A 57,671-nucleotide genomic window follows, 5' to 3' on the forward strand; every position below is an offset into this window, starting at 1 on the left:
TTTTTTCCTTCTCCTACTCGGAGAAGGATTTGTTCGGATTAGATTCCCTCAACTCAATGAAGAACTTCGTTACAAACAAATCCATTGCCTGCAAAACTTAATCCAAATTCGTTTATGCCCGGAAGTTAACGAAACCTTCACGCGAAGAGATGGAAAACCTTGGGATATCCAAACCAATCAATTGGGGGAAAGGATCGTCAAAAAAGACAAAATAGCGAATTCGACCGCCAAAGTTTGGTTAATTGGCGACTCGATGTCGATGGGTTATGGATTGCCTTCCGAAAAATCCATAGCATCCCAATTGGAAAATCAATTCAATATCCAAACTCGTGTCCTTGCAGTGGATGCAATTGGAACCAATGGAATTTTGTCTCTCTATTTAGATGGTAACCAAAGTACCAATGTAGAAGGCAAACCAACGCATATCTATTGGATTTGGAATCCGTCTGATTTCATCGATGATGAAAGAGAAAAAAAAGGAATTCGTAAACTCATTTACCCCATTCATTTTTACCTATCACGTTTCTCTGTTTTGTACAATTACGCCATTCGTTCTCCAAAAGCCAATGCCTACGAAGGATCACCCAAACTTTATCCGAGTGATCATGTCACCTATTTGCTTTTAAAAAACTTTTTATCAAAAACTTCGAAGGACAAGGAACGATTCAGGATTGTATTCTCTTGGGGGATGGCTCCGAATGGAACACCCGACACAAAGGATCCCAATTATGACCAAACAAATGTTTTTTTTACAACGCAGAAACTGAAAACCATCGACCTTCGACGCGAAACCGAAATCCAGTTTGCCCAAAAAAAACAAATCTACATTCCCGGTGATGGTCACCCAGATGAAGATTTGGCGGAACTTTTTGCCCGAGCGATCGCGAAGGACTACCAAAACTCCCAATAGAAATGCTTGATTCCTAACCCGTTTTCGAAAGTTTAGAGGGATATGATCCAAAACTGGAAACGATGGGGAGCCATTGTCCTATTTTTCCCGTTCGCCCTACTCTCTTTAGAAGTAGTCTTTCGACTTGCCAATCCTCCTGCTTTGCGTTATTACCGTGATGTCAAATTGTTGCATGCTTACCATCCTGAGTATGGAGTGACACTCGCACCAAACGAAAGCCGTTTTGTTCGCCACTATGCAGACCTTTGGCAAGGCCAGTTTACTACCAATTCCTTTGGACTCCGGGGCCTTTCGGAACCCACCGCAAACAAACCAAAACTAGTTTGTCTAGGAGATAGCCTTGTGATGGGGTTTGGTGTTTCAGATGAAGATACATTTTGTTCGTTACTCGATGGATACGAAGAAAATGGAATCACATACCAAAGTTTGAATTTTGGCGTGGATGCTTATGGTTCGCTAGGTTCTTACAAACGACTGAAAGACCTCTCAGGAAAAATAGACAATATCAAAAAAGTACTTTTTTTTATATCACCCAATGATTTCACCATGCCTGAGGAGTTACGTGCACAAGGGATCTTACCTGATGATGAAAATGATGCCTTACATGAAAATGATGAAGAGTGGAAAAAAAAGTTCCACCTTCAATTTGAACTCACTCGTATTTCCTACCTCTTACAAGCCTTAAAACTTGCATACGAACAAACAAAAGTAAAATTTGCCCAAACCAAATACATCATTTCTATGGATTCGAAACAAATCACCGAATCACCATTAGTGTATCTGAATGAATCATTTTTTGTCCCGGTCAAAAAACAATCCTGCGAAGACAAAGAAAATTTTATTTGTCCAACTGCGATCCCCAATTTACAAATTGTTTGTTCTGATTCACCCGTTGACCCAAATGATTTAGAGCCACTCCCTGAAACAACAACGAGGGCCTACGACCAAATGATCGCATATTCGAAAGAAAAAGGATATGAATTTGTTCCTGTCATTTTACCGATGCAAATTGAAGAAGTGTATTGTCGCCAGATCGGCAAATACAATGCCTTAGGCAATTATGCTCTAAGAGCCAAACAATACCTAAACAAAAAAGGTATCAAAACCTTGGACATCCTACCCTACACGGATACAATGTGTGGCCGCGAATTTACCTTCCATGGTCAGACAAAAAAAGCCGGTATCCAAGATTATTATATTCCAGGTGATGGCCACCTAACAAAACTTGGGAATCTTTGGGCTTCTGAATCCATTCGATCCGCTTTAAAGGAAACGAAACCAAATGCTTTTTAATTCCGTTCATTATTTACTATTTGCACCAATCGTAATTTTTGTTTATTTTTTAATCCCTAAACGATTCCAAGGTTTATGGTTATTCATTGTTAGTTTATATTTCTATGCAATCTTTCGGATACCATTTTTGATTTTACTCGTTTTTTCATTTGTCATCACAAAACTCAGTGTGGATTACATGGAAGAAACAAACCCCAAATCAAAAAGGATTTTATGGTTAAATGTTGCTGTTTGGAGTAATTTGAGTTTATTATTTTTGTTTAAGTATTTGGATTTCTCCATTACAGTTTGGAACCAAACTTTTTCTTTTACCCCATGTGATCCGGAGTTTGTACAAAAGTCTGGAATTTTACTTCCAATGGGGATTAGTTTTTTTACATTACAAGCAGTATCCTATGCAGTTGATGTTTACAAAGGTGTAGTGGAAAGGGCAAAATCCATTTTCCACTTCGGACTCTTTTTATCTTTTTTCCCACAACTTGTGGCTGGCCCGATCCTGCGTGCAAGTGACGTTTTACATCAATTTTTAGATTCCAAAGAGTTTACAAAAGAAAATCTCAAACAAGGGTTAAAACAACTCTTTTGGGGGATCTTTAAAAAAACTTTTATCGCAGATCCAGTTTCCTATGTCATCGATCCTATCTATGCAAATCCTACTGAATACAATTGGATCGCAATGTGGATTGCAGCAATCCTCTTCGCTGTACAGATTTATTGTGATTTTTCGGGTTATTCCGACATTGCCATAGGAACTGCAAGGATTCTTGGTTTCCATATTCCAAAAAACTTCGACAGGCCGTTTTTATCCGGAACACTCAGCGAACTTTGGAGGCGGTGGCATATTTCCTTTAGCTCTTGGTTACGAGATTACGTTTATATTACGTTAGGTGGAAATAGACGAGGTGAAATATTAGCTTACGTAAACCTATTCATCACAACCTTTGTTTCTGGGATCTGGCATGGTGCCGATTGGACCTTTGTTTTTTGGGGGACCCTCCACTCCACAATGATGGTGGTGGAAAAGTTTGTGTTTAAATTTGAAACCATGCGGAGTGCCTGGAACAAAGTGCCAAAATCCATCCAACCAATTTACCCGGTGGGAATTTTTGTTTTATCCTGTTTTTTCTTCCGAGCAAAAGCCACCCCAGAAGTTCCTACTGGAATGGGAATCACAAACATCATGTTAGAACGCGCTTTCACGGGAGCTGCCGGTGGTTGGCCTCAAATGAGTTTGAGTTTGGTGCTCCTTGTGGGATTTTTATTTTTTGTAGATATCATGCAGGATCAAAAGGAAGACCGATTTGCCTTTATCACGGACAATTTGTACTTTCTCATCCCTACATGCATTTTGCTCTATGTAACATCGTTTATCATTTATAGTGTTACTGTTTCTAGTCCCTTTTTGTATTTCCAATTCTAACAAGATAGGTAATACAAACTCCAAAGATTTGAACCTTCCTAAGGATTAAAAATAAAAAGGTCTCCCATGGCAAATGCACGAGAGACCTTTTTCCCAGTTTCCAAAAGAAAGAGAACGGACCTCTCTTCTGGATTTTTACTTTGTGATTGTTTTAGAATTCTACTTTGGGTGCATTCTCAATTGTCTTTTGGTCTTCGACAGTGAAGGTAGCTTTGGCTTCATATCCAAATGCTTTTGCAGTAAGGACAGCGGGGAACTGGCGGATGTACACATTGAATTCCTTTGTTGCCTTGATAAATCGGTTCCTTGCCACTGTGATACGGTTTTCAGTTCCTTCCAATTGGGCCATCAAGTCAGAAAAATGTTGGTCCGACTTAAGTTGTGGGTAGTTTTCTTGGATCATAAGAAGTCTTGATAACGCAGAACCTAGTTGTCCTTGTGCTTGGTCAAATTGTTTTAAGCTCTCAGGGTTGTTGATGAGCTCAGGCGTTGCTTGGATAGAACCAATTTTTGCTCTGGCATCAGCAATTCCTTTCATGATGTCTTTTTCTTGGTTGGCAAAACCTTTCACGGCGGAAACTAAATTAGGGACTAAGTCAGCCCTTCTTTTGTATTGGTTTAAAACCTCTGCCCAAGAGGCAGTCACTTCCTCATCCAATTCTTGGATACGGTTGTAACCACAGTTGGTAAAAAGTGTAGTCATTAGGGAAAATAGAATGATGGTTCGAAACAGATTTGTCATGGTCATTGTATACCTAATCATTAGTCGGTCTGCAACACCAATTTAATAAAAAAATTTAGTACCGGTAGGGTTTTATCGTTTTCAACCAATCAGTTTCTTTTTCGTTGAAATAGGATTCTAAGAGAGATTCGGAATGTTTGCCCGCCAAGTATTCCAATAAAAAACGATCCCCCACAAGTAACTCGATCGCAGGACGATCTGAACGAAACTCATAAACACCCTTTAAATAAGAAAACTGACCAGGGAACAATTCCCCTAATTGTTTTAAGAAAAACAACGTAAAGTAAAGAGAATGGAATTGTTTTGGTTTGGTTACCATCAGTTGGTATCCTTCACAAATGACACCCACATGTTTGTGAAAGGTGGGCAAAAAACGTAAGTTTCGTAATTGAAACCTTCCTTTTTGGTGGTTAGACAACCGTTTGTCCAATTCTATCTTTTCTTTTCCAAGAAGGTAAGGTGCTCCAAATGTTTCAAAAGGTTTCGTTGTTCCCCTACCTTCCGAAAGATTGGTTCCTTCCAATAAACACATCCCAGGATACACATAACATGTATTTTGTGTTGGAATGTTAGGAGATGGTGGAACCCATAAAAAGGATGGATTTTTTTTTGGATGGATCACTCCAACAGGAACCACGACAACATCCACATTCAGATGAAAGGATTCATTATAATAAGAAAGTAATCCACCAGGAGTGAGTCCATGACGATGTAAAACAGACTTCACACCCACAAACGACTGATAGGTTTCCTCTAACGGACTTCCTTCCACTTTAGTTCCTATGGGATTTGGAGAATCGATGACTAAAAATATCGGAGCTTTGCCAGTTTCTTTTTTTAGTTTCGAAAGTTCTTCTAATATATAATAAGCCGTGGTCAAAAACGTATAATATCTTGAACCCACATCTTTAATATCAATGATGACAAGGTCTATGTCTTTTAACGAATCCCGAGGTGGAACCAAACTACTTTCTTCTTTGCCATACAAATTTACAATTTGCATGTTTCCAAAGAGATAAGACAACTCATCACCGCTCACTTGGTCTTGGAGTTCTGCAAACAATCCATGTTCTGGTAAAAATATTGTTTTAAGATCAAAAATTTTTGAATAGGTTTGGAAGTGGTATGTGCCTTGGTAACCAAAGGCACTTTGGTTTGTTAAGATCGCCGCCCGACAACCGCTTAATTTTTGAATGTTTTTTAAAAACTTCATTTTGTTTTTTGAATGGTTTCTTTTTGTTTAAGGGCTAAGTCCCAAATGGAATGGATTTTGGATGGTTCCAAACCATCTTCCTCCAAAAACAAATTGCGAAATTCAGTTAGTTGTTTGATAAAATCATCTATCGAATTTTGAAGGAAATACCTATTTTCTTTGAATATCGAAGTCCACATTTCTGCATTGGATCCAGCGATCCTTGACATGTCACGAAACCCCCCACCTGTAATCGGTTTTGCGATGGATGTTACTTGTTCCATTGTGGTTTTGTTGTTTCCCGCAACATTGACAAGGATGGTGGATACTACATGTGGCAAATGGGATACATATGCTAATGTTTCGTCGTGGCTTTTCGCATCCATAGGAATGGTCCAAGAACCAATGGATTCCCAAAAACCTTTTACCGATTCCATTACAGTTTCTCTTGCCATCTTTGGTTTGGTAAGGATACAAAGTTTATCACGATACAAACCAGGAACAGCTGATTCAGGACCTGTTTGTTCAGATCCACACATGGGATGGGTTGAGATGTAATTGTGTTGGTTTCCATTGAAGTGTTTGTCTACTGCGTCAACGATCGTTTGTTTGGTGGAACCCAAATCGATAAAGATTGTTTCCCCTGATATTGGCAAACTAGGTATAATTTCTAATAACGTTGCGACCGGAGTACTAAACACAACCAAATCATACTCATTCCATTGGATAGAGGTGGATTCTACAACGGTATAAACATGATGGGCTAAATGTTTATCTAAAATTGATTTTTTACTTTTTTCGGAACGAACAATTGCTGAAATTTCTGCGTTGGGATACTTCTCTTGTATCGCAAGAGCTAAGGAACCACCCATAAGGCCCATTCCATAAATTAAAACTTGGTCCAACTTCATGTGGGAAAAGATCCCGCAGTGGGATAAGATCCAAGTAATTTAAAAATCGTACACTGTGATTTCACAGTTTCCAGAAGGCTTTTGATTTTTGGATCTGATTTGTGACCAATAAAATCGATGAAAAAATGGTATTCCCACAAGTTTCGTTTGAGAGGCCTTGATTCAATCTTAGTTAGATTCACTGATGCATCGTGAAAGGTTTTTAGAATTTGAAACAAGGAACCTGTTTGGTTTGGGATGGAAAATACAATGGAAGTTTTATCTTCTTTGGTTTGTGGGGATTCTGTTTTTCCAATCACCAAAAACCGAGTTGTATTCCCTGCATAATCTTCAATTCCATCGGCAATTACATTTAAATTGTATATTTCACCCGCAATTTTGGAGGCAATGGCGAGACCATCTTTTCGTTCTGAAACCAATTTTGCAGCCATTGCAGTGGAAGATGTGTCCACAACTTCAACATTGGGTAAATTGGCCGATATCCAATTTCGGCATTGTTCATTTCCGATTCGAATACCATAAATTCGTTTCACCGCTGCAAGATCTGTTTCAAAACCCAATAAGGAAAATGAAATTTTTTGGTATAACTCTGAATATACGAGAAGATCTGTTTCTAAAAACATATCCAAAGTGGAACTCACCTGCCCTTCTGTTGAATTTTCAACAGGTACGACCCCATAATCCAATTTTTCTTCTTCTACCATGCGGAAGACATCTGGAATTGAAGTTTGAGGAACTGCTTCAATGGAAGTTCCAAATTTTGAACGAAGTGCTGAATGAGAAAAACTTCCTTCTGGACCTAAAAAACCAATCTTTAACGGGTGTTCTAAGGCAATGGTTCCAGACATCATTTCACGGTAAATGGCTCGGATTACAGATGCTGGGAGTGGTCCATTTGATAATTTTGTTACCTTCTCATACACATCTTTTTCACGGTCGGGTCGATAAATAGGACCACCCGATTCTTTTTTCACACGACCAATTTCCTGCGCAAACCCAGCTCGTTTTTGGATGAGTTCAATGATTTCAGAATCGAGTGAGTCAATGCCAGATCTGAGTTTTTTTAATTCTTCTTCTGCATTACTCATTTATTTTCTCTTCTTTTAACTCTTCCGGAAGTGTATCCAAATCAAAGTCTGGATTCATCTCTGTTTCTTCCGTGACGATAATGGACTCTGGCGAAAAATCTTCAAATTTGAGTTCTTTCACTTCCACTGGTGTTGGAAGGTCTGTAAGTTTACTCAGGCCAAAGTGTAATAAAAATTCATTGGTAGTTCCATACAATGTTGGCCTTCCTGGAACTTCTTTTTGTCCAACAGCTTTCACCAATTTTTTAGACATAAGGCTTGCGACCATAGCTCTTGAAGACACCCCACGTATCTCATCTAACTCCGTTAAGGTGATTGGTTGTTTGTATGCAATGATGGCAAGTGTGTCTAAGGTTCCACGAGAAAGAGTTTCTCTTTTTTTATCTTTAAAAATATGAGAGAGGATTTCGCTGTACTTTTGGTTTGTGATGAATTGGTATCCACCTGCGATTTCGCGGAGTAAAAAACCACCTTCCCTTTCTTGGTAATCAAGGATGAGTTCATCTAAAAGTTCTCTTGCTTCTGTTTTTTCAATTCCACAAGACTTGGCAAGTGCTGACAATTTGATTGGATCCGAAGACAAAAAGAGAAGTGCCTCAAGAAGGCCCTTTGTATAGTTTCTTTCTTCCAAATTGATCTAAACCTTGACTATTTTGATTTCTCCGAAAACTGCGTGTTGGATCACTCGGCAAACTCGGATTTTAACAACTTCTAATACGGCAAGGAAGGCTGCGACGATTTCTTTTTTTTCTGGTTTGTCATTTTCAAACAAATCCATAAAATGAATTTCACCACGAGTTTGGATCAAATCCTGCAAATAAGCCATTTTGTCTTCCACCGAAAACTGGCTCACACCCTCATAAATGGGCACCAGTTCCTCTTCTTCATTCGAACTTTCTTGTTCCAAGATTGAGTTGAAGGCAGAAATTAAGTCCACAAGGCTCACATCAAGCCAAACTTCCGTTTCGTCTAAAACCTGGTTGGTTTCACGAGTGAACATACCTGCGGTCAATCTGTCCAATTCCGCCAATCGTTGGCCCGCCATTTGGAATTTTTTGTGTTCCAAAAGTTTGTCCACAAGTTCCTTGGGGAGAGGTGGGTCGTAGTCTTCTTCTTCGAAACCAGGGTCTGGAAGCAGAGCTTTTGATTTTAAGTAAACCAGATGAGCTGCCATTACGGCAAACTCAGATGTCAGTTCTATGGATAAGGATTGGCTCGTTCTCAAAAATTGAATGAAATCAGATGTGATACGCGAAAGGGAGACTTCAAAAATATCAACCTTATAACTATCAATCAGAGACCATAAAACCGTTAAAGGTCCTTCAGTCAACCCACCGTCCTGGTTTTGCCACCGGACGATAAACTCCGGGGTTTGGGACACGACTTATAAACCTAATGCTTTAGCGGCTGCTTGTTGCAATCTTTCTGGAGGGAAAGGTTTCACAACGAAATCCTTTACACCCATTTTAATTGCTTTCGCCAGAAGGTCTTCTTGGCCAAGAGCCGTTACCATAATGATTTTTGCAGAAGCATCAAATTTGATAATTTCTTTTGTGGCTTCAATTCCATCTTTTTCACGCATCGTGATGTCCATCGTGACTAAGTCTGGTTTGAGGTTTTTGTATTGTTCCACCGCAATATTACCATTCTCTGCTTCACCAACGATTTCGTGACCTGCTCCAACTAACGCATCTTTTACGAGCGTTCTCATGAATTTTGCATCATCTACAACCAAAATTCTTGCCATGTTAATTCCCTCTCGACTTTAATAATTCAATCATTTTTGGTACTAATTCTTCAACTGGGAGAACAAAATCTATCCCCCCGAGCTCCACTGCCACACGATTCATACCATACACAACAGAAGTTGCTTCATTTTGTGCCAAGGTGATCCCACCTTTTGAATGTATGTTTGTGATGGCATGTGATCCATCTTTACCCATTCCTGTCATGATCATGGACAATAGATGGTCTGCTCCATAAGACTCCACCAAACTATCAAACAAAACTTCTATGGACGGCCTATGGCCATTCACTTGTTCCGAGTGAGTGAGTTCAATGATACGGTCTTTTCCTTTTGATACTACCTTCATTTGGTAGTCACCAGGGGCAATGTATGCAGTACCAACCTGCACCAAATCTCCCTGTTCTGCTTCTTTCACATGTATTTTAGACAAAGAATTCAATCTATCTGCAAAAGCCTTTGTAAATCCTGCTGGCATATGTTGCACAACAAAAATCGGCTTCGGAAAATCAGCTGGAATCCCTGCAAAAACGGTTTGTAACGCTTTTGGCCCTCCCGTGGAAGTGCCAATACCGATAGCCTCTACTTGGATCGGTTTTTGAAAACTTTTATTTATCTGACGTTCTGGTCGATCCGGACGCAATTCGGGTTCCGGGCTTATTCGTTTGGAGTCTGAAAACCCTTTGATTTTGAGAGATAAAACGGCGGCGATGTCTTCTGGAGAAAACTGGTTCCCACTCGAAGGTTTTGGGATGAAATCCACTGCCCCTAGTTCAAGTGCCTTAAACGTAGCATCCGCTCCGTGTTGGGTGAGAACAGACAACATGATCACATGGCTTGGCAGTTTCTTTTTTTTGATTTCGGCAAGGGCTGTTAACCCATCCATAATTGGCATCTCTATGTCTAAAACGATAAAGTCTGGTTTTAGTTTCTCTGCCAGTTCAATGCAGTCCATCCCTGTTTTGCCTGTAGCAATGACAGAAATTTCCTCTTTTTTGGTGAGGGCATCACTCAATATATTTCTCACAAGCAGTGAGTCATCAATGATCACAACGGTTGGCTTTTTGTTCATGATTTATGAATTAACTCAACTAACTCGTCAAAATCTGGTAAGAATACCAAAACACCAATTAAGTTACTTCCCTGGTGATTGAATTCAGTATGCATCGACAAAAACTTGGTTCGTTCTGGTTTTACGATGTCCACAACTTCCATAAAACTTCCCGTAATCATTTCAGGAACGGAAGGTAAAATTTCTTTTTTTAATTTGTTGGAAAGTGAGTTCATCACACTGGAACAAACGATATTGGAGATTTCAGATAAAACAGACATCATATCATCTGACAATTTATGAGTGCTGTTATCTGCATATTTTGCTTCTTCTGAACCTAATAGTTCTTTTGCGATTTCGGAACCATTTTCTTCAGAGAACATCATCAGTAAATTTCCGTTTAAATCCCCGGTCATTCGGATTTTCATTCCAAAAAACTGATCCATGGAATAACGGAATTCTTTTGCTAATCCATCTCTATCAGTTAACTTAATTTCAGGAATGAATAACTCCACTTCCTTACCAACTAACTGAGAAAGTACGACACCAGCATTCATCATACCAGTATTCACAATGTTTTCTAATTTTTTGATGTCTTTGGAAGACATGATTTCATTGATCGCATCAGTATTGAGAGCGGATACTTGGTTGAGACGCTCTTCTTTTTGTTCTACAAATCCTTTGATGATTTCTGCGGCTTGTTCTCTTTCGGTTAACTTGACATTGTCGATCTTTGCAACGTCTGCAAGCGTATGGATTTCGTCAGTTTTGTGGTCGAGGACGAGTGTGGAGGTGGCCGTATCTCCTGCATGGGTGTGATCTTCCGAATGCCCATTGGTGGCCTTTTCCTTCGCCACAACTTCTGTTGTGATTTTTACGTTGGTAACAGGTTCTTCCGTAAACACTTCTTCTTTTGGAACGATGATGTGTTTTTCGATTTTATGTTTTTCTTTTTTGATGCGAGATTTGTCTTTTGCCCTAAGTTCAATCAATTTTGCATTGTAACGATTGGTTGGATGGTTTGACTTAAAGATGTATTCTGAATCAGACATCTCAAGAGAACGGATCGTGGACGAACGTTTCATCATCTCCCCAGAAACGATTTTGTCAGACCAATCCACTTTGTCGGCGGCAATTTCCACAAGGCCCGGGATATCCAAAACTAAAATGATGGTTCCATCTCCCATAATGGTGGCGCCCGTCAACCCTTGGACATCTTGGAAATTTTTTCCAAGTGACTTGATTACGGTTTCATGTTTTCCAATTAGGTCATCTACCATAAATCCTAGTTTTCGAGTTTTGTAGTTTACGATGACAACTGGAACTTCTGTCATTTCCTGTTTGTCAGCAAGACCCAAAATACGATTCAATCGATAAATTGGTAAGACTTCACCACGTAAGTTGATGATTTCGTGGCCTTCCAGAGTTGTGATCTGGTCTAAATTGACTTTGATGGTTTCTGAGACTTCCGATAATGGGAAAGCATACACCTCTTCTTCCATAATCACAAGGATGGAAGGGATGATGGCAAGTGCTTGTGGGAAAGACAAGGTAAAAGACGATCCTTTTCCTTCTTCCGAATGGATTATGATTTTTCCTTTGAACTCTTCGATGAGTTTGTTCACAACATTCATACCGACACCACGGCCAGAGATGTCGGAAATTTTGTCAGCAGTGGAAAAACCAGGAGCAAAGATAAACTGAAAGATATCAGATTCGGATAAATTTTGGGAATCGGCTTCGGTGACTAACCCACGTTCGATGGCTTTCTTCAGGATTTTGTTTTTGTTAAGGCCCTTTCCATCATCACGAATTTCGACCAGGATATTGGAACCACCTTGGTAGGCATTGAGTTCCACTGTCCCTTCTTCCGACTTACCAGCCAGTTTTCGTTCTTCGGGTGATTCAATTCCATGATCAACAGAATTACGAATGAGATGGATGAGTGGTTCTCCAATGGCATCGATTACTTTTTTATCTAACTCAGTATTTTCTCCGCGAAGGACTAAGTTGACTTGTTTCCCCGTTTCAAGTGACAAATCACGGATAAGCCTTGTGAACCGATTGAATACGGAACCAATCGGAACCATTCGGATATTCATGATTCCTGTTTGTAAGTCTTTGGAAATGCGATTGATTTGGTCAATTTTCCCTTTCAGTTCGTTAAAGAGAGAATCTTCTCCAAACTGTGCCACCAAATCATCATAGATCTTTTGGAATCCAGAGTTGGTGATCACAAGTTCCCCAACATTATTCATGAGTTGGTCAAGTTTGTCGGAGGAAACCTTGATTGTCCTCATCACCACTTTGGAATCGGTAACGGCTTTTTCAAAATTGGCTGAGCCTTTTGAAGAGATCCTTTCTTCTAAATCAGAGGATACCGTTTCCATCGGATTTGTTTGGGCCACCGGTGTTAGATCCACTCGCTTTTCAAGGGCTTCCATTTCCGTTTCGGGCAGTTCGATTTCATTTACCGTGAGTGTTTCCACCATATCGATGTTACACTGTGCATAAAGTTCGTCTTTAGAGTTTTTAGTGACAGTGACAAAGGATAAAGCAAAATTCCCCTGTCCATTGTCCAAAGCTTCTTCGGAAGGATTACATTTGATGACAACACCAGACTGTGTGACCGATTGCAAAATGAGTAACAAACGTAGGTTCTGCATTGGTGTGTCATTTTTTAATTGAAGGTCTACGGTATAGGCAGACAGTCCGTCTTCATCCTTTAACGCCATTCTGATTTCGGAAATTTCTTCTTCTGTTAAATTTCCAAGTGCAGTTGGCAGAGCAACTGCACTTTGTTTGGTGGTCGCTAACTTTTGTGATGGTTTTTCGGATGGACTACCAGAAGAAACTGAAACTTCATAATCTTGCAATTTTTTGATCATATCGTGGAAAGGAGTTTCCACTTTTACACCATTGGCGACACCTTCGATCACCTGTTTGATCAAATCAAAACATTCAAATAATAAATTAACAAGTTTAACATTGATTTCCAAACTCCCTTCTCTGATCTTTTGGAGAAGGTTTTCCATTGTATGAGCAAGGTCGGACAAATTGTACAACCCCACAAAGGCCGAAGAACTTTTTAAAGAATGGGCAGCACGAAAGATATCATTGATGATTTCTGGATTTTCATGATCTTTTTCCAGTTTTACCAAATTGGAATTGAGTTCCTCAATTTGGTCCTCGGATTCTTCCAGGAAAACTTCTGTGTATTCACCTAAAATTCCAGCCAATGTCGTATCCCTTATCCCTTACTTTGTGGAGGAAACAAAATTTACAATTTGTTCCAAATCCAAATTCAAAACCAAATGGTCTTCGTATCTCGAAACCGACTCTACCATCTTACTGTAGTTTAACGACAAGTCATCCGTGGTATAACTGATAAAGTCTTTTTGGATTTTCACCACTTGTTTGACTTCATCTACTAAAATCCCAATTCGTTTTTCTTCTAACATCACCACTACAATACGAGAAATCGGATGGATGTCCGAATCGATAGAATGGAATCTTTTTTTGAGGTCAACGATGGGGATGATCTCTCCTCTCAGGTTGATCACTCCTAAAATATAATCGTCTACATTGGGAATACGAGTGATGAGAACAGGTTTTAAAATTTCATGAACCAATAACAGACGGATCCCAAAAAATTCTTTCTCAATTGTGAAAGTGAGGAACTGTTCCAAGTCTCCTAAATCAGACTCTTGTTCCATTTTGGTTTTCTCTGCAAGGGATGTAAGGAGTTTTTCTTGGTCCATATGCTTCTTCGAATCGTGTCAGAATCCTACATGGATTCAATCGAAAAACGAGTGAATTTTAAATTCTGTAATCATTTTTCCGACTTTGACATCGTGACTTTCTGAAAGGAATGGGACGGGAAAAAATTTAGAAAAACTAAAGCCGATGGTTTTCTTTTGCACTTCCACAGATGCCAAGATGCGATCATAATACCCACCACCTCGGCCCAATCGGTACCCATCCTGGTGGAATCCTAGGGCCGGGACCAAAATTAAATCCGCATCTTCTACGGAAATCTCCTCATCTCCCACCGGTTCCATGATTCCATGTGGGCCTTTGGCAAAGGAAAAAGGACGAATGAATCGCAATCTATGCCCAGTTTCCACTTTGGGAAAGTACCATTTTGCGGAATGGCGGGCTTCGATGAATCCAGTGGGTCTTGGCAAAGGAGAGGATTCGATCACAGGTAGTACATCCACTTCCAATTGCATATCAGGAACATAAGTAATGATCTTTGATTTGCCTTGTAAAAGAGGGAACAGACGTTTTAAGATGGCGGATTCAATTTCCTCACGATCGGTGAGTTGGACGATATTGTTTTTTAGAATTTCCCTTGCGTCTTTTTTGGTGATTGGATTCAAAAATGATCCCCAATGATCCCCTCTTCTAATAGAGAGATGATTTTTTTGGTTCGTTCTTCCAACTCAGGATTGATACTCGATTTGGCATTCAGGTCCCGCATTTGGAATAACTCGTCCGCAAGGTTTAAAGCGCATAACACTGCCAATTTGGTTTTAGAGGCATTGGGCAGAACCTTTCCTAGTTCTAATAGGCGAGATTCCACATAGTCGGCCACCTCGGATATGTAACCCGAGGATGCTTCGCCAACAATTGTATATGTTTCACCAAAGATTTGTTTGGTTATTTTATGAGAATTTGGGGCAGATTCTGCCATATCATTTATTTTGGATCGTCTTCTATGATGAGAAAGTCGTCATCATCATCCGCATCAAAAACACTGATTGCTTCATCTTCATCGTCAATGATGATGTCATCATCTTCATCAATTTCCACTGTTGGGACTTCATCTTCTGATTCCACAACAAGTTCTTCCTTTTCAAAAGATGCAGAAGCTGGTGTTTTTTCTAAAACTTCTTCTGCTTGGAATTCTGATTCGTCTTCATCGAGTAAAATGATTTCGTCGTCATCTTCAGAAGTCAGGCTTGGTGCCACTGCCGCAGTTGCCGCCGCTGCTGCTACTGGAGCCACTGGGCTTTCCGTTGGTGGTGGGGTTTGGGCTTTCGGGGTGGAACTTCCTGTTGTTGGGAGTCCATCCAACCTTCCAAGCAGTTGGTGGACTTTGGACTCAAGCAAACCTTCACGTTCTCGTAGTTGGTTTAATTCGTCCGTCGCGTCTTGGAGCTGTGAACGTAATGTCTTTAATTCACGTTCTTTTTCCTCCATTGCGAGCTTCATTTGGTCGTTTTCCGCGCGGAGGGATTCGTTTTCCGTCTCTAGGCGTGCGTTTTCTGTCCTAAGGTCCTGGATGAGTTCGAGGGCCTTAACAACTTTACTTTCTAGCTCTTCAATGGTTTCGATTTTTAACATGATAACAATCCGATGGAATAGAATAGACGAGCTATTCCATTCCAATCAAGCACTAATTTACTTAGCGACTTTGGTTTTTTCGACGATGGCGTTGAATACTTCTTTGTGGTTGTATGCAAGGTCAGCCAATGTCTTACGGTCTAAGTTGATTCCGTGGGTTTTGAGAGCGTGGATGAATTTTGAATAAGACATTCCATTTTCTCTAACAGCGGCATTGATACGTGTGATCCAAAGTTTTCTAAATTCAGACTTTTTCTTTCTACGGTCACGGTATGCCCATTGACCTGCTTTCATCACAGCCGATTTTGCTGTTCTAAAAAGTTTGGATCTTCCGCCTCTAAAACCTTTTGCTTTGGCGAGAACTTTTTTTCTACGATTCTTATGGATGGTTCCGTTGACTGCACGTGGCATCGTTTAACCTCCGTAAGGTAGAAGTTTTTCTACACGGTTATAATCGGTTTCATGGATGAGGTGCATTCCACGGCTTTGGTGTTTCATCTTAGGAGATTTTTTCTCCAAGATATGTCTACGGAACGCGCAACCACGTTTGATTTTACCAGATTTGGTAAACTTAAAACGTTTCGCTGCTGCCCTGTTTGTTTTTAGTTTATACATAGTTGTTTTATCCTTTAGCTTTCTCACTAATTGGGTTCATCACGACCACTATCGTCTTTCCGTCGTGTACCGGCATTTTTTCGGGAGAGGCATGCTCTTTTAGGTCCTCGACAAACCGGTTAACAATATTCATTCCGATTTCAGAGTGAACCATCTCTCTGCCTCGGAATCGAAGTGTCACTTTTACCTTATCACCCTTTTGCAAGAATTCTAAAGCATGACGCTTCTTAATTTCGAAGTCATGGTTATCAATCCGCGGGCGGATTTTGATTTCTTTCACCGTGACAACGTGTTGTTTCTTTTTCGCTTCTTTTGTTTTTTTAAGAAGTTCGAATTTGTATTTTCCAAAATCGATCAACTTACAGACGTGAACATCTTGGTCTCCCGAGACTTCCACCAAATCAAGGTTAGCTTCCTTAGCCCTTCTCAGAGCTTCTTCCAGAGTAACGATGTCAGACCCTTCGTCTGAGACGAGTCGGATCGATGCTACATTGGTAATTTGTTCGTTAATTCTGATGTGGGCGAATTTATCTTGGTTTGGGTTCCCTCTAGGGTTGGGCCGTTTCTGCATTCAGTCTCCGAAATTTCTTTCAATTTCCAATTTCGGATGAAAAACGAGGCACGCAAGTACATTTCTTTGCAAATGCACTGGTTCGAAGGCTAAAGCGTTCCGCTTGGCCCTTCCCAGACCACATATTCGATCGAAAGGGATTTATTTTCCAGGATTTCAGGCAAAATGGGAACAAGGGATAGGTATTCTCCATGATTTCCCATTCCCATACAGGATCCGCCATGGCAAATCCTCCCGGTCCCATCATACAAAACATACTGGATGAGGTTGTCCCATTTCCGATCCCCTCGGATGGGATCAAGGGATTGGACAAGGGCTAGGTAATGAAAACCCTGGTTTTCCCTCCGTTCGAGCCGAAACCTGAGGCGGTTCTGTTTGGTAAGTGGTTCCGTTGCATACAAAAGATCCCCTGATCCGGGATTCCAATGTTGCCATCCATGTATACCCACAACCTGGTTTGCCCGGTTCCATTCCCGTTTGGATTCCTTTCGATTGGCATGGTTCGACACGTTCGAATTTGGCTTCGGGAAAAGGAGATCTGCGGAAGCACTGGAGAGAGTGATCCGAAGGGAAACTCTGGCAATCTCGGAAATCGAAAAGGGAAATCGACTCCAAAGTCCTGGAACATCAAAACGTTCCCAAGGATGGACAGAGTGTTCGGAAGTTTGGCAAGACAAAAGCCTATCACTTGCATCGTAAAAAGCAGCCACAACATAAAAAGAAACGGGTTGGTTGGATTCGTTTTGACCGCCAGTGAAAACAATGTTGGGGCAATCAAAGAGAACGTCTTTGCCCAAACCATCCACAAATTGCATCCGGCTCACCTTCCAACCAAGTGTGACTCCCGGTGTGATGGGAAGGTACCGCATGGGAATGGCATCATACGCATCACAGACATCATACGGCGGGTGGATGGGAAGATCCAGATGAAGAGTCACTGGTTCTTTTGAGGTGGACAACACTTGACTCTTGGACATTGGAGGGAAAGATAACTTCCCTCACAACTTAGTCAAGAAATTTCTTTAGTTAAGTTCCCCTTTGAGGAGTGATAGGAATCCATCACGAGAAACTGTATCCGTTTTTTCTTCGCCCATACGTCGATACGAGATTGTACCAGCTTCTTTCTCTTTGTCTCCTAAGATGAGAGTGTAACTGCTACGTTTTATGATGGAATCCCTAATTTTACTTCCAATCTTTTCGTTTCGCACATCCAACTCGACACGAAACCCCTGCATCACCAAATCTTGGTACACTTCTTTCGCATAATCGCTATGAGATTCTGCCACGGTTAAAACACGGATTTGTGTTGGATTGAGCCAAAGTGGGAATTTCCCTTCAAAGTGTTCAATGAGGATTCCAATGAATCGTTCCAAAGAACCATAAATCGCTCTGTGGATCATGACGGGTGCATGTTTTTTTCCATCGGAAGCTGTGAAATCGAGTTCGAAACGATTCGGCATGGAAAAATCAATTTGAACGGTTCCACATTGCCAAAGCCGACCGAGGGAATCTTTGATATTGAATTCGATTTTAGGTCCGTAAAAAGCGCCGTCCCCTTCTTTGATTCCATATTCGATTCCTTTTTTCTTCAAAGCGTCGTGTAATGCTTGTGTGGCGAGGTTCCAATCCTCATCACTGCCTTGCGATTTTTCAGGCCTTGTGGCAATGAAGGTTTTGAATTCAGTGAAACCAAATTTTTTGTAAACATCAAATGTAAAGTCAATGATGTCTTCTACTTCTGATTCCACCTTTTCAAGAGGCGCATAGATATGGGCATCGTCTTGTGTGAAGGCACGGACTCGAAAGAGCCCATGTAAAACTCCAGACATTTCATGCCGATGAACATTCCCAAGTTCCATAAAACGGAGAGGCAGTTCCCTATACGAGTGCATATGGTATTTGTAAATCAAACAACACCCAGGGCAGTTCATCGGCTTTACGGCAAACTCACTTTCATCAATGTCAGTGAAGTACATGTTTTCTTTAAAATTGTCCCAGTGGCCTGATTTTTTCCAAAGAGAAGAATTTAAGATCGCAGGGGTTTTGATTTCTTGGTACCCACGACGAAAACATTCTTCTCTGATATAAGAGGCAAGAGTGTTCCAAAGGACCGTTCCTTTCGGATGCCAAAAAGGAAAACCTGGGGCTTCATCTTGGAAACTAAAAAGGTCGAGTTCTTTCCCAAGTTTTCTGTGGTCCCTTTTTTTTGCTTCTTCAATGAGAAAGGTATATTCATCTAACTGCTTTTTGGTGGGAAAGGATACTCCATAAATCCGAGTGAGTTGTTTGTTTTTGGAATCTCCCTTCCAATACGCACCAGAAATCGCAGTGAGTTTGAAGGCTTTGAGTTGGCCTGTGCGGGCAACGTGAGGGCCGCGACAAAGGTCATACCATTCTCCTTGGCCATATAACGAAACCGATGCGGCATCAAACCCTTGGATGAGCTCTACTTTGTATGGTTCGTTTTCTTGTTTGAATTTCTGAATGGCTTCTTCTTTAGGAAGTTCCCAACGTTTTACAGTTAGGTCTTCTTTTACAATTTTTGCCATTTCTTGTTCAATTTTAGGTAGATCATCCACTGTGATGATGCTTTCACCAAAATCGATGTCATAAAAGAAAAACCCAGGTCCGTTTTCTATGACAGGCCCCACAGTGAGCCTTGCATGAGGCCATAACCTCTGGACCGCCATCCCGAGTAAATGGGCTGAGGAATGGTGGAATACTTCCTTTCCCTCTTTGTCATCAAAGGTGAGAAATTTTACAGTGGTGTTTTCGGTCGGAACAAAAGATAAATCAACAGTTCGTCCATCGGACAAAACAACGGCAAGAGCTTTCTCTTTTAAGAAAGGCAGTTGGTTTTGGATAAAATCAGAAAATGACTTTCCTGATTCGAGTTCTTTGGAACTTCCATCGGGTAATGTAATCGTAAGTGCTGCCATAAGTGTAATCCCAGGTTTTCGCACGCGCATTCTCCCGAAAAGTAAAGTTTTACCAGAGTTTTCCTGTTTCGAGAGATTCTGTTAATTTCTGAAAACTTTCCTCTACAGACTCCTTTCGCCCAAACCCACCTTCCCGTTCTAGGTCGATGAAGCCATGAACGAAAGAACGGATGATTCGAATTTTGTGCACGGATTCTTTGTCCAAATTGACTAAATGAAATGCATCCAAACAAAGTTGTAAAATTCGATCTCCCAAACTTTTGAGTTCGGGATCAAATTCAGTAGAGGTTATGACAAGCGGATACAAATGCGGGTATTCTTTTGCAAACCTACGATAGGTTTGTAAAAATAAAGAAATTCGTTTGGACCTAACTTGGTTTTGGATTAATACTTCCTCTAAAGTATCACCTAACAACTTTAGCGATCTCATTTTTATCTCACGAAAGATATCTTCTGTATCTGTAATGTGATTGTATAGGGAAGGAGTTCGAATTCCTAACGTTTCCGCAAGGGCCGACAATCTAAATTCGGAAAACCCAACTTTTTGGATGGTATCCCAAGCAACGTCCAAAACCAAAGTTCGATTGATTTGGATTTGCCCTTTTTTCGGCCTTCCAATTTTATTTTTTATTTTTTTTGCCATAAAATTTGGATGTCTCGGTAAAAACGATTTGGTTCTTCCAGAAAAGGATAATGCCCCCCGTTTTCATAGAGATAAACTTTCCCACCGATTGTATCGCGAATCCAATAGGCTTCCTCTTCCGGTGAAGGAAAATCAGGATCTTTTAGTCCCATGATGATGATATGATTCCCCTTTACGTTTGGCAACTCATCCTCACATTCTTTTTTAGATGCAAATAACATGGAACGAAGGGCAAACATCCTTCCCTCTTCTTTTAAATTTTCTTTGAGTTTCTCTTTTCGTTCTTCCAAATCACTAGGTGGTTGGTTCGGAAAAAGAGATTCATAAAATTTGGCCCAAACACTAGGCCCCCAAGGTCCACGAAACATAATTTGTAACATCGATTTGAAACCAAAGGACATAGGCTCTTTGACTCTGACAAAGGGACCAGATAAAACCAAACCTAACACACGTTTCTTTTCATTGGCCTGGATGTAAACAGCTGATGCCGCTGTCATAGAGTTGGCAATGATATAGATATTCTCTAAATTGTTTTTTTGGATGAAATGTATGACGTCCAAGGCGGTTTCTTTTGGTCCATAAGAGGAAAAACTTACATCTGATTGCCCAAGTCCCCGCAAATCAAAAGAATATACGGTTCCTTCTTTCGCAAGTAAGTTTGCCAAAGGAAGGTAACTTTCCTTTCTGTCTCCGATGCCTGGGAGTAAAATGAATTGTTTTTTGCCAGATCCCAACTTCGTGTAAGCAATCCTCCCTTCTTTTGTTTGGAAAAAAGAAGTCACAAGTTTCTCATCAAACTCATTTGTTTCTGCAAAAAGAATCATTGGCATACCTATCAGAAAAAGGATTGGGAAAAAACGGATTAAAAATTTCATAAAACTAATATAGTTAGTTTTTTTAACTAATGCAATTAGTTTTTTTAACCAAAAACAAAAAAATGGAAAAATTTTAGCCTCTTTTTGAAAGGAAGAAACAAATTTCCCCCAGTACTCTTAAAAATCGTATCTACTGGAAGGGAAACGTTCGACCAAAAACAGAATTTCTGCTACGAAACATGTAGAGAAAGGGAATCCATCCACAATAAAGAAACCTTAAAATAAGCCTTGCCTTTCTAAAATCATCCTTTCTACTATGGGATATCAATTTTCATGGCGAAAAAAGTTTCAAACCAATCCACAGGGAATCATTTATTCAAAATCATCCGCCAATTGATCCAATCCAAACAAGGTCCATCTGCGATTCGTTATGGGATCTTTTTAATCCTACTTGTCATTGGTTTTAACGGTTTCAATGTATTTAATAGTTTTGTGGGAAGGGATTTTATCTCTTCTATCGAACAAAAAAATGAAACTGCATTTTACCAAAATGCAATCCTTTATGGTTTGGTATTTCTCATCTCGGCGGGAATTGGATCCATCTATCGTTTTATCGAAGAAAGATTAGGAATTTTATGGCGAGAACAATTGACCTGGCGGCTCACAGAATCATATCTAAGTGAAAAAACATACCATACAATTCTAAACCAAAAGGGTATTGAAAATCCAGACCAACGAATCACAGATGATGTGAAAGCATTTACGACAACTACATTGTCCTTTATCCTTTTGTTTCTTGGAGGTCTGTTCTCAGCCATCTCCTTTGCAGGGGTTTTATGGACAATCAATCCACTATTATTTTTGGTTGCCATCCTCTATGCAAGTTTGGGAACCTTGGCGACAGTTTATTTAGGCAAGGAACTGATCCAAATCAACTACAACCAATTGGACCTCGAAGCCAACTACCGGTCTGATTTACTGCATATCAAACAACATGCAGAATCGATTGCTTTAACACATCGAGAACTGCGAATGTCCGTTAGGTTAAAGTCGAAACTAAAAAAACTAGTCACAAATTTCAAAAAACTAATCTCCGTAAATCTTAGGTTAAGTCTTTTTACGAATAGTTACAATTATTTCATTCAAATCATTCCAATGGTCATCATCGTACCAAGTTATATGAAAGGTGAAATTGAATTTGGAGTGATCACCCAAGCAGGACTTGCCTTTACAACACTTTTAAATGCCTTTTCTCTTATTGTCACACAGTTTCAGTCCATTTCTTCTTTTACCGCAGTTGTCAAACGACTACAAACCTTAGATACTGCAATGGTTTTCTCTGAACAGAAAATGAAAGAAAAATCAAAATCAAATTATGCCTCAAACGAAATCAGATTTGAAAACTTTTGTATCTATGCAAACGATAAGTCAAAATTTATCATCGAAGATTTAAACGTAACAATCCACACAAAAGAAAGATGGCTTGTCACAGCCACCGATGAATCTTCCAAACTTAGTTTTTTTCGTGCCCTTGCTGGGATCGCAAACCAGGAAGAAGGAAAAATATACAAACCCAACCGAGACCAAATCTATTTTTTGCCAGAACAACCTTATTTGCCACCTGGTAGATTACGAAATGTCATCGTTCCCGCATTCCTAGGAAATTCAGTTTCCGATTCTAAAGTGATGAATGAATTAAAAAATCATGGATTGGATACACTCGTGAGACGACTTGGTGGCCTTTCTGCCCTAAAAGAATGGGACGACGAACTTTCATTAGCTGAAAAATTCAAAATTTCTACAATTCGTATCCAATATGCAAAACCAAAATTCCTGGTGATCGATAGACCTACTTCAAGTGTAGGTAAATTTGAAATATCCAAATTCCTCAAAAAATTTTATAATTTAGGAATCACAACCATTGTATTGGCAAAGGGAGAAGAAACAGCGTTGGAATATGATTACCATTTGAATTTGGATCATCTAGGAAAATGGACCGTAACAACACTGAATCCTTTCCGAAAGGAGCGAGATGTACCAGTTACAAAATGAATCAGGGCTTGTATTCAAATACCATCCGAATCTCTCCCTGCATTCCATTTTTCATAACCATACATTTGTTAACCTTTATGTAGGGAATGGTTTAGAACCAAGTGTATCCAATCTTTATTTAAACGTAGAATCGAACGAAATTTGCCACTCCATCCCGCTATTTTCAGTGATGGACCAAACAACGGTCCAAACTTCAGAAAGTTTATTACTCATCACACATGTTTACCATTCGATCAGAATCGAGTGTTCGATCCAACTCCATACCACAGAAAACAGTTGGAAATACAGGGTGAATGTGATAAACGAAGGAGAGGTCCCAATTCGTTGTGATTTGGTTTATGTGTCTGACATGGGACTATGCGATTACCAGGCAGCACGGTTGAATGAAGCCTTTGTCTCACAGTACATCCACCACCAAATTTTTGAAGTTCCATCATTTGGCGTCCAAATCCTCTCAAGGCAAAACGAATCTGTATTTGGAATGCATCCATCTTGTCTCCATTTTGCAAATCAAAAGATGGTCCATTATGCCACTGATGGCCTAGACATATATAGAGATGGAAAACTCACCTCTCTTCCCAATCGCCGTCGCCAAGGAGAACATTCCGTCATTGCCTTGGGATCAGAAACCATTGTGGTCCCTCAATCACAAGGTTACCAATTTGAAATTGTTGTCGTTTTTTTCCCTGACCTAAAGTCGATCACTTCCTTTGCGGAGAACAGTGGGCTACTTCCCACTGACTGGAATGGGTTTCCAAATGAAGATTTGACTGCACTTGAAAGGAAGATAAAAAACAAATCAATCTTTCAAAACCCAAAGATTCGAAGTGGAGATGCATTGGCTGAAACCCAATTACAAAAGAAATTTCCAGACGATTGGCGTGCAGTCGAACGAGACGAAAACGGAAATCTTTTGTCATTTTTTACGGAAAAAGAAACGTATGTTAGCTTGTCTCGGAAAGAAAAACTTTGCCTAAGGCCACAAGGCCAAGTCAGTCGCACAGGAAAGGAACCAATTCCATCGGAATCCTCCCTAACCTTCACTTCATATTTTTCAGGAATCTTCCTTTCTCAACTCACACAAGGCCATACAAGTTTAAATTTATTCCTGACAAGGAATCAAAATCTTTTAGGAAAACAAAAAAGTAAAGGCCTTAGGGTATTTTGTAAAGAGAAGGATACTTGGTATTTACTCGAAACACCATCCTATATGCAATTCCAACCAAAATTTTTAGAATGGGTGTATTGGAAGGAAAACACGGAACTAAAAGTTTCCATCACTGCAAACGATGATGACTCAATCCAACTAACATTCATTAGCACTGAAACCAATCCGCTAGAGATACTCATCAGTTTTTCGATTGGCTTAGATGGTGACAATGGAGACATTCACATTCCGCCAAACATCCAGACATTCCAAAACAAAGTCCAAATCACTCCCAACCCAAAGAGCCCACTCTCTAGAAGACTCGCAGGCAAAGGATTTCAGATTTTCTGTGATCAATTAGAGACGGTTAAGATCTCAGACGACAGGGTATTCTTTGCGGATGGAAGTTCACTTTCCCATTCTTACCTTACCATGCAAACCCAAGTCCATTCCAGACTTTCATTCTCCATCAAAGGTGATTTAGAAACCACTCCATCCAAAACAATAACCCCACCAAACGATGAAAATGTGAAATGTCCTAACCTTCTTTCTTCCGCATTGGATTTGAAAGACCCATCTTTTTTAGAAATGGTGACAATCCTTCCCTGGTACAAACAAAATGCGGAAATCCATTATTTGAATCCAAGAGGTTTGGAACAATTTTCTGGTGGTGGATGGGGGACAAGGGATGTTTGCCAAGGTGCATTCGAATTCCTTTTGTCCCAAGGAAATTTCCAAGCTATCAGAGAACTATTGTTACATGTCTTTAGCGAACAAAATGAAGATGGAGACTGGCCACAATGGTTTATGATATACGAAAGGGATAAAGGGATTCGGGCAAATGATTCACACGGCGACATCCTCTATTGGCCACTGCTTTCTCTTTTGACCTATTTGGAGCGAACAGAAAATTTTGCAATTTTAGAGGAGACCATTACAACTTTTGTTTCCAAACAAAAGAAAACCATTCGTGAATTGTTTGAGACGAGTCTTCGAGAAATCCAAAAACGGTTCATCCCCAATACAAATTTACCCATGTATGGAAACGGTGATTGGAACGACTCCATGCAACCCAAAGAAGAAGAATTCAGAAAAAAAGCAGTGAGTGTATGGACCGCAGAATTACAATACACCCTCTTTTCAAAATTAGGTTGGTTCTATGAATCGTTAGGTGAACTTTCACTTAACAAACATTACAATGAACAGGCAAAAAAATTAAAAACCGAAATCCATTCCATTTGTATGCCAAACGGAGTTGCCTCTGGTCTCGTGAAATTGAGTGATTCCTCAGAAAAAACTTACTTTTTACACCCACTGGATGATACCACGAAGATCCATTACAGTGTCCTTCCCATGATTTATGGAATTTTATCCAATACCTTTGAACTTAAAGAAGCAAACGAACACTTAACTCTAATCAAGGAACATTTAACAGGTCCAGACGGAGTTCGTTTATTCGACAAACCGGTATCATACCTACATGGGGACGAAAGGTTTTTCAGACGTGCCGAAACGGCTAGTTTTTTTGGCAGAGAGATTGGGTTAATGTATACCCATGCGCATCTGCGTTATTGTGAAGCCTTGGCACATATGGGAAAATCGGATGAATTTTTTACTGAACTCAATCGAACCAATCCAATTGGAATTACAAAACGAATCCCAACTGCCAATACAAGACAATCCAATTGTTATTTTTCAAGTTCCGATGCTTTTTTCTTAAATCGTTACGATGCTGATACATACTATGAAAGGATCAAAAAAGGGGAAGTGGCACTTGAAGGTGGATGGAGGGTGTATTCCAGTGGCCCTGGGATATTTTTGAAATTGTTTTTTGAACTCCTGCTAGGCATTCAAGTGCATCAATCAAAATTGATCTTAGATCCAATTTTGCCAAAATCCTTTGATGGTCTAATCATTAGGACTCAAATCTTTGGTATTAAAACTAAGATTGTATACCGCGTCCTTACAAACCAAGGTCTTGTCGAATCCATCTTATGGAATGGCACAGAAATTCCTACGAAACGTATGATAAACCCTTATCGAAAAGCTGGTCTAATAATCTTTAAAACCGATTTTGAAACATACCAAAAGGATTCAGAAAATACTTTAGAAGTTTTCATTAAATAAAAAACGTACGAGTGATGTTTCACCCGTACGTTTTCCGATTTTTCCTCTATGTAAGGAATGTTAAATGGCGCTTTTGCCTTTTTCGCCAGTTCTAATGCGAATCACTTCTTCCAATGGAGTGATAAAGATTTTACCATCCCCAATTTTTCCGTCACCACTTTTCGCTGCTTTCAAAATAGCATCTACAGTTGGTTTCACGAATTCATCATTTACCGCAATTTCGAGTCTCACTTTTCTAAGTAAGTTAACTGTGTATTCATGGCCACGGAAAACTTCAGTTTTTCCTTTTTGTTGTCCGTAACCTTGAACATCAGACACTGTTAAACGATAAATTTCGTTTTTGGTAAGTTCCGCTTTTACTTCTTCCAACTTATGTGGTTGGATGATTGCAATGATCATTTTCATAATGTTTAACTCCTATTACCTTAACCGCGAACTCGGATATTGAAATCAGGGTAAGCTTCTGCTCCATGTTCCCCAAGATCCAATCCACTAAGTTCTTCTTCTTCACTCACTCGGATACCACCAGCTAGTTTCAATACAAACCAAAGTGCAAGAGAGACAACAAAAGTGAATCCACCGATTGCTAAAATTCCATAAAGTTGTGTTAAAAAGGATGGAACGTCTACCCCTGCTGGTGAACCTTCGTATCCAAAAATCGCAACCGCAAGTGTTCCCCAGATACCACAAACTAAGTGGACTGATGTTGCACCAACTGGATCATCAATTTTCATTTTATCAAAGAATAAAACGGACAATACGACAAGAACCCCTGAAACGGCACCAATGATGGCAGCTGATGTTGGGCTAACAATTGCACAAGGTGCGGTAATACCAACAAGGCCAGCAAGAGTTCCGTTAAGAATCATACCAAGATCTGGTTTTTTTAAGATGATCCAAGCAGTCACAGTGGACGCAAGTGCACCTAATGCAGCAGAGATGTTTGTCGTTACAATCACGTGAGCCATTGTAATACCATCGCCCACACCCATAGTAGAACCAGGGTTAAATCCAAACCAACCGAGCCAGAGGATCAGAGTACCAAGAGCTGCCGAAGTCATGTTGTGACCGAGGATTGGTTTGATACGACCGTCTGGTAAAAATTTTCCTTTTCTTGCACCTAGAACAATAGCACCAGCAAGAGCGGCCCAACCACCTACTGAGTGTACTACGGTTGATCCAGCAAAGTCATGGAAACCAAGCTCTGCTAACCATCCACCACCCCATACCCAGTGACCAGTGAAAGGATACATGACAGCAACTAAAATGAATGAGAAAATCAAAAAGGAATGGAATTTAATCCTTTCTGCTACAGCTCCCGATACGATTGTCGCAGCCGTTGCCGCAAACACCAATTGGAAGAAAAATTTTGCAAGGAGTGGAACACCTGTCCAATTCATGGAAGAATAAACTCCCTTATAATCATCTCCAAGTGCAGGTGAATTATCTAAACCTGTCAAAAAGAAGATACCATTTTGTGCGTAAAATGGAGTTCCATCACCAAACATTAATCCCCAACCGATTGCCCAGTAGGAAAATGTAGCAGCAGCAAAAACGATAAAGTTTTTTGCCAAGATGTTTACAGTATTTTTTGATTGAGCAAAACCCGATTCTACAAGTGCAAAACCAGCATTCATAAAAAATACCAACATACCTGCAACTAACACCCATAAAGTGTCAAGTCCAACTGTTAGAGTTTGGATTGCTTTTGCTGTTTCTTCTGCTGGGTTCGCGACGGTTGCAGCTTCTTCTGCAAAAAGGAACATCGGAACAACCAGGAGAAGGAAGGCGATTGATTTGAAATAGTTTTTCATATTGCCATGTATCCTTTCCATGTTATTTGCTGAATAAGGATGCAAGATTGGTACCTACGCAAAAAATTCGAATGATTTTGGCTAAAAAAAATCTCCCTCTGCCTAAAAACCCCCCAAATTGCCTTACATACCCGAAATCATTTTCGGTTACCGATCCGACCTAAAAGCATACCTTTAGTCATATTGATAGAAATTGGAACAAAAAGCGTACACTATAAGCACATCGCTTTTCTCGTTTCCCTTTTGAAAAAATCGAAGAAAGGGTTTGGATCTCCCCTCTAATAGTCGTGTCACCTTCCCGAATTCGTATTTGTAATGATAAGCAAGTTCAATTAGACAAAACCTATGTCCTGTATTGGATGCAAGCCTACCGGCGTTTCGATGCAAACCATGCCTTTCTCCACGCGGTGAAACTTGCAAAGGAACTAAAAAAAGAACTCATTGTATACGAAGGACTACGGATGGATTACCCTTGGAATTCCATACGTTTGCACCAATTCATATTGGAAGGGATGGTAGAGAACCAAACAAGGGCAGACGAACTTGGGATCCAATATTGGCCTTACTTAGAAACACCAAAAAATCCGGCAAAAGGACTTTTAAAGGAAATTTGTGAAGGAGCAGCCGCAGTCGTAACAGATGACTTTCCTTGTTTTATCATCCCAGAACAAACAAAAAAACTAGCTGGCAAAATCCAATGCCAACTCCTTTCCATCGATGGAAATTCCTTACTGCCCTTTTCGGGGTTTGAAAAACCTGCAAGTGCGGCAAGAATCCTTCGTTTATGGATCCATAAAGAGTTACACAAAAATTTTCCAAAACCCAATACGATGATTTGGAAAAAAGAGGACCTACTCGAATTAAAAGGGAAAAGAAAAATCCCAGAACGAATAGGCCTTCCTAAAAATGCATTTGATCTACTAGAAACGATCCCATTCCAAAATGATGTTCCTCCTGTTAAAGGAGTAAAGGGTGGCCGGAAGGAAGCATTACGTTTGTTAAATGATTTTATCAAACAAAAATTAGACCTATACGCGACAAAACGATCAGAACCAAATCGACCTGAGTTGACCGCAACCAGTGGTTTATCACCTTACCTACATTTTGGTTGGATTGGTCTTGAAGAAATTGTTTATGCAGTCCTACAACATGCTTCGAAAGGAAAATGGAACCCTGAAAGGATGAGCCACCAAAAGCCAGGCGATCGCGAAAATTTTTATTCTCCCTCTCATGCAGCAAATCATTTTTTAGATGAACTCATCACATGGAGAGATATTGGTTATTTGTTTTTTTGGAAAGACAAACCTCAAAAAATTGACTTAAATGATCTTCCAAATTGGGTAAAAGAAAATTTCAAAAAACACCAAAAAGATCATAGAGAGTTTACCTACACACTTGAACAATTTGAATCGGCAAAAACACATGATGAACTTTGGAATTCTGCTCAAATTGAACTTGTGAAAACAGGAAAAATGCATAATTATATGCGGATGTTATGGGGCAAAAAGGTCATCGAATGGACTAAGTCTTATGAAGAAGCATTTTTGATATTAGAACATCTCAATAATAAATATGCCTATGATGGCAGAAATCCCAATTCCTATACAGGAATTTTATGGTGTTTTGGATTATTTGATAGGCCATGGTTTCCCGAACGAAATGTATTTGGGAACGTACGTTTTATGTCGTCCGACTCTACAAAAAAGAAGTTTAAAATGAATTCGTATTTGGAGTATATTGGTGAACTGAGTGGAAAATCCAACTCTCTCTTCCCATGACCTACAAAACAAAACCTCTATATGAAGAAGATACAAAATTAAAAGTAGATTCAATTTATTCTTATTTTGTCATTCTCTTCAATGATTCCATTCATGAGTTTTCTTATGTAGAGGATTGCCTTATGAAATTGTGTTTCAAAACGAAACGAGAAGCAAAAAAAATTGCGATGGAAGCCCACGCCAATGGAAAAGCAATTTGTTTCCAAGGTAGCATGGAAGAATGTGAAACGGTGGCCGAGCATATGACCGAAGCCAATTTAACAGTGAGTTTTGGCATATGAGTGATTGGAAACAAACGTTTTTAAAGGAATTAGAAAAAGTTAAAAATCCAAAAAAAGCGGCCTTTTTCCCTCGATTTTTCAAAACAGGTCCAGGTGAATACGGAGAAGGAGATAAGTTTTTAGGAATCACAGTCCCGAACCAACGAAAAATCGCAAAACTTTACGCAAACAAACTTTCTTTAGATGATCTTGAAGTCCTTATCAAATCACCTATCCATGAAGTTAGGCTTACATGCCTTTTCATATTGGTTTTTCAATACAAAAACAAAGGGATATCAGAAATAGAAAAAGGAAAGATTGTTTCCTTTTACTTCAAAAACACAAAATATATCAATAACTGGGATTTGGCGGATGCCAGTGCGGATAAAATTTTAGGAGATTATTATTTCCTAAAGGATAAAACAAAATTACTCAATCTAAAAGACTCAAAAAATCTTTGGGAAAATCGAATCGCCATTCTAAGTTCATTTGATTGGATTCGAAAAGGCCAGTATGCAGAAACCATTTACCTATGCGAAAATTTTTTAAGTCATCCCCATGATTTGATCCATAAAGCCACTGGTTGGATGCTCCGAGAAATTGGGAACCGAGACAAAAAAGTTTTGATCCAATTTTTGGAACACAACGTAACAAAAATGCCCCGCACTATGTTACGTTATGCGATCGAAAAACTAAACACTGAAGAAAGGAAAAAGTGGTTATCTTATAAAAAAGAAACTTAAGTCCGTGGGTGTACTTTGGTGACAAAGTACACTTTGACCGGTTCTGATTTCCCTTTTAAAGTTAATTCTTTGGTATCTTCATATTCAATGTATGTTTCACCACCTGCTGCGAGAAATGCAGCTTCGGATACAGCCACCTTACCGGGGATACCATGGCTTTCAAGCCTCGCCGCAGTATTCACAGCATCCCCAATCACTGTATAATCCATACGTTTGACAGACCCAATGTTTCCAACGATGGCTTCACCGTAATTGACTCCAATCCGCAAACGAAAAGTACCTGGCTCGAGTCCGAGTTCCTGATTGATTTCCACCATCCGTTTCTGCATATCAACGGCACAAGCAATTGCATGGTATGCATCCAATTCCGTTTGTTTGGGAGCTCCCCAAAATGCCATAATGGCATCTCCGATAAACTTATCCAAGGTGGCAGAATAATGAAAAATCAAATCCGAGAGTGATTCAAATATTGTATTTAAGTGATCCAAAACAACACCAGGAGGATTTTTTTCAGCAAAAGTTGTAAACCCAACGATATCTGAGAATAAAGTTGCTATATCTTTTTCTTCCCCACCTAACTTAATTTTATCGGTAACAATTGTTTCCATCACCGCAGGTGAAAAATAACGAGACAATCGATCCTTCTCTTCTTTTTGTTTTTCAACCAGTAAACGAGAATCAATCATATTTTTAACAATTGATAAGGCCACAGAAACTGTAAAGGCTGCAAACGCATAATCCTTTACAAACGTATGGCTTGGATACCATTCCCATTGCATCTCTACAAACACATCATTTAACATTAACATAATGAAGGCAAAAAATCCAAATGACACAGTGCCCATAGATGGAACCTTGCGACCTAAGAATATGATGTAAAAGAGGGAAGCACCTAATAAAATTGTGACAAAACTCCAATAAAAGAAAAACTTCGATAAAAAGAATAAATTTGGAGCAAAGATTACAATGAGAGCAGACACCAATCCTGCGGCATCAATGTATCGGTTGGTGAGTTTGATCCAACCGTTTCGCACATGAGCAAATCTTACAATGAAATTAAACAAAAAGTGAACGAGGGCAATCCAAGTTACGTATTCGATTTTTTTAATCAAAAAACCATCATTAAGAATTGAATAGATGATTTGACTCTGAAACAAAGTATTCAAAGCCATAAAAATAGAACCTAATGCAAAATAGATGGTCGCATGCTCTTCATTTCGAAACAAAAATTGCCAATAGAGATAAAAACTTCCGAGTAAAAGGGTTAATACGATTACAAAAATTTTCTTAAAGTCATTCCAATACTCAGCTCTTTCTGAATATTTATTCGATGAAACATAAAATTTATCGTGAGATAGTCCCGGACTCAAAGGATATTTTGCATACACTCGAACTGCGAGCACATTAGGTTCGTCAACTTTCAGTAGGTGGTATGGGATTCTATAAAAACGTATTTTATCACTATATAAAGATTTGTCGTCTAACTGAACATCGGTGTCAGTATCTAAGTGTAAACCAGTTCCGCCTATGAATTTACCATTCCAATAAACCGCATCAGCTTGGCTTATTTGGCCCAAGCGAACGGTTAAATTTTTAGATTTAAATTTATTTTGAATGTCTTCTTTTGTTACAATGATTTCTGTTCGGTACCATCCATACCCTTTGTATTTCTCCATATACTTTGAAAAATCAGGGTAATACAACTCTCCGTCTCCATCGGTGACTTTATCCCAACCCGTTTGGATTTGGAATCCGGAAATCCATCCTGTTCTTACTGATTCTTCCAACGTTGGTTGTGCATAAGAAAAAATATGTGCTTTGATTTCACCAGAGTCTTCATCCAAAAACACATCATCTTCTGCCGTTTCAGTGATTCTTGGAGAGTCACCTGGTTTAAAACTCCATTTGTGAATGTCTTTTCCAAAAGAGGATTCCGACCTCAAATCCAAAATTTGATTGGTCAAAAGTACCTGTGCTGAAAGGGAATTTAGGGAGAAGAAGGAAAGGCAAGAAATTACACTGAGTGAAAAGAATCTTTTCGAAAAAACCATGTCAGAAATCCTATTCAAAAGTAGTGGAACTGGCAAGAAGAAAACATTGGACAAAGTGAAAGTCGAAGGACTGAATCCTGATTTTTCAGGAATCGTAACTGCACCTAACGGAAAAAAGGTGGATATTTTTTATGTCCACCCTGGAGACGAATTAGTCGTCGAGTATGTAAAACGAAGACCGAGGCAGAGGTCATTAAAAATCCACGAAATCATCCGAAACCACTCTTGGGATTTAGTCCAATGCCAAGTTTTTGGTGAATGTGGCGGTTGCACTGGTCAACACATCCCCTATCCGTCCCAAATCAATTTAAAATTTGATCCCATCATCACATCCTTCCAGAGGGATTTAGGAATAACGATAAAACCAGTCCTCGAATCCCAAATCTACGCCTATCGCTCTCGGATGGATTTTTCCGTTTTCCCAGGCACAGAAGGTCCGGTCATCGGGCAAAGGCAAAGAGGGAATTTCCGAAAGGTTGTGCCCATCCAAACTTGTTCCATCCAATCGGAATGGGCAAATCTTGCATTGAAACGCGTACGGTCTGTACTTGAGGGAATGCCTAATGTGATTTGGGACCGAAAATCGGAACAAGGTGGACTCAAGTACCTGACGATCCGAAAGGCTCAAAACACGGAAGACGGAATGTTGGTTTTTACGTTCACGGAAGGTTTTGAAAGCCACCCCTTACTGGATGAATTCCGAAAGGTATGTTTGGCAGATCTCCACCAAGGTTCCATTATTTTTTGTTACAACCGACCAAAATCAGAAGTTTCTGCCGTGGGTCGCCCTGAACTCTTACGAGGAAAACTTACATTCACTGAAAAAGTTTTAGGACAAAGTTTTGAAGTTCCCTTTGATTCTTTTTTCCAACCAAACCCCAATGGATTTTTACCCATCCTGCATTTTATCCAAGAAAGACTTCCGGAAGAAAGAGAAGTGCTGATGGATTTATTCTGTGGGAATGGATTTTTCTCTTTGTTATACGGCGAATACTTCCAACATGTAGATGGATATGAATTAACAGAGTCTTCTATTGCGATCGCTTCTACTTTATTTGCCGAGACACACCCATCGAAAACGCACTCCTTTCAAGTATCGAATTTATTTTTATCCACTGAAAATTTACATTCTAAAGAAAATGCCACACTCATCCTTGATCCGCCTCGGGCTGGCGCAGGGAAATTGGTGAACCATTGGATCCGAGAAAAAGGCCCACGAGATGTTTTCTATGTCTCATGTAACCCTTATTCCCAAATAGAAGATGTCCGCCTTTTCATTGGGGCATATGAATGTGTTGGAGGAATCATCATCGATCCATACCCTCACACCCCTCATACGGAAACCGTGCTCCACTTTCGACGAAAAGGATCATAATTCCCTTCACCGTTTTTGCCAATCGGCCGAAATTCAAAAGGAGGGAACTATGAAAAAACGGACATCAATTCTATTTTTCTATCTGGCCATTTTTTGGCAAATTGGTTGTGCGAGTGTGATGGTGACCAATTGGATTCCGGAGGATACCAATTTTAAAGAAAGGCCTGTTCGCGTATTACTTGGTTATGCGAGTGATGAAGAAATTTTCAAAACCTCAGGTGAACTTGTTGTCAAAGATGCAAACGACCTAACGATCAAAAGAGCTTATGATTTTTTATCATTAAACCCAACTGCGATAAAAGCACCTATCTCCATTCAAAGTAACTCGGAATGGATCGAGTATAAAGGTACCAGCTACCGAGGGACGGTCCTTCTCAAACCAATCGATGGCAAAGTTTATATCATCAATTTGGTTCCAATCGAATTATACCTACTTTCAGTTGTTCCTTCTGAAGTCAGTGCCTCATGGCCGAAAGAAGCTTTAAAAGCACAAGCTGTATGTGCGAGAACGTATGTTGTAAAAGAAATGTTAAATCGCAAAAAACAAGAGTTTGATGTAGATACATCAACAAACACACAAGTTTACAAAGGTAAAAACAAAGAACATAAAAATACAACGGAAGCAGTGTTTGAAACAGAAGGATTGATTCTCATTCATAAAGGACAACCCATTCAAAGTTTTTTCCATTCCAATGCAGGTGGATACACAGAGGATCCTGCCAATGTATGGGGGAATCCAGTGGAATACTTAAAACCTGTTGCATCTGAGTATGATAAAGACGGAGACCAATATTCCTGGGAAGAAAAATGGAAAACCGATTATGTAAACCAAAGATTAAGTGATTTGGGAATCGGTGAAGTGCAGGACATCATCGTAGCGAATCGTTTTCCTACATCCCGAGTCAATGAATTAGAAATCATTGGAACCTCAGGATCAAAAAAAATCAAAGCAACAGAATTTCGTAAAAAGATTGGTGCAACAAAATTAAAATCAACACGGTTTGGCATCCGAAAAGAAGACTCAGGCGAATTCTATGTGAAAGGACTTGGTTCAGGTCATGGGGTTGGTATGTCTCAATGGGGAAGTTTTGCGATGGCTAAAAACCAATTTAATCACAAAGAAATTTTACAACATTATTTCAAAGGGATCGAATTCGCAAGGATTGTCTCAAAATAAACGCTAGATTTTAGTTTCCCTCGCCAGATAGTTTTAGAATCTGTCCTTAGGTTTTAAAACATATGGCAACACTGGAAGAATACTTAACCCAAATCAAAGATCTGACGATTGTTCCGCCAGTCTTATTATCCGTACTTTCACTAGATGATGACAATGAACTCTCCTTCGGTGAACTAGAAAAAAAAGTCCAATCCGACCAAGTCTTAGTTGCGAGACTTTTAAAATTAGCAAACTCTCCTTTTTTCTCCCGTGGAAATCCTGTTGCCAACATGAAACAAGTGATCACTCGTTTGGGTTTTAAAACTGTGAGAAGTATGGTCGCTATGTCGATGACAGATTCCCTTTTCAGCCAAGGGAATTACAAAAAATTCCGCGACGAAGTTTGGGACCATTCTGTTGCTAAAGGGATTTTTGCGCAGATCCTTTGCGAAGAAAAGAAATTCAAAAAAGAAGCCGAACTTGCAATCACATGTGGTCTCATGCAAGACTTAGGTAGAATTGTATTAAATACAATCGATCGTAAAAAATATGTGGAAGTGCTCACTGAATTCCAAACTTCCGATACAAACCTGGTTTCATTAGAAAAACAAGCCTTTGGTGTTGATTCATATGAAATGGGAAGTGCGGCAGCGAAACTTTGGAAAATGCCTGCGATCATCATTGCGACGATTGAAGATTTATCCAAACCTGTAGCGGAACAAAGTTCCCTTGGTCAAATCATAGGTTTTGCGGGGGCGATTGCAAAACTCACTGGGCATGGAAAACAAGAACCGAATTCCCTTGAAAAATTTGAAGAGTATAAATCTTCGCTCGGATTTGCCTTCGAGGAAACAAAAGAATACCTAACAGCAAAAGATGAAAAACTGAAAACAAATGAATTGTATCAGTTTTGTAGCACACTTTAACGTTAGATAGGTTTCACACTCAGGATACGATGTAAACCTTCTTTACCTTTGATTTTAACAGGTTCTAATTCTTCGTATCGATATTTCTTTGCATACTCTTCGGGCAAATGGTTGTATAAACCTTCAGAAACATATACATGCATTGGTTTTGCCATCGATTCGAGGCGACTTGCCATGTTCACCGTATCGCCAACTGCAGTATAAGACAATTTTTGAAACGAACCAACGTTACCAACAATTGCTTTTCCTGAGGCAACACCAATTCCGATTTGTGGAGTGAATCCGTAAATTTGGTCCCACTTTGGTTGCCATAACTCAAATACTTGTATCATTTCAACTGCACAGTCTAATGCATTTTGTCTATGATCTTGTTGGAAAACTGGAGCACCAAACAAACACATGATGGAATCACCAATGTATTTATCAATCATACCACCATATCCTAATATAACTTCTGTCATTGCAGTAAAGTATTCATTTAAAAACGAAATCACCTGTTCTGGCTTCATTTTTTCAGATAATGTCGTATAACCTCTGATATCTGAAAACAGTACTGAAACTTCTTGTTCTTTCCCTTTCTGATCCAAAGATAATGAGTTGTTCATCAAACTTTCAACAATAATGGGATCGACATACATCCCAAATACGTTTTGCATTTTTTTCTTTTCGTTTTCTAAATTTAATTTTTCTTCGTATTCCTTCTCTAATTCTTTTTTAAATTTTTTCACCATCGTATTCAGATCTTGTATTTCAGATTGGTTCATTCCGTACAAATCTTGAAAACGTTTTAGGCTATCGTCCATTTGAATGGAGACTACTTTCTTACGATAAATTTCTCTAAATAGATTTCGGAATCGATGTTCTAGAACGTTCTTCTTTAACCGACGTTTGCTGAAGTATTCATTTATACCTAATTGGAAGGCGTGTATGGGAAGTTGTTTTCCTTCTGCCTTTGTAAAGACGACCACTGGTAGTTCAGAGGGCCCTGCTAAATCCATGATTTGTTCCAAAACTCCTTCCGGAGCAATTTCTAATTCAGGAAATTGGATTTCTGTGATGAGTAAATCATATTGGACTTTCCGAATTTCATCGGCTCCATTTTCAAAAATAGAACGCCAAGTCAGGTCAATATAATCCCCAAACCATTCCTTGAGTAATTCGGAAATCGTATCATACGATTTCTTCTGAGGTTCTAAGACTATGACACGAACGATTTCTTCTTTTTCTAAATCCACGCGCCTTATTTTTCACTCTCTAAAAATTTGTGAAGCGCCTCTTGGAATTGGAAAGAAAATCTTCCAAGTAACAACCGAAATCCCTGTAGAATGACGTCTGGCCTAGGGGGATCTCCTGAAATGTAAAGGTCAGGATCTTGCGGAAGTTTACCCTTAGGGAAAAGCCCACCACTGACCGCTTCCGTTCCACAGGCGATCAGTGCCTTCGGTTCACTCATCACGTCCCAAGCTGTTTCTAACGGAGCTGCCATATTTTGGCTCACAGGGCCTGAAAACACAATGGCATCCGCATGTTTGGGACTGGCAACACAGCGAATCCCTTCTCTTTCCGAATCAAATACGGAATTAAAAGAGGCATTCAGTTCCGACTCAACGGTATTGTTCCCACCAGCAGCCACTTCTCTATATAAAAAACCACGTTTCTGTGTGAGGTTTCGAAATCGTTTTTGATTTTCCGAAAGTGTTAGCGGAAGGTTGGGAGATTTTTCCAAGACTCCATTTTTATAGTGAGTGTAAAATTCCTCTCGGTGTAAAGCGATCACGTAAGTAAATCCAGAGTTTGCCAATTTAACGTCTGGGCAAATGGTTACACACTGTCCACATTGTAGGCATTTGCCATAATCAATAAGGAGTTCACCTTCTCCCTTCCTTTCGATCGCTTTCGTTGGGCATTCGATTTCACAAAGCTTACAACTCCCACATCCTGAGAGCATTGCCTTCGTAGGAGTGGGAATCCCACGTTGGTTGGGATGCACAAAAACTGCTGAATCAAAATCCATTCCCTTTTTTTTTCTAAAAAAATTCAATATCTCTAATAAAGCTCTCATAAATCAAAACCAACATAACTTAAGTTAAACGATTTGTTGTTCAAAGGGAAGTCAGAAACTTGTTCCCCTCGGACTGCTAATTCTAACGCATGCCAATTCAAAACAGATGGATCCCTTATATATGAATTTTTTACGAGCCCTTCTTCATCCAATTCAAGAGCCACAAGTAAAGGCCCTCTCCAGGCTTCTACTGTCGCATAATATATACCTGGTTCTATTTTTTTTCTGAGTAACTCATTAGTCTCCCGGGAATGAGTTGGATTCCCATTCCATATTTGATCCAAATCTATCTTGGATAATGTAGATTCAATCCAATGTAATGATTGTTCGATCTCAGCAAATCGTAAGTACATCCTTGCCCACACATCACCATTATAATGGTGGTGTTCTGCTTTTAAAGGCAGTGGTTTCCAATCTGGGTATTCAGATTGACTTAACCGTAGATCCTCTTCCACACCCGCCATTCTCGAAACCATTCCAACAAATCCATATGTCGCAACATCTGCTTCTGAAATAAATCCACAACCTTGCATTCGTTCTTTTATTGTCGAAATCGAAAATGCTCTTAGTATTTGAGGACGAATTCGATCATAATATACTTTCTTTAATTGTAAAAAAGCTTGCTTGGCTTGTTTTGCATCTATCTTTCGATTGATAAAAATAGTTCCTGGTCGAATCACTGCTTTTCCAAACCTATGGCCATTCCAAGTTTCCATGAGTCCCAACGCGGCTCCCCTATCCGTTACACAAACACCATATAAAGGATAATAACCAATATCTTCTGAAATACCACCTAAATCCCCTATATGGACAGCAATTCGTTCCAACTCTACAAGGATTGATCGAAATAAACCTATTTCTTTTGGTAATTTTATTTGATAGGCATTCTCATATAACTTTGAAAATGCGAGAGCATATCCAATGCTTGTGTCTCCTGAAATTGTTTCAGAATAAGGCAAAACACGTGCCATTGGTTGGTTTAAAATCATATCTCGAATATTTCTTTTTTGAAATCCTAAACGAATGGTTAAATGACGGATCGTTTCCCCTTCTACAACAAAACGGAAATGCCCAGGTTCAATGATTCCAGCATGGATCGGCCCCACTGCATGTGAATAATTACCATCGTCAAATGGTACAGTTAAACCATGGTAAAACAAATCGCGAACAACGCCTATTTTTTGGTGAAGTGACAAATTTTTTCCACGATTATCTGATAGGTAATCTTCTTCTTTTATATTAGCATACTCTTCAGGTCCCATATCCTGACCAAGTGCATGACGTACCAACCAGAGAGGATAACGTTGGTCTAATAAAAAATCAATGTTACTTTTTTTCAAATTTTCTTGTTCCATAATAATGGATTGATTCTGAAACAAAAATTGATAAAACATACCGCTAAAGTTAGTGATTCCCGTTACTTTTGTCATAAATATTTATCCATTAAAAAAAACAAACCGTAGGTTCCAACTGTGATGGTTAACAATAATGAAAACCAAAAGAAAAGGTAGCGAATCGAGAGTATCTGATATAGATTCGAATTAAAATTCCGATTTGGAAGTTTTACCATTGGTAAAACCTTGTTTAAAGAAATAAAAAAGAAAATAGAACCTAAAATTGGAAACAAAAACAAATAGAATTTTTTGTTTAGAATTCCAATCTCTACAATTTTTAAATCCAATACAAAAACAGGAGACAAAGGAAAAACAAAAGAAACCAAAAGGGCCAATAAATAAACATACAATGCCTTATGACTCAGATTCGTATTTAAGAGAATTTGAGATATGTTTCTTTTCCCAGCATCCATACGTAAAATTCCCATCGATAAAAATACTAAAAGTTTTACAAGAATCGTTGTTGTAAGCAGAAAATAAAAGACATCATCACTCACATCAATCCACAAAAATACTGTCAGCATTCCTGTATGGAACAAAGCTACTTTAGCAGATATCCTACGAATATCATCTCGAGAAACGAGCATTAATGTAGAATACAAAATCGTTAAGACACCAATGAATAATAGGCCGTTTGAAGCATTGATAAAATGAGGGTTTAACTCTTTTTCCAAACTAACTAGTGGTCTAATTGCCAAAACAACGCTCACGGGAACAAACGATGCAATTAGTGATGAAATTTGGCTTGGACTTTCAGCATAAGTATCGCCTACCCAAAAATGATTGGGCACTAGTCCAAGTTTTCCACTATAACCATAAACCGTTAACAAAATTCCTGTCTCAACCAAAAGGCCCGGTTGTCCAAGTAATCCATTTTTTAAAGAGGAAAATTCCAAATCATTTAAAGGAGTGGAAGCAAACAATAAAATCACAATGCCAAGGAATGCTAACCCTAAAGCATAAGAATTAATTAGTAAAAATTTCCAACCGACATGAAATGATTTTTCTGTGCCACTCGATGAAATTAGCAATGCACCAAAAAGAGTTGAGGCTTCGATTAAAATCCACTTTAAAACTACATTTTCAGTAAACCAGGAGCAAAACAATACAGAGAAGAATAATATTTTAAGAAAACTCCAAAGCAAAATCCTTGTCTGACCTTTTGTAGGTGCAAAAATAGAAACAAAAAAAATAACAAAAAAAGTTATCAATCCTGTAGAATAAAATATTTCCTTCATCATACCTTTCTTTCCTTCGTATGCATATGTGGAGATAATTGCAGAATCCCTCCTGAAACAATTACCAATATGGCATCCAAAAAGGATCCAAATTCCAATCCAAAAGGTAATCCCTTATCCAAAACCATAGTTAATACAAATATACCATTTTCAAATACGCAAAATCCAGCAATCAATGCTAACCAATTTCGCCTAACAACAAAACACAACACCCCTACGTACACCAATAAAATCACATAGATTAAGGCTATTTTATGAACAGGAATTGTTAAAGCTGTAACACCCTCCGTAACTTTTACAGCGAGCACAAGCCCAAGAATCATAAATAATAAAGTAGCTAAATAACCAAACCTTGGTGTCGTACTTTCATTCATTTTGGATTTATTTGCAGTCCAACGTAAGATCAGAGGTGTCAAAATTGCTTTAAACAAAACAACTAGCGATATTAAAGATATGGCATGTTTCCAATCATCTTCATGTGTCTGGACAACAGGAAAAATTAGTAAAAAGCCTTGTATGCTTAAAAACAAAATGATTCTACTCAACCGGTTCTCCACCAAAACCACAATGCCAGTCAATAACAGCAAAAGATAAACAAAGTCATATATCATATTATTTTCCTAAGAAAGTTTCACAAGTGAACCTAAGATTAGAATTGCGATGAATGTTAATCCCATAAATTCAGGAATCCATGTCCATTTACGCCTAACACTATTTGCTTCCCAAAAACCAAGCACAATGGCAAGAACTACTACAATTGGTAAAATTAAAAACTCACGGCTAAGATCATTCATCAAAATCGAATCAAACACTTTAGAATGTTCTAAGGCAAGTTTCACTAAAAATACAAGTAATGCAGATAACTTAACGGAACTTGCTAACTCAAAAAATGCCAATTGTCGTCCTGATGCTTCTAATATCATGGCTTCGTGTACCATTGTAAGTTCAAGATGAGTCCGAGGGTCATCAAATGGTGGCTTCGCAACTTCTGCCAATATTGTCATAAATGATAATGCCAAAAACAAAATACCAATAAGTATTCCTTGAGGAGTTTCTGATATTTCAATGTGTGACTGTGCTGCAAGTATCATTAGAATAAAAGTAGGTTCTACCATTACTGACAAAAGAATCTCTCTACCAGAAGCCATACCTCCAAAAGAAGTACCTCCTTCCATCGCAAATCCTATAAAGGAAAAACGATACAATGCCAAGAAAAAAGGGATTAGAATGAAAGGAGCCCATTCAAAAAGTACAATGGTCCAAATCATTAAGGATGAATAAAGTGCTAACCTTGGAGCCAAATTTGAAATTTCAGAAAATTGGTGATGCAAAACAGGTGCTTTCAAAAATGCCTTACATACTTCCCAATAAAATTGAATCAACTTTGGTCCTTTCCTGCCTTGTGCATAGGCCCTTATTTTTCGGATGATTCCTGTTAAGAGGAATGGTAAGATAATGAATAACAAAGCTAAATAGAAGGTATAAATAATTAGTTCCATTTCTTAACCTCAAAAATCTCCAAGGATTAATAACGAAAAAATAAAAATTAAAAATATAGATGAAATTGCTAAATATCTGCTTATATCTTCATCCTTTGTTTCATTGGTTGAAGAAATAAATCGTGCTCCTAGATTAAGAAACGAAGTCACTAACAATAAGATATAATGATCCACCTTTGAATCACCATTTTTGTTAATAAAATAACGACCTAACGAATTCTTTAACGGTTCAGAAAATACCGAAGATGGGATTGATAGTTCATGGCCATCATAACCTCCTCCACAATCCCAACTTCTCTTCTTCAGATTTTTTTGTTTTTTATCGCTCACTTTATCAAATAGCAAAAATAGAATTATGACGGCGATACTTAGAAAAGAAACGAAAGATAAATTGATAAACCATTTCTCCAAAGCGGAATCAGCAAATGGTTTCAACATAGGCAATTGAATAAAAAAAGGTAATATTATTGGAAATATAAAAATCACAACTGACAAACTTAACAATGAAAGAGTTAACCATTTCTTTTTGTCATTATCTAGCGGCAATACGTTCAATTTTTTATTTGGTAATGATAAAAACATACTAAAGTATAACTTTAAATGAGTAAAACCTCCCAGCGCTATTCCGAAGAATATAAAAATCATTGAAGGTAACAAAAATACAGATCTACCAATGGGCAGGTCCAAAATTCTTACATTTAGATAGAAGTATGTTGCTTCAGAAACAAAACCCAATGTACCAGGTAAAACTGCATAACTAAAAGTTCCTGCTCCTAATAATATCGGAGACATACCTAACAACCGACCTATCCCTTTTAACGAATCACTTAAATCAAATCGAACAAGTCGCGAGACCATGCCTATTGAGAAAAGTTGAAATGTTTTGGAAAACGAATGATGGAATAAACTTAAAAAAAATAAAATCCTAAACGAGTTACTTAGATTCATCAAATCAATGTCGCCCGAAAACTGAAACATCCCTGTGATGATTAAACATAACCACAAAAAATTTAACGATTCAATTGAACTATAAGCTAAAGATATTTTTGGATTCTTGTGAAAAAAACTTGTGATGCCCCCAAAAAATATTCCAAGTGCTGCCAAGGGAAATAAAATTTGATAAACAAGGGGATCCATTTGATTTGGAAGTACATATCGATAAAACAAAAGTAATGGGAAAATTTCCAATACACCCGCAAAAGCTCCAAGTGCATGAGAAGGCCCACCTTCATTCACTTTTGGTAACCAAATATGAAATCCTGAAAATCCAGACTTTATCAATAGACCGAATAACAAAAGCAATGTACCAATACTATCTCCATTTGGTAACATAACCCAGGCTGATAAAAACAAAGCTGAAATTCCTGATGCGAGTAATAATGACCCCAAACTTTCAATTTGTTTTTTACCAAAATCCGTACCGGAATAAATTAGAATGGTTGAGAAGGATGTGATTTCTAATGCAATCGGAAGTAATAATGATTTCCCAGCTAAATAACAAACTCCTAAGGCTAACCAGAAAATGGCATATCCTATTGTTACTTTATTCTTTTCTTTAGGTTCATAAGATAAAACCAACATGAAAGAAGCGAAACCAATATAAGCTTGGATCGAAAGCCCGACTAAAATCGGGAAATCGACAGACATAATGTCGTCATTGACGATCACTAAAAAAATGAGTGGCAAAAGTGCCGATATACCAACCAATATCGATCGCAAAACCGATACCTTATTATCTTCAAACATAAATAAACCTCAATTGTGGAGATGAGAAGATTAAGTTTGAGAGGGAGGACCGCGTAATTTTAAAAGGGAAATGTTTGGCGAAAAAAGTATTTCTGGATTGGACTCAGAAATAGAGAGGAAAAGATATTGGATCGACGGAAAGAGTAAACCATAAGAATGGAAAACGGATTCGTTCTCTTGGCTTGTTTCCTCAAAATTTTTCTCAAACTGTAAGATTTCATTGGTTTCCGCAAATGAGGTGCCAATCCATTGGGCATGCGATTTTCCCAAAAAAAGAAAACCAAAAAACAGAACCAAAATTACACGAATGAACAATTTGTTTTCCTACAATTGGAGGCTATCACCTGTCCTATATAATGGAAGTGATTTTTAGTGGACCAAGAAAAAAAATACAGTGAATCGATAATTGCCATCAAAGTAAAAAATCTGAAGAAAACTTTTTTCCAAGAAAATCTTACCATCCCAATTTTGAATGGGATTAGCTTCCAAATTCCTGAAAAGCAGATGGTGACTTTGATGGGCCCTTCTGGATCAGGCAAATCTACCCTGCTCAATATTCTGTCCTCTGTCGAGAGACCAACGGAAGGAAGTGTCAAAATATTCGGAGAAGAACTAGTGGGAGCCACCGAGGCAAAACTCACTGAATACCGTCGGAATCGGATAGGCATCGTATTTCAGTTTTTCCATCTATTCCCCTATCTTTCAGCAATCGAAAATGTATCCTTGCCCCTCCTCATCGCTGGAAAAAATAGAAAATCAGCTGAACAGAAAGCATCGGATCTATTAAATTTAGTGGGATTAGGAGAAAGATTACATTTCTCGCCTAAGGAGATGTCTGGTGGTGAAAAACAAAGAGTATCCATTGCAAGGGCAATGATTCACGATCCAAAAATTATATTCGCTGATGAACCAACAGGCAATCTAGACTCAAAGTCATCGAATATGATCATGGAAATTTTTAATACATGTTCGAGAAAGTTAGGTATCACAATTTTTTTAGTTACTCACAATGAAGAAATTGGAAAGTCCGGAGACGTCAATTATCGTATGTTAGACGGTGCGATCATTCAAAAATGATATATAGTTATTCATATTTCATAATTGGGCATTTCAAAAATGATCCGAGTAAATCATTATTAAGTATTCTTAGTATAAGTTTGGGAATCGCATTATTTGTAAGTACTCAAATAAATGCATGGAAAGCGGAAAAAAGCATCATAGACCAAACAGTTGGTTTTACTTCAGAAAATTTTTTAGGTCGCTTTGTTTACAAAGAAATTTCAGAAAAACCAAACAATCCAACCAACTTTATAAAAACCATATACTCCCAACTGCCAAACCATATCCTCATTGAACCAGAATTAAATTTAAAAAGTTTTTTAAAAATAGATGATCAACAAACCTTGAGCATTCCAATCATAGGAAGGGACTTAATTACCTCAAAGTCAATAAAAAAGGAAATTGATCCCAAAAAGAAAACCAAAAAGTATTTCTTTAGTAATTCATTGTTCCTCAAAACAAAATCTATGGTTTATCCAATTGTGATTACAGTGTGTAATGATGAGGTTTCCATTCCTGCCAACGAAATTGAACCAATTGAGCAAGATGGATTATTTATCATATTAGACATTGAGAGACTACAAAATATTTGCAAAACAAAATCATATACTCATATCAATCTTATTGACAATTCAAATTCAGATGAAAATCCCTCATACCAACCATCTCTCATTCACCCAAATTGGTTATATGAGTCCAAAAAAGAAATCACAGAAAGAGCGGGCATCGCCCTTGGATCACTGAAAATTAACCTAACGATCATTTCACTAGTATCCGTTTTGATTTCCTTTTTTATGGTTTCCAATATTTATTCGGGACTTTTTGCTTCTCAAAAAAAGGAATTCGGGATTCTCTTATCGATTGGCGGAACAAGGTTTTCAAACTTTTTCCTTTTTCTGGCACAAACAACTTGTTTGGCTATGATAGGAGGACTCTTCGGCAATTTCATTGGAGTATTTATATCAAAACTAAATCTATTTCAAACACTAAACACTTTAACAGATGTAAACCAAATCGATACATATTTAAATTTTCCACCAAAATTTATACTTTATGGTTTTTTGATTTCGGTAATCGGTTCACTTTTTAGTGCAATATTCAATGCGGTTAAGGCATACCATATCCTTCCTATCGAATTATTACGAGAAAAAAATGAATTCACAATTCCTAGTTCGCGCAAGATACCTACCTACCTCTTTTTTTTCTTTTCTTTCACATTTATATGCGTAGGTGTTTTCCTTGGTTTTTTAAAATTTGAAAAACAAATCATTCCAGGATTAGTTGGTATCGGATTTGTTATCATTGGATTTGTATTGCTAAACTTTTTAACAATTTCCCAATTTATCTCCATATTATCCAAGCTAACAAAAAGATTTTTCACGCATCCAAACTTTATTTTAGGAATAAAGGAAATTGAAGCAGATGCTTGGAAAAATAGTTTAACAATATCGACCATTATGTTATCAACCTCTTTAGTTTTCACACTAACGAGTCTTACTGATAGTTACGAGGCTTCGCTCGAACGATGGGTCGATCAGGAAAATAGGTCAGACTTTTCTCTAATTAATGAAAAAAAGTTGAGTTCTGGTGAGCCCGGCGTGCCTATCAATTTGTTATCTGAACTTGAGAAATCTGATTTATTTTCAGATGTAGAGCCTTTTTTTATTAATTCAAAGTTTATCGTAAATGGAAATTACTTTACATTACACGTTTTAAAGTTTAAAGAAAATCAGAATCAAAATGAATTACTTGTCTCAACTAATTTCTGTTTTCTGGAGAAACTATGCAAAGGAGACTCCATCGAAATCATTACGAAAAAAAAAGGGGTTCAGACCTTAAAAATCCAGGATGAGATTGAACATTTTTTTTCCGAACGTGGCACTATCGTAATGGATTATCAGTTATTCACTTCACTTTATGAAGAAGAATTTTTAAATTCAATTCGATTAACAACGACAGACGGAGTAAATAAAAAGAAAATGTTTAGTTTTTTAAAAAACATATCAGAAAAATACCAACTAAACTTTTTAGACCACAAACAATTAAAGGATCTTTATATCGCAGGCATGAACCAAGTCTTCAAAGTATTGGACAAACTTAAAATCTCTGCAATCGTTATTTCAGTTCTTTCCTTGATTACCTCTATTTTTTACTTTATCAAGGAAAAATCAAGGATCATTGCAGGCCTTAGGGCAATCGGGATGAGTTCGTTACAAATGTTTGGACTTTTGTTCTACCAAGTTTTTTATTTGTTGTCTCATGGTATTTTATCTGGGATTTTGAATAGTTTGTTGCTGTCACCAATCGTTGTATTTGGAATCAACAGAAATGCTTTCGGTTGGGAATTGGATTATACTTTCCCAGTTCACTTTGTAGCAAAACTTCCGATAATCATTCCAATATTTTCAATTTTCATTACACTCATTCCATTTTATTTTCTAACTAGAATGAGAATTTCTAAAGAGTTAAATTACGAATAATTCTTTACCGAAAACTGACCTCTACCTATATTTATACCATGGCTGGAAGTATCAAGGTTTGTTTGGAACTCGCAGATATCATTCGTAAAGAGAATCTAGAATCCCGTGAAAAAATACCCACATCCGATACCCACCTTCGCATTTGGTCTTCACAATTGGCGAGAAGCGAAGAAGATTTAAGAAAACTATTAAACGCACTTAGAGACAGTCATTTCATTTTTATAGTTAGCATTGTATCACCAGACCCGAATTTGTTTGTTTACGGGGAAGATGCATATGTTTTTGCAGAACCGTTTATTCTAAACGAACTCAAGAAACATTCAGAAGATTCCCTAGAAAAACTTTACGAAGCGAGTAATTATAAGCGAAAATCGGCTTTCCAAATCACCAGAGAACTGTTCCCCAAAATAAAAGAGTTCAATAACACTCCACTAGGTAGATCTATAAATTTATCAGTTATGTTGGAAGAATTCCAACGAATGTTAACTGCACAAAGTTACGAATATACGGACCAATGGCGACGAAATAAACTCCAGGAAATTTTTAAAGATGAGGTAATGATTGCAGATGAGTTGGCAAATAATTCCAACTTACGTGAAAGTGATCCAACGAAAAGAGCAGTTGATATCCTTAAAGACCAATCTCCAAAAGAGAAAATTGATTCAAATTGGGTTAAAGCGCAAGAAAACTTTTCAACAGAATTTTTGCTTAGAGTGCATTTTAGGAAATATGAATTCGACATAGTAAAAAAATTAATCCAATCAGGAAAGCTAAAGGAGGAAAAAGATATCAAATACGTAAGAGATACCATTCAAACAATGGAAAACAGAATGGAACAAGACAATCTGTTAAAACGATATGCCAATGAGATGGTAGAACTGAGGCGTTACGCACAAGCGAAACTAAATATGATTAGGCAAGGAGTTGGTTTGCAAAAATAGAAATGAAATGGAGTTTTTGAATCCAATTCTTATCGATTGAACCAACCTACCTTTTCCAATTGAGTGTATACCTGGAAGAAAAAAACAACCAAACAAATAAATACCAATCGCCTTTTCAATGAAAACTTTGAATTGATATGATTTTCCTTTTCCGGTGTGTACAATAGATACAGTATCAAGTTTATATTAAAAAATAATCCAAAAAATTCTTTTGTTAACAGGGGACTCTTTTCATTCAAATTCGGTGAATAAACAAAAATTAATAGTATCGCACTAGGTAAAAAGTACAAAGGAGTTTTTTTATTCCAAAGCCTATCATCCGTTAAATCTTCAGTCATTCTAACTCCAGATGATGACTCTAAAATCGAAACCAAAGTTCGGTAATCTGCTATATTTACAAGAGGATAAATCCTTTCCTTTGTCTCCAAAATAACTCGATCGTATCCTCTAAATTTATCAAGAGTAATCGTTTCCAAATCCTTTATTCTAATTGTAGCGCAGTTCCCATTTGAGTCGTATTGTTTCAGCATTCCACCTTCGACTTCAATTTTACCTGAAGAGAGAATCTCAATTTGTTTCACATAATTTCGACGGAGAAACCAAAAGAAGAGCCCCAACAAAGGAAGGAATATGGTGAAAAACTGAAACCTTCCTTCTTTTGGAATTTGCAAACTATTGTAGATCACAAACAGTATAAATAAAATCACTACTGACCAAGTTCGCGTTTGTAATTTCTTTTTAAATAATGCCAAATTGTATGTAAAAATCTTTTTTTCACTCATTGTAAAAACTCACTTTTAGTAAAGATAGAGTGCATAGAAATTTGCTCAGCATCCAAATTTTCTTTTCCCCCTTCTTCTCGATTTAAAATACAAATCCCATTTGTTACTTTAATCCCCACCTCACGAAGGACTTTCACGGCTTTGATGGTTGATCCACCCGTTGTGATCACATCATCCACGATAAGACATGTCTTAACGCCCTTCCAGAAGCCTTCAATTTGTTGGCCTGTGCCATGCCCTTTCGATTCTTTCCGAACCACCAAAGGGTATATCAATTTTCCCCTTTTTTGATAAGCGAGCGCAATCGAATAGGCAATAGGGTCTGCACCCAATGTCAAACCACCTACGGCATCGAACTCAATTTGCATTTTTGGAATGATTTCATCGACGAAACAATCTGCCAAAACAGACAATCGTTCTGGATGTAATGTGATTTCTTTACAATTGAAATAATGGTGGGATTCTAATCCACTTGCGAACCGAAATGGTTTCTCAGAATAACGATAGACAAATGATTTCATCCACTGGAATAACTGCTCACGATTGGAATGGGACATATTCTAATTATTTACCTTCCTTTGCTGTGAATACAAAAAATTGAGTCTCATTGAGAAGACTAGACATATGTTTTGACAGACCCTCCTCCTTTCTTGAGATTCACGCCCTTGTAATTCGCTATTTTCTAAACACTCATTTTTCTTCCTTCCTTCCAAGTAACCCACATTGGGTTGCTTTTAGTATTTCTCAAATTTTTGCACGCTGGATTTCCGTTACTCAATTTACTGCCCTAGGGAAAGGGATCATTGACCCCATATTTTATATTTACGTGTTTGGAGTTCGATTTAAGAGTTTCCTCAGTAAAATTTTATACTCAGTGTAAAATTACTTTAAAAGTAAATTTTCCTTGACTGTATATTTAGTTTTACTGTAAATATTATTGCTATTTCCTTTTTCTGGAGAGAATTGCGAGTGCATTTGGGAGCTTTCCAATTCGATTTTGAACTCGGATTTCGAATTTTTGTCGGTAGTTAAATAAAGCCAATGAAGAATCGAGGAATGAAAGACGGGGACCAAACCTTAAATACGTAACCTAAAGTAGCGAAAGATGATCACTAAATTGCCATTACGAATTCGAAAAAAAATCGCAACGGAGGAGATGATTCTCTCGAGTGCGAAAGGGCTTTTTTTAGAAAAAGGTTATTCCCAAGTGACAGTGCCGGAAATCGCAGACCATGCCAATGTTTCCGTAAAAACCGTCTTCAATTACTTCGGAACAAAGGAAGAGATCGCATTCCGAGAGGAGATTTTGTTCTGTGATCGCCTCATTTTGCACATTCTCTCTAGGAAAAGAGACCAATCGATTTTTGAAGCGTTTCAAGATTTCGTTTGGAATTTGATTCATTCCATTGATCCAGAAAATTTAATCGAATCACTTCCTGGTTTCCATCCGTGGATGGATGATCCAATTTTAGAGCAACGATATTTACAGCTATGGGAAAATTACGAAAGAAGGATTTCCGATTCACTTCAAATGCAATTTGGAAGGATTGGATACGACCCCGTTTTACGTGTCGCAGCGTGTCAGATGGTGGCTATTTTGCGAACTTTGGGATCCAAAGAATTTAAAGAATATTTAAAACCGATTCCTTCTGCGTTACGATACCGTGCGCTTGAAAAATGGATTCTCGGATCCTTTGAACTATTGGTTGGGATCCGAGAATGTTTAAAAATAGACTAATTGACGCGTGATTTATCTGCTAGACTTCCTAGGAATACGACAATCTTTTTCGTTTCTTCTTCCGATAGATTGATCCCTAATTGGTGGTAAGCCATTTTTTGGACTGCTTCTTCTATGGTTGCCACTTTTCCATCATGGAAATAGGGGCCAGTTAAGGTGATATTTCTTAAACTTGGGACCTTGAAGACAAATTTATCTTCTGATTTTTTTGTAAGATTGTATAAACCTAAATCTTCCGTTTTGAATTCATTGACAAGTCCCAGTTTTCGATAAGAATTCCCTCCGAGTAAATTTCCAGAGTGGCAAGAAGTACATCCAGCCGCTAAAAAGCTCTTAAATCCTTCTTGTTCTGCTTTTGAAAGTGCTTTATAATCCCCTTTCACGAAATCATCAAATCGCGAAGGCGTTACTAGGGTTCTTTCGAAAGCTGCAATTGCACCTGCTAGGTTATCATATGTGATCGGATTTTTCTCATTTGGGTATGCCAAAGCGAAAAGCTTAGGGTAATCTGGGTCTTCGTTTAGGCGCTTTAGTACTTCCTTCTCTGAAGGCATCGCCATTTCCACCGGATTTAAAATGGGACCTTTCGCTTGCGCCTTTAAATCAGCAGCTCTTCCATCCCAGAATTGCACAAAGTGAAAACCTGCATTGAGAACAGTTGGAGAATTCCTATCTCCATTTTTACCGAACGCCCCTGGAGAAGTAGGAAGATTGTCAACACCTGCGGACTTACCTTCTACATTGTGGCAAGAATTACAGGACTGGGTTTCATTCTTTGAAAGTTTTTTCTCAAAATAAAGTTTTTTACCGAGTGTAATTAGATTCACTGTGTCATTTTCTGAACCTGGCATTTTTTCAGGTAAGGCACCAATGATTTGTTTTGCTTTTCCTTGGACTTCTTTTGTTTCTTCTGATGGGCCACAAAAGACCAAGGAAAAGAGCGAGATGACGATTAGAAAAGGTGTAAATATTTGTTTGAGCATGTCTTTCCTCTTTCGGCTATATCGTTAGAAAATACCGAATTGGGCAAGTGAGAATTCATCATTTGGAAGCTTCCCAATGCAAACGGAGAAGTTCACAATCCGAAGAGGATTCCAATCAAACGGGAATTGGATACATTGTTATTTAACGAGCAAATTTCCTAAGAATCTAAATCGACCTGCTGATGGATTCAGCGAACTAAGGCAAATGCATGGCTATCGTATGCAACTTTTGTGAAAATCGACCCTTCTTTCATTTTATTTATGTTGGCACGAATCATGCAAGAGATTGTTGAACATCTCTCGTTTAGGAGCCATTTATGTTGAATACAAGAACTACGGACCGAATCACCGCATTGGATTGGGATGACCTTGTTTTAAAGATTTTTTCGATCAACGAAGTGCCCGAATATGCGATTACAAAAATTGGAAATATTTCGGAATTGGGAGTCAGCAGTTGGCTCCATTATGATATCGCTCTCAAAGAAAAGGATACTGTCACCGGAATCATTGAGAGTGATTTAACTCGATCCAGAATTTCATTCCGTGGAAAAATTGCGTGGCTAAAGGAAACCGAACATGGAATTCAATTTGGAATCAAATTTTCCGAGGAATTGATTTTGCCTAATTTCATTATCGCACGTTCCCTAGCAGAATCGGCAGCTTAAGAAAAATTATCATTTATTGGGTTAAATCGATGGAGATTCTCTCGATTTGGCGCATTGGCCGGCCGATACTGTAAGGGTAGCTATGTCCCAAGTCAAACATTTGATCTCCTGGCAAGATTGGACAGATGGAGAAATCCAAGAACTGTTAGATTTTGCAGTCTATGTAAAGAAAAACCGAGTGTATTTTTCTGGGCATATGTCTGGACGTTCTCTTGCCATGTTATTCCAAAAAACATCCACAAGGACCAGAGTATCCTTTGAAGCAGGTATGACTGAACTTGGTGGTCATGCAATTTTTCTGGATTGGATGGCTTCCAATTTTTTATTATCGGACATTGACTTTGAAGGGAAGTACCTTTCCAGCAATGTTGCCATCATCATGGCACGTTTGAAAAAACATGAAGATTTACTCGTTTTAAAATCTGGTTCCACAGTCCCAGTAATCAATGGCTGTTGTAATTTATTCCATCCATGCCAGTCGTTAGCTGATATTCTCACAATCGTTATGGATTCCCCAAAAGATTGGCAAAAAAAACAAGTATGTTATATCGGAGTCCACAACAATGTTGCCAATTCGTTAGTCGAAATTACGGCGGCATTAGGGATTCATTTGGTATTGGTCACTCCGATTGCAGCGAAAGAATCAATTGTAACAGATGCCATTGATCGAGCGAAAAAGAAAGGAACCGTTTCCTGGGAAATGGATGTAAAAAAAGCAGTCGCTTCCGCTGATTATGTTTACACGGATACTTGGGTGGATATGGAATTTTTCAATGATCCAAAATTCCAAAAAGAAAAGGAAGAGAGGATTCAAATGATGATGCCATTCCAAGTGAATGCAGAGTTAATGAAACACTCGAAGGCAAAAGTGATGCATGATATGCCAATTCATGCGGGTTATGAAATCACACGAGAAATGGTAGAGAGTGAACGATCCATTATTTTTACACAGGCTGAAAACAGACTCGATGCCCAAAAAGCAGTGATCCTAAAACTTTTAGAAAACCACAATTAAACCATCACGATTCAAAAACAGAAGATTCGCTCCCTCTCGAACTTCAAAATATTACATTCCATAAAAAATTTCCTAGCAAGCAAAGTTCGCCCGACTTCATAATTCCATCGCAGGAAAAATTCCAATGAGTGAGTCAATTCACTTAACCGAATGATGGAGTTATAGAATATTGGTGTATCGATCGATTCCAACGCAACGCCAATGGACAAGGAAACTAGGGCCAAATCTCCATTAGATTTTCATTTCTTTATACAATTACGTTTTCATTCAATCATTGGAAGATCATCGTTGAAAATTTTAGTTGAACAGTTCAAATGATTCGAAAGTTTATTAATTCCTTAACCATTGGATCCTTGGGAATTTTGGGTGTATTTCTCCCAAGGTGGTTCCTTCCGGTTCACCATCCAGGCACTAAATCCATCCAGGAAGTAGAGGAAATCGATTTTATCCTCATGTTCAAAATCAAATCCTTGTAATGCATCATCGTAACACTGGAACCAAATCATCCTTTCTTTTTCTGAGATGGGAAACGCAAAATGGCGCATTCTCATTCGGGCGGGTCCCCATTTTTCAATATAATAACTTGGACCACCTAACACTTGGATCATAAAGTCTGCTTGTTTTTCCTTCGCAAGTTCCCAATCACCCTGGAACATCCATCGGATTTCGGAATCCTTTATCCGATCATAAAAATCGGATACGAGCCTTCGGATATTTGGTTCACCCCATTTTTGAAAAAGGAGTCTGACTTGAGGATGGGAAGGTGGTGGTCCACCTGGAGGGGTGTAAATTTCGTTTGGTTCCAATGGAATTCCAGCTTCGCGAAAGGGACAGGAAGGGGAAGTCGATTTTCGACCGGAGCCGAAGGCGTAGCCCGGACTGGCCCGGCCCTTTGGGACAAAGGGTTCGCCCCACTCTTTCAGGAAGAGAGGGAAATTTTTTAGGGACTGTATGTTTCAACTGAGGGCATAGAGGAAATGGATCACAACAGATTTTGCCATTAAATCCTGGACGACAGGTAAAATTCACAAAACTTGGTAAAAAAATCCGAAAAAGGTATACTAAATGGCACTGACTCACCCGCAATCAGCTCTCTTTGCAGGAGAAAAACCTTTCCCTATCATCCCTGCTTGTGAACACTTCGCTGGATCTGAAAAACTCATCACAAAGGCTCTCGAGTTGCAAAACAAACTTGGCGGACTTTTCGACATTACGATGGACTGTGAAGACGGTGCTCAAACTGGGAAAGAAAAAGAACACGCAGAAATGATTGTTCGCATCCAAAACTCTGAACTCAATAAACATAAAATGAGTGGAGTTCGTATCCATGATTATACCAACGAACATTGGAGAGGTGATATTGATATCATCGTTCCAGGTGCTGGAAATGTGATTGCTTATATCACAATCCCAAAACCAACAAAAGCAAGCCAAGTAAAAGAACAAATCACTTACATCCAAGAAACATGCAAAAAAGCTGGCATCAAAAGAGAAATCCCAATTCACGTTTTAATTGAAACTCACGGTGCGTTAAACGATGTTTTTGAAATCGCAAGCCTTCCTTGGTTACAAGTGTTAGATTTCGGACTCATGGACTTTATCTCTGGTCACCATGGTGCAATCCCTGCATCTTGTATGAAATCACCTGGTCAATTTGATCACGAGTTGTTACGCCGTGCAAAATCAAATATGGTTGCAGCTGCACTTATGAACGGTGTGATCCCTGCTCACAACGTAACTTTGGATTTGAAAAACACTTACCAAACTTACCAAGATGCAAAACGTGCTCATGATGAATTTGGATTCTTACGTATGTGGTCGATTTACCCTGCACAAATCCAATCCATCTTAGATGCAATGGCGCCAAACTTCGCGGAAACACAAACTGCTTGTGATATCCTAATCAAAGCACAAGACGCTGATTGGGGACCGATCCAACATGATGGGGACCTTCATGACCGTGCAACCTATCGATATTTCTGGGAACTAGTCCAAAGAGCAAAACTCACAGGACAAAAACTTCCTGATGAAGTAGAAAAAAGATTTTTTTCTAAATAAGAAATTTTAGAAAAAAAAGTTTCAATCTTATTCGAAACTGAAATACAAAAAAGCCCACTGCAACGTGGGCTTTTTTATTTGCAAACATCTTATCAATGATACTGCATTTGGACTATAATCAGGCAAAACTCAATTTCATTTAGTTCAATTTGAATTTTTCCACTTGGGTTGACAAATAAGAAGCTTGAGAAGCGATTTCGGCCGAAACAATCGTTAGTTGGTCGGAACCAGATGCAACATCCTGTGTCCCGTTTGAAATGCTAATGATGGTTTTGGAAATTTCTTCTGTGGCACGTTTTTGTTCAAACACTGCTTCCTCAATTTGAAGGTTTAAATTGGTAAGTAGGCCTGAGTTTTGCGCAATGTCTTTTGCATTGTTTTCTTGGAGCAAAACAGAATTTAACACACGATTGGCGGATGTTTCAAACTCTTTCACTCGGCTATTCAAAAGGTTCAGGACTTGTGCGGCTTCCGTTACTTTTTTGTTTCCATTTTCAACGGCGGAGTTTGTGGAAATGACAAGGTCTCCAATTTCCTTTACAGAGGTTCCCGTTTGTAACGCAAGTTTACCAATTTCTTCAGCAACTACTGCAAAACCACGTCCTGCATCACCCGCTCTCGCAGCTTCTATGGCAGCATTTAATGCAAGTAAGTTGGTCTTTTCGGAAATCTCAGTGATGATATCTAGGACCTCGCTAATTCGTTCGGCTTTTTCACCAATATCTTCCATGGCTTTTGTGGAATCATTCATGGCAGTTTCCCCTACTACTGCATGTTCCCTGGATTCGGAAGCAAACTTGGCAAGGTATTCCATCTCTTTATTGATATTCTGCACTTCTTCACGTAAAGTTAAAACCGATTTATCAATTTCTTTCATTTTCAAAACAGCTTCTTCCATCGATTTTCCAACATTATCAGCAGAAGCCGATAACTCTTCCACAGCGGCCGATGATTCCTCAGCGGCACTCGCTTGTGTTTGCGAAATGTCTGATAGATTTTGTGAAGTTGTTGCCATTTGTTTGGATTGATTACCCAATTTTTCTACCGTGTTTTTGATATCACCAATGATGGAGACCAAACTATTTCTCATTTGGTTCATGGAACTTAACAAACTTCCAATTTCATCTTGGTTGATTTCTTCGGGACTCGACGCAAGGTTTCCATTTGCGATTTGTGATGAAAAATCAATTGCTTTATTCAACCTAAGACTGATTAGGTTTTTGAAAACAAAGTTTAAAAAGAATAATACGACAAACAAAATTAGTAGGGAAATTCCAATGGAACTAATCACCACTTTTG

Annotated in this window: 54 protein-coding genes (2 of these 54 running past the window's edge); 18 read left to right on the plus strand and 36 right to left on the minus strand. The window is 38.5% G+C overall.

All coding sequences use genetic code 11. From position 1 onward, the window contains the following. The 3 genes in view from EHQ62_RS01685 to EHQ62_RS01695 are tightly spaced (at most 42 nt apart) and all read left to right on the plus strand, a layout consistent with a single transcriptional unit that may run on beyond the window. Nucleotides 1–910 carry the 3' portion of an LA_2486 family SGNH/GDSL-type esterase gene (locus tag EHQ62_RS01685; RefSeq protein WP_208720598.1) on the plus strand. Its footprint begins 38 nt before the window's first position, so the window shows 910 of its 948 coding nt (coding positions 39–948); the start codon falls outside the window, past its left edge; its stop codon occupies nt 908–910. 42 nt (nt 911–952) lie between these two features. Continuing rightward, entirely contained in the window at nt 953–2,203 is a 1,251-nt protein-coding gene (locus EHQ62_RS01690; protein WP_135640518.1) for an LA_2490 family SGNH/GDSL-type esterase, read from the plus strand. Further along, complete coding sequence (locus EHQ62_RS01695) at nt 2,193–3,623, plus strand: MBOAT family O-acyltransferase (protein WP_135640519.1); 1,431 nt, start codon at nt 2,193–2,195, stop codon at nt 3,621–3,623. Before EHQ62_RS01690 ends, EHQ62_RS01695 begins: the two co-directional genes overlap by 11 nt. 151 nt (nt 3,624–3,774) lie before the next feature. On the opposite strand, the gene EHQ62_RS01700 is transcribed toward EHQ62_RS01695, so the two are convergent. The 20 genes from EHQ62_RS01700 to EHQ62_RS01795 form a co-directional block, all read right to left on the minus strand. Further along, nucleotides 3,775–4,365: a LemA family protein gene (locus EHQ62_RS01700; RefSeq protein ID WP_135640520.1), complete on the minus strand. Its 591-nt coding sequence runs from the start codon at nt 4,363–4,365 to the stop codon at nt 3,775–3,777. Nucleotides 4,366–4,420: 55 nt separating this feature from the next. Beyond that, complete coding sequence (locus EHQ62_RS01705; RefSeq protein ID WP_135640521.1) at nt 4,421–5,578, minus strand: DUF1343 domain-containing protein; 1,158 nt, start codon at nt 5,576–5,578, stop codon at nt 4,421–4,423. After that, nucleotides 5,575–6,468, minus strand: a complete 894-nt coding sequence (locus tag EHQ62_RS01710; protein WP_135640522.1) for a prephenate dehydrogenase — start codon at nt 6,466–6,468, stop codon at nt 5,575–5,577. The genes EHQ62_RS01705 and EHQ62_RS01710 overlap by 4 nt, the downstream gene beginning before the upstream one ends. Beyond that, nucleotides 6,465–7,556, minus strand: coding sequence for a prephenate dehydratase (gene pheA, locus EHQ62_RS01715; protein ID WP_135640523.1), 1,092 nt, complete (start codon nt 7,554–7,556; stop codon nt 6,465–6,467). Before pheA ends, EHQ62_RS01710 begins: the two co-directional genes overlap by 4 nt. Further along, nucleotides 7,549–8,187 carry an SMC-Scp complex subunit ScpB gene (gene scpB / locus EHQ62_RS01720; protein ID WP_135640524.1) on the minus strand — a complete coding sequence of 213 codons (639 nt, stop codon included), beginning with the start codon at nt 8,185–8,187 and terminating at the stop codon, nt 7,549–7,551. Before scpB ends, pheA begins: the two co-directional genes overlap by 8 nt. A 6-nt stretch (nt 8,188–8,193) precedes the next feature. Beyond that, complete coding sequence (locus tag EHQ62_RS01725) at nt 8,194–8,937, minus strand: segregation and condensation protein A (RefSeq protein ID WP_135640525.1); 744 nt, start codon at nt 8,935–8,937, stop codon at nt 8,194–8,196. 3 nt (nt 8,938–8,940) lie between these two features. Next, nucleotides 8,941–9,303, minus strand: coding sequence for a response regulator (locus EHQ62_RS01730; protein WP_002975323.1), 363 nt, complete (start codon nt 9,301–9,303; stop codon nt 8,941–8,943). 1 nt (nt 9,304) lies between these two features. Beyond that, a complete protein-coding gene (locus tag EHQ62_RS01735) occupies nt 9,305–10,372 on the minus strand; it encodes a protein-glutamate methylesterase/protein-glutamine glutaminase (protein WP_135640526.1) in 1,068 nt (355 codons plus the stop codon). Continuing rightward, nucleotides 10,369–13,590 (minus strand): chemotaxis protein CheW, encoded by a 3,222-nt coding sequence (locus EHQ62_RS01740; protein WP_135640527.1) that lies wholly within the window; start codon nt 13,588–13,590, stop codon nt 10,369–10,371. Before EHQ62_RS01740 ends, EHQ62_RS01735 begins: the two co-directional genes overlap by 4 nt. An 18-nt stretch (nt 13,591–13,608) precedes the next feature. Next, nucleotides 13,609–14,112, minus strand: a complete 504-nt coding sequence (locus tag EHQ62_RS01745) for a chemotaxis protein CheW (RefSeq protein WP_135640528.1) — start codon at nt 14,110–14,112, stop codon at nt 13,609–13,611. Nucleotides 14,113–14,148: 36 nt separating this feature from the next. Then, nucleotides 14,149–14,733, minus strand: coding sequence for a 5-formyltetrahydrofolate cyclo-ligase (locus tag EHQ62_RS01750; protein WP_135640529.1), 585 nt, complete (start codon nt 14,731–14,733; stop codon nt 14,149–14,151). Then, nucleotides 14,730–15,047, minus strand: coding sequence for a cell division protein ZapA (locus EHQ62_RS01755; RefSeq protein ID WP_135640530.1), 318 nt, complete (start codon nt 15,045–15,047; stop codon nt 14,730–14,732). Before EHQ62_RS01755 ends, EHQ62_RS01750 begins: the two co-directional genes overlap by 4 nt. A gap of 5 nt (nt 15,048–15,052) precedes the next feature. Then, nucleotides 15,053–15,700: a hypothetical protein gene (locus tag EHQ62_RS01760; protein ID WP_135640531.1), complete on the minus strand. Its 648-nt coding sequence runs from the start codon at nt 15,698–15,700 to the stop codon at nt 15,053–15,055. Between the two features lie 57 nt (nt 15,701–15,757). Next, nucleotides 15,758–16,111 (minus strand): 50S ribosomal protein L20, encoded by a 354-nt coding sequence (rplT, locus tag EHQ62_RS01765; RefSeq protein ID WP_002975326.1) that lies wholly within the window; start codon nt 16,109–16,111, stop codon nt 15,758–15,760. A 3-nt stretch (nt 16,112–16,114) separates the two neighbouring features. Continuing rightward, the gene (gene rpmI, locus EHQ62_RS01770; protein ID WP_002988170.1) at nt 16,115–16,315 is read right to left on the minus strand and encodes a 50S ribosomal protein L35; all 201 of its coding nucleotides are present in this window, start codon (nt 16,313–16,315) and stop codon (nt 16,115–16,117) included. Nucleotides 16,316–16,322: 7 nt separating this feature from the next. Then, on the minus strand, nt 16,323–16,886 hold the full coding sequence (gene infC / locus EHQ62_RS01775) for a translation initiation factor IF-3 (protein ID WP_004786692.1): 564 nt from the start codon (nt 16,884–16,886) through the stop codon (nt 16,323–16,325). Nucleotides 16,887–16,975: 89 nt separating this feature from the next. Next, nucleotides 16,976–17,863: a hypothetical protein gene (locus tag EHQ62_RS01780; protein ID WP_135640532.1), complete on the minus strand. Its 888-nt coding sequence runs from the start codon at nt 17,861–17,863 to the stop codon at nt 16,976–16,978. Nucleotides 17,864–17,908: 45 nt separating this feature from the next. Further along, complete coding sequence (thrS, locus tag EHQ62_RS01785) at nt 17,909–19,825, minus strand: threonine--tRNA ligase (protein ID WP_135640648.1); 1,917 nt, start codon at nt 19,823–19,825, stop codon at nt 17,909–17,911. Between the two features lie 49 nt (nt 19,826–19,874). Beyond that, nucleotides 19,875–20,468, minus strand: coding sequence for a TetR/AcrR family transcriptional regulator (locus EHQ62_RS01790; RefSeq protein WP_135640533.1), 594 nt, complete (start codon nt 20,466–20,468; stop codon nt 19,875–19,877). Next, complete coding sequence (locus EHQ62_RS01795; RefSeq protein WP_244241587.1) at nt 20,453–21,292, minus strand: alpha/beta fold hydrolase; 840 nt, start codon at nt 21,290–21,292, stop codon at nt 20,453–20,455. Before EHQ62_RS01795 ends, EHQ62_RS01790 begins: the two co-directional genes overlap by 16 nt. 324 nt (nt 21,293–21,616) lie before the next feature. Between EHQ62_RS01795 and EHQ62_RS01800 the strand changes: the two genes are divergently transcribed. Together EHQ62_RS01800 and EHQ62_RS01805 are read left to right on the plus strand one after the other, a co-directional pair. Then, nucleotides 21,617–23,335: an ABC transporter ATP-binding protein/permease gene (locus EHQ62_RS01800; protein WP_135640535.1), complete on the plus strand. Its 1,719-nt coding sequence runs from the start codon at nt 21,617–21,619 to the stop codon at nt 23,333–23,335. After that, entirely contained in the window at nt 23,316–26,609 is a 3,294-nt protein-coding gene (locus EHQ62_RS01805) for a GH36-type glycosyl hydrolase domain-containing protein (RefSeq protein ID WP_135640536.1), read from the plus strand. The genes EHQ62_RS01800 and EHQ62_RS01805 overlap by 20 nt, the downstream gene beginning before the upstream one ends. Nucleotides 26,610–26,669: 60 nt before the next feature. On the opposite strand, the gene EHQ62_RS01810 is transcribed toward EHQ62_RS01805, so the two are convergent. Both EHQ62_RS01810 and EHQ62_RS01815 read right to left on the minus strand, forming a co-directional pair. Next, nucleotides 26,670–27,014 (minus strand): P-II family nitrogen regulator, encoded by a 345-nt coding sequence (locus EHQ62_RS01810; RefSeq protein WP_015678663.1) that lies wholly within the window; start codon nt 27,012–27,014, stop codon nt 26,670–26,672. 20 nt (nt 27,015–27,034) lie between these two features. Beyond that, a complete protein-coding gene (locus EHQ62_RS01815; RefSeq protein ID WP_135640537.1) occupies nt 27,035–28,423 on the minus strand; it encodes an ammonium transporter in 1,389 nt (462 codons plus the stop codon). Between the two features lie 359 nt (nt 28,424–28,782). On the opposite strand from EHQ62_RS01815, the gene EHQ62_RS01820 reads away from it, so the two are divergent. Genes EHQ62_RS01820 through EHQ62_RS01830 form a run of 3 tightly spaced genes read left to right on the plus strand, consistent with a single transcriptional unit; the run spans nt 28,783 to nt 31,204 of the window. Then, a complete protein-coding gene (locus EHQ62_RS01820) occupies nt 28,783–30,201 on the plus strand; it encodes a deoxyribodipyrimidine photolyase (RefSeq protein ID WP_167482821.1) in 1,419 nt (472 codons plus the stop codon). Then, complete coding sequence (locus EHQ62_RS01825; protein WP_135640539.1) at nt 30,198–30,482, plus strand: ATP-dependent Clp protease adaptor ClpS; 285 nt, start codon at nt 30,198–30,200, stop codon at nt 30,480–30,482. Before EHQ62_RS01820 ends, EHQ62_RS01825 begins: the two co-directional genes overlap by 4 nt. Further along, nucleotides 30,479–31,204 (plus strand): DNA alkylation repair protein, encoded by a 726-nt coding sequence (locus EHQ62_RS01830; RefSeq protein ID WP_135640540.1) that lies wholly within the window; start codon nt 30,479–30,481, stop codon nt 31,202–31,204. Before EHQ62_RS01825 ends, EHQ62_RS01830 begins: the two co-directional genes overlap by 4 nt. Here EHQ62_RS01830 and EHQ62_RS01835 read toward each other — a convergent pair. Further along, nucleotides 31,201–33,255 carry an adenylate/guanylate cyclase domain-containing protein gene (locus EHQ62_RS01835; protein WP_135640541.1) on the minus strand — a complete coding sequence of 685 codons (2,055 nt, stop codon included), beginning with the start codon at nt 33,253–33,255 and terminating at the stop codon, nt 31,201–31,203. The genes EHQ62_RS01830 and EHQ62_RS01835 overlap by 4 nt on opposite strands. On the opposite strand from EHQ62_RS01835, the gene EHQ62_RS01840 reads away from it, so the two are divergent. The 3 genes from EHQ62_RS01840 to EHQ62_RS01850 all read left to right on the plus strand — a co-directional run bounded on the left by EHQ62_RS01840 (nt 33,254) and on the right by EHQ62_RS01850 (nt 36,712). After that, nucleotides 33,254–34,630 (plus strand): class I SAM-dependent RNA methyltransferase, encoded by a 1,377-nt coding sequence (locus tag EHQ62_RS01840; protein WP_244241588.1) that lies wholly within the window; start codon nt 33,254–33,256, stop codon nt 34,628–34,630. The two genes, EHQ62_RS01835 and EHQ62_RS01840, sit on opposite strands and share 2 nt — an antisense overlap. Nucleotides 34,631–34,679: 49 nt before the next feature. Continuing rightward, on the plus strand, nt 34,680–35,807 hold the full coding sequence (locus EHQ62_RS01845; RefSeq protein WP_135640542.1) for a SpoIID/LytB domain-containing protein: 1,128 nt from the start codon (nt 34,680–34,682) through the stop codon (nt 35,805–35,807). A gap of 62 nt (nt 35,808–35,869) precedes the next feature. After that, nucleotides 35,870–36,712: an HDOD domain-containing protein gene (locus tag EHQ62_RS01850; protein WP_135640543.1), complete on the plus strand. Its 843-nt coding sequence runs from the start codon at nt 35,870–35,872 to the stop codon at nt 36,710–36,712. A 2-nt stretch (nt 36,713–36,714) separates the two neighbouring features. On the opposite strand, the gene EHQ62_RS01855 is transcribed toward EHQ62_RS01850, so the two are convergent. The 8 genes from EHQ62_RS01855 to EHQ62_RS01890 are packed head-to-tail and all read right to left on the minus strand — an operon-like array spanning nt 36,715 to nt 44,966. Continuing rightward, complete coding sequence (locus EHQ62_RS01855; protein WP_135640544.1) at nt 36,715–37,947, minus strand: adenylate/guanylate cyclase domain-containing protein; 1,233 nt, start codon at nt 37,945–37,947, stop codon at nt 36,715–36,717. A gap of 5 nt (nt 37,948–37,952) precedes the next feature. Continuing rightward, nucleotides 37,953–38,774 (minus strand): NADH-quinone oxidoreductase subunit B family protein, encoded by an 822-nt coding sequence (locus EHQ62_RS01860; RefSeq protein WP_135640545.1) that lies wholly within the window; start codon nt 38,772–38,774, stop codon nt 37,953–37,955. Beyond that, complete coding sequence (locus EHQ62_RS01865; protein ID WP_135640546.1) at nt 38,771–40,204, minus strand: hydrogenase large subunit; 1,434 nt, start codon at nt 40,202–40,204, stop codon at nt 38,771–38,773. Before EHQ62_RS01865 ends, EHQ62_RS01860 begins: the two co-directional genes overlap by 4 nt. Further along, nucleotides 40,201–41,409: a proton-conducting transporter transmembrane domain-containing protein gene (locus tag EHQ62_RS01870; protein WP_135640547.1), complete on the minus strand. Its 1,209-nt coding sequence runs from the start codon at nt 41,407–41,409 to the stop codon at nt 40,201–40,203. Before EHQ62_RS01870 ends, EHQ62_RS01865 begins: the two co-directional genes overlap by 4 nt. Further along, nucleotides 41,406–42,017: a formate hydrogenase gene (locus tag EHQ62_RS01875; protein ID WP_135640548.1), complete on the minus strand. Its 612-nt coding sequence runs from the start codon at nt 42,015–42,017 to the stop codon at nt 41,406–41,408. Before EHQ62_RS01875 ends, EHQ62_RS01870 begins: the two co-directional genes overlap by 4 nt. A gap of 9 nt (nt 42,018–42,026) precedes the next feature. Beyond that, a complete protein-coding gene (locus tag EHQ62_RS01880) occupies nt 42,027–42,905 on the minus strand; it encodes an NADH-quinone oxidoreductase subunit H (protein ID WP_135640549.1) in 879 nt (292 codons plus the stop codon). 9 nt (nt 42,906–42,914) lie between these two features. Beyond that, nucleotides 42,915–44,651 (minus strand): proton-conducting transporter transmembrane domain-containing protein, encoded by a 1,737-nt coding sequence (locus tag EHQ62_RS01885; RefSeq protein WP_135640550.1) that lies wholly within the window; start codon nt 44,649–44,651, stop codon nt 42,915–42,917. Nucleotides 44,652–44,681: 30 nt separating this feature from the next. Beyond that, nucleotides 44,682–44,966 carry a hypothetical protein gene (locus EHQ62_RS01890; RefSeq protein ID WP_135640551.1) on the minus strand — a complete coding sequence of 95 codons (285 nt, stop codon included), beginning with the start codon at nt 44,964–44,966 and terminating at the stop codon, nt 44,682–44,684. A gap of 57 nt (nt 44,967–45,023) precedes the next feature. Here EHQ62_RS01890 and EHQ62_RS01895 point away from each other — a divergent pair, with 57 nt between their 5' ends. The 3 genes from EHQ62_RS01895 to EHQ62_RS01905 all read left to right on the plus strand — a co-directional run bounded on the left by EHQ62_RS01895 (nt 45,024) and on the right by EHQ62_RS01905 (nt 49,131). Then, complete coding sequence (locus EHQ62_RS01895) at nt 45,024–45,728, plus strand: ABC transporter ATP-binding protein (RefSeq protein ID WP_135640552.1); 705 nt, start codon at nt 45,024–45,026, stop codon at nt 45,726–45,728. An 80-nt stretch (nt 45,729–45,808) separates the two neighbouring features. Then, nucleotides 45,809–48,190 (plus strand): ABC transporter permease, encoded by a 2,382-nt coding sequence (locus EHQ62_RS01900; protein ID WP_341866956.1) that lies wholly within the window; start codon nt 45,809–45,811, stop codon nt 48,188–48,190. A gap of 38 nt (nt 48,191–48,228) precedes the next feature. Continuing rightward, nucleotides 48,229–49,131, plus strand: a complete 903-nt coding sequence (locus EHQ62_RS01905; protein ID WP_135640554.1) for a hypothetical protein — start codon at nt 48,229–48,231, stop codon at nt 49,129–49,131. 29 nt (nt 49,132–49,160) lie between these two features. Here EHQ62_RS01905 and EHQ62_RS01910 read toward each other — a convergent pair whose 3' ends face one another. Next, complete coding sequence (locus EHQ62_RS01910; RefSeq protein WP_135640555.1) at nt 49,161–49,913, minus strand: hypothetical protein; 753 nt, start codon at nt 49,911–49,913, stop codon at nt 49,161–49,163. Further along, nucleotides 49,910–50,470 carry an orotate phosphoribosyltransferase gene (gene pyrE, locus EHQ62_RS01915; RefSeq protein ID WP_135640556.1) on the minus strand — a complete coding sequence of 187 codons (561 nt, stop codon included), beginning with the start codon at nt 50,468–50,470 and terminating at the stop codon, nt 49,910–49,912. Before pyrE ends, EHQ62_RS01910 begins: the two co-directional genes overlap by 4 nt. Before the next feature lie 548 nt (nt 50,471–51,018). Between pyrE and EHQ62_RS01920 the strand changes: the two genes are divergently transcribed. Further along, entirely contained in the window at nt 51,019–51,651 is a 633-nt protein-coding gene (locus tag EHQ62_RS01920) for a TetR/AcrR family transcriptional regulator (RefSeq protein ID WP_135640557.1), read from the plus strand. Here EHQ62_RS01920 and EHQ62_RS01925 read toward each other — a convergent pair. Next, nucleotides 51,648–52,634: a cytochrome-c peroxidase gene (locus tag EHQ62_RS01925; RefSeq protein WP_135640558.1), complete on the minus strand. Its 987-nt coding sequence runs from the start codon at nt 52,632–52,634 to the stop codon at nt 51,648–51,650. The genes EHQ62_RS01920 and EHQ62_RS01925 overlap by 4 nt on opposite strands. A gap of 317 nt (nt 52,635–52,951) precedes the next feature. Here EHQ62_RS01925 and EHQ62_RS01930 point away from each other — a divergent pair, with 317 nt between their 5' ends. Further along, on the plus strand, nt 52,952–53,299 hold the full coding sequence (locus tag EHQ62_RS01930; RefSeq protein WP_135640559.1) for an LEPBI_I2431 family sigma-54 regulated protein: 348 nt from the start codon (nt 52,952–52,954) through the stop codon (nt 53,297–53,299). Nucleotides 53,300–53,381: 82 nt separating this feature from the next. Next, nucleotides 53,382–54,314, plus strand: coding sequence for an ornithine carbamoyltransferase (locus EHQ62_RS01935; RefSeq protein ID WP_135640560.1), 933 nt, complete (start codon nt 53,382–53,384; stop codon nt 54,312–54,314). A gap of 338 nt (nt 54,315–54,652) precedes the next feature. On the opposite strand, the gene EHQ62_RS01940 is transcribed toward EHQ62_RS01935, so the two are convergent. Continuing rightward, nucleotides 54,653–55,120 carry a globin domain-containing protein gene (locus EHQ62_RS01940; protein WP_135640561.1) on the minus strand — a complete coding sequence of 156 codons (468 nt, stop codon included), beginning with the start codon at nt 55,118–55,120 and terminating at the stop codon, nt 54,653–54,655. Between the two features lie 259 nt (nt 55,121–55,379). On the opposite strand from EHQ62_RS01940, the gene EHQ62_RS01945 reads away from it, so the two are divergent. After that, a complete protein-coding gene (locus EHQ62_RS01945; protein WP_135640562.1) occupies nt 55,380–56,372 on the plus strand; it encodes an HpcH/HpaI aldolase/citrate lyase family protein in 993 nt (330 codons plus the stop codon). Between the two features lie 139 nt (nt 56,373–56,511). On the opposite strand, the gene EHQ62_RS01950 is transcribed toward EHQ62_RS01945, so the two are convergent. After that, nucleotides 56,512–57,671, minus strand: the 3' portion of a protein-coding gene (locus EHQ62_RS01950; protein WP_135640563.1) for a methyl-accepting chemotaxis protein. The gene runs 913 nt beyond the window's last position; the window shows 1,160 of its 2,073 coding nt (coding positions 914–2,073); its start codon lies off the right edge, out of view; the stop codon is at nt 56,512–56,514.

Source organism: Leptospira jelokensis (genome assembly GCF_004769635.1).
Taxonomy (GTDB): Bacteria; Spirochaetota; Leptospiria; order Leptospirales; family Leptospiraceae; genus Leptospira_A; species Leptospira_A jelokensis.

Bases quoted from the DNA above. Each gene is read 5' to 3' on its own strand.
- EHQ62_RS01690 (WP_135640518.1), top strand. From the start codon at position 953: ATGATCCAAAACTGGAAACGATGGGGAGCCATTGTCCTATTTTTCCCG.
- EHQ62_RS01695 (WP_135640519.1), top strand. From the start codon at position 2,193: ATGCTTTTTAATTCCGTTCATTATTTACTATTTGCACCAATCGTAATT.
- EHQ62_RS01700 (WP_135640520.1), bottom strand. From the start codon at position 4,365: ATGACAAATCTGTTTCGAACCATCATTCTATTTTCCCTAATGACTACA.
- EHQ62_RS01705 (WP_135640521.1), bottom strand. From the start codon at position 5,578: ATGAAGTTTTTAAAAAACATTCAAAAATTAAGCGGTTGTCGGGCGGCG.
- EHQ62_RS01710 (WP_135640522.1), bottom strand. From the start codon at position 6,468: ATGAAGTTGGACCAAGTTTTAATTTATGGAATGGGCCTTATGGGTGGT.
- pheA (WP_135640523.1), bottom strand. From the start codon at position 7,556: ATGAGTAATGCAGAAGAAGAATTAAAAAAACTCAGATCTGGCATTGAC.
- EHQ62_RS01730 (WP_002975323.1), bottom strand. From the start codon at position 9,303: ATGGCAAGAATTTTGGTTGTAGATGATGCAAAATTCATGAGAACGCTC.
- EHQ62_RS01735 (WP_135640526.1), bottom strand. From the start codon at position 10,372: ATGAACAAAAAGCCAACCGTTGTGATCATTGATGACTCACTGCTTGTG.
- EHQ62_RS01745 (WP_135640528.1), bottom strand. From the start codon at position 14,112: ATGGACCAAGAAAAACTCCTTACATCCCTTGCAGAGAAAACCAAAATG.
- EHQ62_RS01755 (WP_135640530.1), bottom strand. From the start codon at position 15,047: ATGGCAGAATCTGCCCCAAATTCTCATAAAATAACCAAACAAATCTTT.
- EHQ62_RS01760 (WP_135640531.1), bottom strand. From the start codon at position 15,700: ATGTTAAAAATCGAAACCATTGAAGAGCTAGAAAGTAAAGTTGTTAAG.
- rplT (WP_002975326.1), bottom strand. From the start codon at position 16,111: ATGCCACGTGCAGTCAACGGAACCATCCATAAGAATCGTAGAAAAAAA.
- rpmI (WP_002988170.1), bottom strand. From the start codon at position 16,315: ATGTATAAACTAAAAACAAACAGGGCAGCAGCGAAACGTTTTAAGTTT.
- infC (WP_004786692.1), bottom strand. From the start codon at position 16,886: ATGCAGAAACGGCCCAACCCTAGAGGGAACCCAAACCAAGATAAATTC.
- EHQ62_RS01780 (WP_135640532.1), bottom strand. From the start codon at position 17,863: ATGTCCAAGAGTCAAGTGTTGTCCACCTCAAAAGAACCAGTGACTCTT.
- thrS (WP_135640648.1), bottom strand. From the start codon at position 19,825: ATGGCAGCACTTACGATTACATTACCCGATGGAAGTTCCAAAGAACTC.
- EHQ62_RS01790 (WP_135640533.1), bottom strand. From the start codon at position 20,468: ATGGCAAAAAAAATAAAAAATAAAATTGGAAGGCCGAAAAAAGGGCAA.
- EHQ62_RS01795 (WP_244241587.1), bottom strand. From the start codon at position 21,292: ATGATTCTTTTTGCAGAAACAAATGAGTTTGATGAGAAACTTGTGACT.
- EHQ62_RS01800 (WP_135640535.1), top strand. From the start codon at position 21,617: ATGGCGAAAAAAGTTTCAAACCAATCCACAGGGAATCATTTATTCAAA.
- EHQ62_RS01805 (WP_135640536.1), top strand. From the start codon at position 23,316: ATGTACCAGTTACAAAATGAATCAGGGCTTGTATTCAAATACCATCCG.
- EHQ62_RS01810 (WP_015678663.1), bottom strand. From the start codon at position 27,014: ATGAAAATGATCATTGCAATCATCCAACCACATAAGTTGGAAGAAGTA.
- EHQ62_RS01815 (WP_135640537.1), bottom strand. From the start codon at position 28,423: ATGAAAAACTATTTCAAATCAATCGCCTTCCTTCTCCTGGTTGTTCCG.
- EHQ62_RS01820 (WP_167482821.1), top strand. From the start codon at position 28,783: ATGCAAGCCTACCGGCGTTTCGATGCAAACCATGCCTTTCTCCACGCG.
- EHQ62_RS01825 (WP_135640539.1), top strand. From the start codon at position 30,198: ATGACCTACAAAACAAAACCTCTATATGAAGAAGATACAAAATTAAAA.
- EHQ62_RS01830 (WP_135640540.1), top strand. From the start codon at position 30,479: ATGAGTGATTGGAAACAAACGTTTTTAAAGGAATTAGAAAAAGTTAAA.
- EHQ62_RS01840 (WP_244241588.1), top strand. From the start codon at position 33,254: ATGTCAGAAATCCTATTCAAAAGTAGTGGAACTGGCAAGAAGAAAACA.
- EHQ62_RS01835 (WP_135640541.1), bottom strand. From the start codon at position 33,255: ATGGTTTTTTCGAAAAGATTCTTTTCACTCAGTGTAATTTCTTGCCTT.
- EHQ62_RS01845 (WP_135640542.1), top strand. From the start codon at position 34,680: ATGAAAAAACGGACATCAATTCTATTTTTCTATCTGGCCATTTTTTGG.
- EHQ62_RS01850 (WP_135640543.1), top strand. From the start codon at position 35,870: ATGGCAACACTGGAAGAATACTTAACCCAAATCAAAGATCTGACGATT.
- EHQ62_RS01860 (WP_135640545.1), bottom strand. From the start codon at position 38,774: ATGAGAGCTTTATTAGAGATATTGAATTTTTTTAGAAAAAAAAAGGGA.
- EHQ62_RS01865 (WP_135640546.1), bottom strand. From the start codon at position 40,204: ATGACAAAAGTAACGGGAATCACTAACTTTAGCGGTATGTTTTATCAA.
- EHQ62_RS01870 (WP_135640547.1), bottom strand. From the start codon at position 41,409: ATGATGAAGGAAATATTTTATTCTACAGGATTGATAACTTTTTTTGTT.
- EHQ62_RS01875 (WP_135640548.1), bottom strand. From the start codon at position 42,017: ATGATATATGACTTTGTTTATCTTTTGCTGTTATTGACTGGCATTGTG.
- EHQ62_RS01880 (WP_135640549.1), bottom strand. From the start codon at position 42,905: ATGGAACTAATTATTTATACCTTCTATTTAGCTTTGTTATTCATTATC.
- EHQ62_RS01885 (WP_135640550.1), bottom strand. From the start codon at position 44,651: ATGTTTGAAGATAATAAGGTATCGGTTTTGCGATCGATATTGGTTGGT.
- EHQ62_RS01905 (WP_135640554.1), top strand. From the start codon at position 48,229: ATGGCTGGAAGTATCAAGGTTTGTTTGGAACTCGCAGATATCATTCGT.
- EHQ62_RS01910 (WP_135640555.1), bottom strand. From the start codon at position 49,913: ATGAGTGAAAAAAAGATTTTTACATACAATTTGGCATTATTTAAAAAG.
- pyrE (WP_135640556.1), bottom strand. From the start codon at position 50,470: ATGTCCCATTCCAATCGTGAGCAGTTATTCCAGTGGATGAAATCATTT.
- EHQ62_RS01920 (WP_135640557.1), top strand. From the start codon at position 51,019: ATGATCACTAAATTGCCATTACGAATTCGAAAAAAAATCGCAACGGAG.
- EHQ62_RS01925 (WP_135640558.1), bottom strand. From the start codon at position 52,634: ATGCTCAAACAAATATTTACACCTTTTCTAATCGTCATCTCGCTCTTT.
- EHQ62_RS01930 (WP_135640559.1), top strand. From the start codon at position 52,952: ATGTTGAATACAAGAACTACGGACCGAATCACCGCATTGGATTGGGAT.
- EHQ62_RS01935 (WP_135640560.1), top strand. From the start codon at position 53,382: ATGTCCCAAGTCAAACATTTGATCTCCTGGCAAGATTGGACAGATGGA.
- EHQ62_RS01945 (WP_135640562.1), top strand. From the start codon at position 55,380: ATGGCACTGACTCACCCGCAATCAGCTCTCTTTGCAGGAGAAAAACCT.